Origin of the sequence: Geodermatophilus sp. CPCC 205506, assembly GCF_051383635.1 — a bacterium.
Taxonomy (GTDB): domain Bacteria; phylum Actinomycetota; class Actinomycetes; order Mycobacteriales; family Geodermatophilaceae; genus Geodermatophilus.
Genome location: NZ_JALPKP010000018.1, coordinates 55,300 through 99,881, shown reverse-complemented (window position 1 = coordinate 99,881; position 44,582 = coordinate 55,300). Strand labels below are relative to the sequence as shown.

General features: G+C 68.1%; 46 protein-coding genes and 1 pseudogene (1 of these 47 running past the window's edge). 32 read left to right on the top strand and 15 right to left on the bottom strand.

Translation table 11 applies throughout. From position 1 onward, the window contains the following. Positions 1 to 204: 204 nt before the first annotated feature. Positions 205 to 534: a hypothetical protein gene (locus tag MY520_RS12555; RefSeq protein WP_436692436.1), complete on the bottom strand. Its 330-nt coding sequence runs from the start codon at positions 532 to 534 to the stop codon at positions 205 to 207. Between the two features lie 628 nt (positions 535 to 1,162). Between MY520_RS12555 and MY520_RS12550 the strand changes: the two genes are divergently transcribed. Continuing rightward, positions 1,163 to 1,537 (top strand): STAS domain-containing protein, encoded by a 375-nt coding sequence (locus MY520_RS12550; protein ID WP_436692435.1) that lies wholly within the window; start codon positions 1,163 to 1,165, stop codon positions 1,535 to 1,537. Between the two features lie 738 nt (positions 1,538 to 2,275). Here MY520_RS12550 and MY520_RS12545 read toward each other — a convergent pair. Together MY520_RS12545 and MY520_RS12540 are read right to left on the bottom strand one after the other, a co-directional pair. Beyond that, positions 2,276 to 2,797, bottom strand: a pseudogene (locus MY520_RS12545) (IS30 family transposase); the annotation flags it as partial. Between the two features lie 516 nt (positions 2,798 to 3,313). Further along, complete coding sequence (locus MY520_RS12540; protein WP_436692434.1) at positions 3,314 to 3,973, bottom strand: response regulator transcription factor; 660 nt, start codon at positions 3,971 to 3,973, stop codon at positions 3,314 to 3,316. A gap of 949 nt (positions 3,974 to 4,922) precedes the next feature. Between MY520_RS12540 and MY520_RS12535 the strand changes: the two genes are divergently transcribed. Next, positions 4,923 to 5,999: a hypothetical protein gene (locus MY520_RS12535; protein WP_436692433.1), complete on the top strand. Its 1,077-nt coding sequence runs from the start codon at positions 4,923 to 4,925 to the stop codon at positions 5,997 to 5,999. Between the two features lie 72 nt (positions 6,000 to 6,071). Here MY520_RS12535 and MY520_RS12530 read toward each other — a convergent pair whose 3' ends face one another. Then, the gene (locus MY520_RS12530) at positions 6,072 to 7,064 is read right to left on the bottom strand and encodes a hypothetical protein (protein ID WP_436692432.1); all 993 of its coding nucleotides are present in this window, start codon (positions 7,062 to 7,064) and stop codon (positions 6,072 to 6,074) included. Beyond that, positions 7,024 to 8,478 carry an IS110 family transposase gene (locus tag MY520_RS12525; protein ID WP_436692431.1) on the bottom strand — a complete coding sequence of 485 codons (1,455 nt, stop codon included), beginning with the start codon at positions 8,476 to 8,478 and terminating at the stop codon, positions 7,024 to 7,026. Before MY520_RS12525 ends, MY520_RS12530 begins: the two co-directional genes overlap by 41 nt. A 581-nt stretch (positions 8,479 to 9,059) precedes the next feature. Here MY520_RS12525 and MY520_RS12520 point away from each other — a divergent pair. From MY520_RS12520 to MY520_RS12465, 12 genes are all read left to right on the top strand, one after another. Continuing rightward, positions 9,060 to 9,284, top strand: coding sequence for a hypothetical protein (locus MY520_RS12520; protein WP_436692430.1), 225 nt, complete (start codon positions 9,060 to 9,062; stop codon positions 9,282 to 9,284). 314 nt (positions 9,285 to 9,598) lie between these two features. After that, positions 9,599 to 9,928, top strand: a complete 330-nt coding sequence (locus MY520_RS12515) for a hypothetical protein (RefSeq protein ID WP_436692429.1) — start codon at positions 9,599 to 9,601, stop codon at positions 9,926 to 9,928. A 662-nt stretch (positions 9,929 to 10,590) separates the two neighbouring features. Continuing rightward, positions 10,591 to 10,662, top strand: coding sequence for an excalibur calcium-binding domain-containing protein (locus tag MY520_RS12510; RefSeq protein WP_436692439.1), 72 nt, complete (start codon positions 10,591 to 10,593; stop codon positions 10,660 to 10,662). 346 nt (positions 10,663 to 11,008) lie between these two features. After that, on the top strand, positions 11,009 to 12,313 hold the full coding sequence (locus MY520_RS12505) for an HNH endonuclease (protein ID WP_436692428.1): 1,305 nt from the start codon (positions 11,009 to 11,011) through the stop codon (positions 12,311 to 12,313). A gap of 1,403 nt (positions 12,314 to 13,716) precedes the next feature. Beyond that, on the top strand, positions 13,717 to 14,157 hold the full coding sequence (locus MY520_RS12500) for a hypothetical protein (RefSeq protein ID WP_436692427.1): 441 nt from the start codon (positions 13,717 to 13,719) through the stop codon (positions 14,155 to 14,157). Then, the gene (locus MY520_RS12495) at positions 14,111 to 15,031 is read left to right on the top strand and encodes a class F sortase (RefSeq protein WP_436692426.1); all 921 of its coding nucleotides are present in this window, start codon (positions 14,111 to 14,113) and stop codon (positions 15,029 to 15,031) included. The genes MY520_RS12500 and MY520_RS12495 overlap by 47 nt, the downstream gene beginning before the upstream one ends. A gap of 467 nt (positions 15,032 to 15,498) precedes the next feature. Further along, positions 15,499 to 15,909 carry an ATPase, T2SS/T4P/T4SS family gene (locus MY520_RS12490; RefSeq protein ID WP_436692438.1) on the top strand — a complete coding sequence of 137 codons (411 nt, stop codon included), beginning with the start codon at positions 15,499 to 15,501 and terminating at the stop codon, positions 15,907 to 15,909. A 12-nt stretch (positions 15,910 to 15,921) separates the two neighbouring features. Continuing rightward, entirely contained in the window at positions 15,922 to 17,358 is a 1,437-nt protein-coding gene (locus MY520_RS12485) for a recombinase family protein (RefSeq protein WP_436692425.1), read from the top strand. A gap of 82 nt (positions 17,359 to 17,440) precedes the next feature. Continuing rightward, the gene (locus MY520_RS12480; RefSeq protein WP_436692424.1) at positions 17,441 to 17,764 is read left to right on the top strand and encodes a hypothetical protein; all 324 of its coding nucleotides are present in this window, start codon (positions 17,441 to 17,443) and stop codon (positions 17,762 to 17,764) included. An 89-nt stretch (positions 17,765 to 17,853) separates the two neighbouring features. Further along, positions 17,854 to 18,084 carry a hypothetical protein gene (locus MY520_RS12475; RefSeq protein WP_436692423.1) on the top strand — a complete coding sequence of 77 codons (231 nt, stop codon included), beginning with the start codon at positions 17,854 to 17,856 and terminating at the stop codon, positions 18,082 to 18,084. A 110-nt stretch (positions 18,085 to 18,194) separates the two neighbouring features. Continuing rightward, positions 18,195 to 18,506, top strand: a complete 312-nt coding sequence (locus tag MY520_RS12470; RefSeq protein WP_436692422.1) for a hypothetical protein — start codon at positions 18,195 to 18,197, stop codon at positions 18,504 to 18,506. A gap of 128 nt (positions 18,507 to 18,634) precedes the next feature. Then, positions 18,635 to 19,546, top strand: a complete 912-nt coding sequence (locus MY520_RS12465) for a hypothetical protein (RefSeq protein ID WP_436692421.1) — start codon at positions 18,635 to 18,637, stop codon at positions 19,544 to 19,546. Positions 19,547 to 19,772: 226 nt separating this feature from the next. Here MY520_RS12465 and MY520_RS12460 read toward each other — a convergent pair whose 3' ends face one another. After that, complete coding sequence (locus MY520_RS12460) at positions 19,773 to 20,618, bottom strand: TSUP family transporter (RefSeq protein ID WP_436692420.1); 846 nt, start codon at positions 20,616 to 20,618, stop codon at positions 19,773 to 19,775. Between the two features lie 47 nt (positions 20,619 to 20,665). Here MY520_RS12460 and MY520_RS12455 point away from each other — a divergent pair, with 47 nt between their 5' ends. Then, a complete protein-coding gene (locus MY520_RS12455; RefSeq protein WP_436692419.1) occupies positions 20,666 to 21,652 on the top strand; it encodes a hypothetical protein in 987 nt (328 codons plus the stop codon). A gap of 191 nt (positions 21,653 to 21,843) precedes the next feature. Here MY520_RS12455 and MY520_RS12450 read toward each other — a convergent pair whose 3' ends face one another. The 3 genes from MY520_RS12450 to MY520_RS12440 form a co-directional block, all read right to left on the bottom strand. Next, entirely contained in the window at positions 21,844 to 22,416 is a 573-nt protein-coding gene (locus tag MY520_RS12450; RefSeq protein WP_436692418.1) for a hypothetical protein, read from the bottom strand. Positions 22,417 to 22,632: 216 nt separating this feature from the next. Then, positions 22,633 to 23,832, bottom strand: coding sequence for a hypothetical protein (locus tag MY520_RS12445; protein ID WP_436692417.1), 1,200 nt, complete (start codon positions 23,830 to 23,832; stop codon positions 22,633 to 22,635). Further along, entirely contained in the window at positions 23,829 to 24,983 is a 1,155-nt protein-coding gene (locus MY520_RS12440; protein ID WP_436692416.1) for a hypothetical protein, read from the bottom strand. The genes MY520_RS12445 and MY520_RS12440 overlap by 4 nt, the downstream gene beginning before the upstream one ends. A 363-nt stretch (positions 24,984 to 25,346) precedes the next feature. Here MY520_RS12440 and MY520_RS12435 point away from each other — a divergent pair, with 363 nt between their 5' ends. The 7 genes from MY520_RS12435 to MY520_RS12405 all read left to right on the top strand — a co-directional run bounded on the left by MY520_RS12435 (position 25,347) and on the right by MY520_RS12405 (position 31,346). Beyond that, positions 25,347 to 26,714, top strand: coding sequence for a recombinase family protein (locus MY520_RS12435; protein WP_436692415.1), 1,368 nt, complete (start codon positions 25,347 to 25,349; stop codon positions 26,712 to 26,714). A gap of 536 nt (positions 26,715 to 27,250) precedes the next feature. After that, on the top strand, positions 27,251 to 27,430 hold the full coding sequence (locus MY520_RS12430; protein WP_436692414.1) for a hypothetical protein: 180 nt from the start codon (positions 27,251 to 27,253) through the stop codon (positions 27,428 to 27,430). Positions 27,431 to 27,516: 86 nt separating this feature from the next. Beyond that, entirely contained in the window at positions 27,517 to 28,203 is a 687-nt protein-coding gene (locus tag MY520_RS12425) for a hypothetical protein (RefSeq protein ID WP_436692413.1), read from the top strand. Then, positions 28,200 to 29,978 carry an AAA family ATPase gene (locus MY520_RS12420; protein WP_436692412.1) on the top strand — a complete coding sequence of 593 codons (1,779 nt, stop codon included), beginning with the start codon at positions 28,200 to 28,202 and terminating at the stop codon, positions 29,976 to 29,978. Before MY520_RS12425 ends, MY520_RS12420 begins: the two co-directional genes overlap by 4 nt. Then, complete coding sequence (locus MY520_RS12415; protein WP_436692411.1) at positions 29,975 to 30,184, top strand: hypothetical protein; 210 nt, start codon at positions 29,975 to 29,977, stop codon at positions 30,182 to 30,184. Before MY520_RS12420 ends, MY520_RS12415 begins: the two co-directional genes overlap by 4 nt. Beyond that, the gene (locus MY520_RS12410; RefSeq protein ID WP_436692410.1) at positions 30,181 to 30,513 is read left to right on the top strand and encodes a hypothetical protein; all 333 of its coding nucleotides are present in this window, start codon (positions 30,181 to 30,183) and stop codon (positions 30,511 to 30,513) included. Before MY520_RS12415 ends, MY520_RS12410 begins: the two co-directional genes overlap by 4 nt. A gap of 410 nt (positions 30,514 to 30,923) precedes the next feature. Next, positions 30,924 to 31,346 (top strand): hypothetical protein, encoded by a 423-nt coding sequence (locus MY520_RS12405; protein ID WP_436692409.1) that lies wholly within the window; start codon positions 30,924 to 30,926, stop codon positions 31,344 to 31,346. Positions 31,347 to 31,987: 641 nt separating this feature from the next. Here the strand turns inward: MY520_RS12405 and MY520_RS12400 are convergent. Next, positions 31,988 to 32,638: a hypothetical protein gene (locus tag MY520_RS12400; protein WP_436692408.1), complete on the bottom strand. Its 651-nt coding sequence runs from the start codon at positions 32,636 to 32,638 to the stop codon at positions 31,988 to 31,990. Between the two features lie 1,279 nt (positions 32,639 to 33,917). Between MY520_RS12400 and MY520_RS12395 the strand changes: the two genes are divergently transcribed. Then, the gene (locus MY520_RS12395) at positions 33,918 to 34,757 is read left to right on the top strand and encodes a hypothetical protein (RefSeq protein WP_436692407.1); all 840 of its coding nucleotides are present in this window, start codon (positions 33,918 to 33,920) and stop codon (positions 34,755 to 34,757) included. Here MY520_RS12395 and MY520_RS12390 read toward each other — a convergent pair. The 3 genes from MY520_RS12390 to MY520_RS12380 form a co-directional block, all read right to left on the bottom strand. After that, positions 34,754 to 35,323: a hypothetical protein gene (locus tag MY520_RS12390; protein WP_436692406.1), complete on the bottom strand. Its 570-nt coding sequence runs from the start codon at positions 35,321 to 35,323 to the stop codon at positions 34,754 to 34,756. The genes MY520_RS12395 and MY520_RS12390 overlap by 4 nt on opposite strands. Before the next feature lie 62 nt (positions 35,324 to 35,385). Continuing rightward, the gene (locus tag MY520_RS12385; protein ID WP_436692405.1) at positions 35,386 to 35,949 is read right to left on the bottom strand and encodes a hypothetical protein; all 564 of its coding nucleotides are present in this window, start codon (positions 35,947 to 35,949) and stop codon (positions 35,386 to 35,388) included. Positions 35,950 to 36,024: 75 nt separating this feature from the next. Beyond that, the gene (locus tag MY520_RS12380; RefSeq protein ID WP_436692404.1) at positions 36,025 to 36,573 is read right to left on the bottom strand and encodes a hypothetical protein; all 549 of its coding nucleotides are present in this window, start codon (positions 36,571 to 36,573) and stop codon (positions 36,025 to 36,027) included. 100 nt (positions 36,574 to 36,673) lie between these two features. Here MY520_RS12380 and MY520_RS12375 point away from each other — a divergent pair, with 100 nt between their 5' ends. The 3 genes from MY520_RS12375 to MY520_RS12365 all read left to right on the top strand — a co-directional run bounded on the left by MY520_RS12375 (position 36,674) and on the right by MY520_RS12365 (position 39,360). Continuing rightward, a complete protein-coding gene (locus MY520_RS12375) occupies positions 36,674 to 37,690 on the top strand; it encodes a protein NO VEIN domain-containing protein (RefSeq protein ID WP_436692403.1) in 1,017 nt (338 codons plus the stop codon). 159 nt (positions 37,691 to 37,849) lie between these two features. Further along, complete coding sequence (locus MY520_RS12370; RefSeq protein WP_436692402.1) at positions 37,850 to 38,758, top strand: YDG/SRA domain-containing protein; 909 nt, start codon at positions 37,850 to 37,852, stop codon at positions 38,756 to 38,758. Continuing rightward, complete coding sequence (locus tag MY520_RS12365) at positions 38,755 to 39,360, top strand: hypothetical protein (protein WP_436692401.1); 606 nt, start codon at positions 38,755 to 38,757, stop codon at positions 39,358 to 39,360. Before MY520_RS12370 ends, MY520_RS12365 begins: the two co-directional genes overlap by 4 nt. A 69-nt stretch (positions 39,361 to 39,429) precedes the next feature. Here the strand turns inward: MY520_RS12365 and MY520_RS12360 are convergent, their stop codons facing one another. Next, a complete protein-coding gene (locus MY520_RS12360; RefSeq protein ID WP_436692400.1) occupies positions 39,430 to 39,732 on the bottom strand; it encodes a nucleoside triphosphate pyrophosphohydrolase in 303 nt (100 codons plus the stop codon). Between the two features lie 31 nt (positions 39,733 to 39,763). Here MY520_RS12360 and MY520_RS12355 point away from each other — a divergent pair, with 31 nt between their 5' ends. The 4 genes from MY520_RS12355 (at position 39,764) to MY520_RS12340 (ending at position 43,374) form a co-directional block, all read left to right on the top strand. Further along, positions 39,764 to 40,606, top strand: coding sequence for an HNH endonuclease (locus tag MY520_RS12355; protein WP_436692399.1), 843 nt, complete (start codon positions 39,764 to 39,766; stop codon positions 40,604 to 40,606). A 514-nt stretch (positions 40,607 to 41,120) separates the two neighbouring features. After that, positions 41,121 to 42,317, top strand: a complete 1,197-nt coding sequence (locus MY520_RS12350; RefSeq protein ID WP_436692398.1) for an ImmA/IrrE family metallo-endopeptidase — start codon at positions 41,121 to 41,123, stop codon at positions 42,315 to 42,317. Positions 42,318 to 42,321: 4 nt separating this feature from the next. Then, the gene (locus MY520_RS12345) at positions 42,322 to 42,786 is read left to right on the top strand and encodes a DUF4411 family protein (protein WP_436692397.1); all 465 of its coding nucleotides are present in this window, start codon (positions 42,322 to 42,324) and stop codon (positions 42,784 to 42,786) included. A gap of 30 nt (positions 42,787 to 42,816) precedes the next feature. Then, complete coding sequence (locus MY520_RS12340) at positions 42,817 to 43,374, top strand: hypothetical protein (protein ID WP_436692396.1); 558 nt, start codon at positions 42,817 to 42,819, stop codon at positions 43,372 to 43,374. A gap of 5 nt (positions 43,375 to 43,379) precedes the next feature. On the opposite strand, the gene MY520_RS12335 is transcribed toward MY520_RS12340, so the two are convergent. After that, on the bottom strand, positions 43,380 to 43,730 hold the full coding sequence (locus tag MY520_RS12335) for a hypothetical protein (RefSeq protein WP_436692395.1): 351 nt from the start codon (positions 43,728 to 43,730) through the stop codon (positions 43,380 to 43,382). 301 nt (positions 43,731 to 44,031) lie between these two features. On the opposite strand from MY520_RS12335, the gene MY520_RS12330 reads away from it, so the two are divergent. Together MY520_RS12330 and MY520_RS12325 are read left to right on the top strand one after the other, a co-directional pair. Next, positions 44,032 to 44,220 (top strand): hypothetical protein, encoded by a 189-nt coding sequence (locus MY520_RS12330; RefSeq protein ID WP_436692394.1) that lies wholly within the window; start codon positions 44,032 to 44,034, stop codon positions 44,218 to 44,220. 123 nt (positions 44,221 to 44,343) lie between these two features. After that, positions 44,344 to 44,582: the 5' portion of a hypothetical protein gene (locus MY520_RS12325; protein ID WP_436692393.1), read on the top strand. The gene runs 94 nt beyond the window's last position; only the first 239 of its 333 coding nucleotides appear in the window; it begins with the start codon at positions 44,344 to 44,346; its stop codon lies beyond the right edge, outside the window.

Here is a 44,582-nt window from a genome sequence, read left to right as displayed (position 1 = left end):
ACCTCCACCTGGGGCTGCTTCAGCTGGCCTGCTCGCTGATCTGCTTCCGGCACCTGGATGCCACACTGAAATGAGCTCTAAGGACACCCCTCGACCGAGGCCCTGTCCCTCAGTCACGAGCGAGGGGTTCGCCACGGTTCACGACTGTTCCATCGGTGCAGCGATGGACCGCGGTGAACTCTGCCGAGTGGGCGGCAGCAGTCGTCACGATGGCGGTCGACCGCGGCGCTCATCTCCTCTTCCCCCCGGCGAGGGAAGGCCGCGCCAGATGATTGGGGTCGGGCCCCAAATGGGGCCCAGAGCCTTGCGCGGCGTACCGCAGGCCGACGGGCGCTCGCCTGCCAGCTGCAGCGCGTCGACCGCACCGACGTCGTCCAACCCGTCCCGGCCGGTGAGCTCGAAGAGCTCGACCTGCTCTTCGAACCACCGCTGGTGGCTGTTCCACGCCGTCAGCGGCGTGGTGCTGAGCACCGCACCAATTCGCTCCCACGCCGCTCCGGCGCACAGCGCGGCGCGGATGCCCCGGTGCTGCACGTCATAGGCCTGGCGAGCGACGAGAACGCCGAGGGTCGAGTAGCTCGAGGGACTCGTCGAGGCCCAGCGCTTCGACCTGGCCGCGCAGGTGGTCGGTCCAGGAATGCGATGGTCGGACGCCGGGCCGCTGGAGCGCTGCCGCGCTGTCCCGCCGGCTCAGGAAGTCCAGCCGGGTCACCGCCGTGACCATTGGGATCTCGCCCTCACGTAGTTCGCGCCTGACCGCCATGGCGACCGAAAATCCGCGAAAGGAGGGCCAGCCTCCGACACGACCTTGCGTGTCGTGACTTGTACTCGGGTCACGCGGGCCGGGCATCACCCTCCCCACTGGCGAGGCCACCGAACGAAACGAGACCCGCAACCAAGCATGGCGACCGGCGTACCCACGGGGACGCTCGCCGTTGGCGCTGTCTTAGCCCGGGCTGGTCCCGAAGGCCCGGCCCGGCGCCGCTGTTTGTGGCCTGTTGCCCACCAGCGCGTCTCCACGCCGCGGGGCGCGCGCCCGCCGCGTCCTCGACCGCCTGCATCCAGATGGTGTGGCGCCGCGGAAGAGACCGTTGCAGCGGCGGACACCCCGGCGGCTCCCGCCGGCTCGATCCCTGATCGCCGCCGGAGAGGAGCATCGACGGTGACCACAACCGACCTGCCCACCAGGAGCGCGGACGAGGAGTTCAGCGAGGATGCGCTTACCGTGACCATCCAGACCGGCCGGGACGGCGCGGTCACCGTGTCGGTCGCCGGGGAGGTGGACACGTTCACCGCCCCGATACTGAGGTCGGCAGTGGACGCCGAGCTGGAGCGGCGACCCGCGTTGCTGGTGCTCGATCTGCGCGGGGTCCGGTTCCTCGGCTCGGCCGGGCTGGCCCTGCTCGTGGAGACGCAGAAGTCGGCCGGCGCCCGCGGCATCGTGCTGCGGCTGATCGCCACCACCCGTCCGGTGACCCGGCCGCTGGAGGTCACCGGGCTGCTCCCCCTGTTCACTATCACCGGCGACCCGCAGTAGCTCATTCAGCCGCGCGCTCGCACACCTCCGGCGACCGCAGTCGGCGGCGCGGGCCGTCGGCCGCCGGCCCTTGTGGTCGTCGTTCCGGGAGTCCCCGGAGTCGATTGACCGGGCGGGTGACTGCGCCGCGTCCTCCAGCAGCGCACCTGCCCCGTCGCGCTCTCTATAAGGCGACGAGCCCGCGACCGGTCGCCGCCGACGCAGAGAGGTTCGAGGAGGCTGTTTGCGTCCTCACCCGAGCAAGGCGGCTACCACCGTCTCGTGGGTCGGGCTTTGTGCGGACAGGACCGGTGGTGACGACCTCTGTCAGACGCGCGGACCGTGACCGGCAGTCACACTGCCAGGCCGTCATGATCGCGTTCGTGGCGATTCACAGCCGTTCCGTAAGTTCGCTGGGCTGCCGCTATGGACGGCGGTGGCCGTGCGCGGACGACGGCGAACGAGGTCAATTGCAGCTAGTGCTCCGTATCTGACGTCGCTTGTGTCTTGTGGCGCCGCGGGTCGGTGGCCTTGGCGATGACGGTCTCGGGGTCCTCTGTCCAGGTGAACGGTCGGCAGCGGTCGTTCCAGGCGGCGATGAAGCGGTCGATGGCGGCGATGACGTCGGCGACGGTCGGGAAGTTGCCGCGGCGCAGCGCCTGGCGGGTGATGATCGAGAAGAACGCCTCGACCAGGTTGAGCCACGACCCCGAGGTTGGCGTGAAGTGCAGCTGGACCCGGGATGCCGGTCGAGCCAGGCCCGAGCACCACGAATCTGCTCGAGCGCTCGACGAGGGTGGCGATCGCCGATGCGCTGGCCGCGCCGACGATCAGGTCGCATTCCCAGTGTCCTGGCACGGCCCTGGCGTCGACCTCGGCCGGACGAGCGGCGATCGGGGTCATGGGGTCGACGAATCTCGGGGTGCGAGCGTTCGGATCGCGGCGTGGTTTGCGCGCGGCGCGCCCGCGTCGCAGCTGGCGAGCCAGCTCGCGCTTGAGCTCGCCGCGGGCATGGACGTAGATCGTCTCGGTGCTCACCCGCATCTCCAGATCGCCGGGGAAGTCCTTGATCAGCCGATGACTGATCTGCTGCGGCGACCACTTCTTCCGTAGCCGGGCCTCGACGTAGTTCCGCAGCGTGCTGCCCTCGACCAGCTTGTGCCGCTTGGGGCGACGGCGCCGTTGCACCGAGGCGCGGTGCGCCCCGTGAGGCAGGTAGCCACGGGTGGACGTGGTGTTGCGCGCCAGTTCCCGGCTGATGGTGGACGGTGCGCGCCCGAGCTCGACGGCGGGCTCGGACGTGTCGACCTCGTAGAGGTTGTGGCCATCAAACGAGCCCTGACTCGTCCCGCCGGTGTGGACCGGCGTCCCATCTGCAGAATGGACGCCATTTGCCTCGCCGTGCAGCTGCCCTCTGATCTCTCTAGGCGGACGCCAACTGACACCACGCGGTTGCGTTCTGCAGCGGTCCTTCTCGTCAGAAACTCCGCACACGTGCCAGTCGTTTGTTCACCGCCTCACCGACGGGGGCCCCAACCGCGACCCTGCCCACCTGATCCCAGTTAGGCCTCGGCGACGTGTCCTATTCCCGGGCTTTCGCGCTGTTCATGCCAATGAAGCACTGGTGATCGAGGCCTCCGCGTGCATCGACGGCGACCAGGTCGACCATCGACCGAACAACGACGGTGAGTTGGTAGATTTGTCCGGCCAGCGTCCATGTCGCTCAAGTAGGTCAGCAAGGCGATCGCCGACCCTTTGGGTCTCATCGGCCGGAGCCAGGCGCAGTTACTAGCAACGTCATCCTGAGGTGCCTCTGCTTTTCCGACCCGGCTGTGGCAGCAAGCCTTGTTCCTGAGCCCGCAGGACGGTGGTTAGACGGTCACTGGTCCGAAGCTTCGCATATATGTGCTGAAGATGCTTGTTCACGGTTAGCTCCGAGATGTCCAGCCGGCGTCCGATCCCTCTGGCGGTGAGCCCCTCGGCGAGTAGGGCCAATACCGCCAGCTCACGAGCCGTCAAGCGGGCATCGGTCGCGGCCGCCGGCCCAGACTCCTGGCCACCGGTTTCGTCGTGTCCGATACGAGATCGCCATCTGGAGAGCTCAGCAGCCTGACGCTCTACGCCGATCAGCAACGACTGAATTCTGCAGGCAAGGTCGACGTCCGCCTCAGTGAAATCCTCATCGGCTCGGGCCACGACAAGCGCTCGATACTCCGACCCGCGCACGTACATCGGAATACCGAGCTGCTCGGTAACGCCGAGGGGCTTGCTCACCTCGCGCCACTGCCCGACGCAGCGCGCGTCGGCGATCTCCTTCGGCACAGACGTCAAGCGATGCGGCATCGTGGACTCGGTCGCTCTGTACCACCGCACCAGGGGTTGCCACGCAGCCGTGGGCATCAAGGCGTCTAGGCGCTCCCCTGAGTATGTCTCGGGCGGCCAGGCATCGATCTGCACTCGGCCATCGTCCGCGCGAGAACTCCAAGCGATAGCCGTCACGTCGAAAGAGTCAGCGAGCTCAGCGTTCAGCAGGTCATAAGGAACACGCCAGAGGGGTTTTCGGAGCATTTGGCCCGCAAGGTCTAGCCAACGCGCCAGGCGGTCCACCTGCCTGTCCACACCGCCTCCCCTATTGCAAAGGCGCCACAGCGTGGGACAATATAAGTTCCGCCGAGTAAGCCTAGCATTCACTCTGTGTGAATACAAGCCGTGCGGCTACTGCGCGGGTCTCGACACGTAAGACCCAATGCAGGACCTGGCCTCAATCTCCGACATCTCCGCGGCGCTTTGCTCCGCGCAGTGTCTTCCCCGACGGGGGAGGAGCTCTCCAGGCGACAACAGATGGGTGGAGGCCACTGCAATCGTGAAGTACTCAGTTGTGCGTATTGGCTTGGCGCCCAGCTCGGCGGAGTCTCCTTGTGTGTCGCATACCGGCATCGCTGCCTCGGCGGTTACGGGCAAGTGGAACTTCACCTGTCGTGCGACACCGCACCGTCTCCCCACCACGACATCGATGGAGGTTGTCATGGCCAAGATTCGCCGAGTCCTGATCAGCCTGGGGGTCGCCGCCGGATTCATCGCCGCGACCGCCGGTCCCGCCGCCGCGGGGCTCAACCACTGCCAGCCGTCACGCTGACCGGCCGAGGCGGGGGCGTCGATGGCTGCTCCTCGTGCGGCATTTGCACTGTCTTCTGCCAAGACCCTCGATGGAGGTTGTCATGTCCAAGATTCGCCGAACATTCATCAGCCTGGGGGTCGCCGCCGGATTCATCGCCGCGACCGCCGGTCCCGCCGCCGCCGCTCTCAACCACTGCCCGCCGACACGCTGACCCGCCGGGGCGGAGCAGGCGACGACCTGCGCCGCCTCATTCCGCCGCCCGCCGGCGGCGTCCGGAGCTTGCTTCGCGTGGCGGCCGCCCGTCGCCGCCTCAGGGCCGCGCTGCGCCGGAGCAGCCGAGGAAACCCACGGCGGCACGCGCTGACCGCCGCCGCCGCGGCGCAGGCCCTGCGTGCCGAAATGGACCAGGCCGGCGGATCTGTGCCGCTGGAGTTGGCGGCGGCACTTGGCGTTGTCGCCGACCTGCACATCGCTGCCATGGACCTGCAGGCGGCGACCGACGCACTCAATGACGCCTTGGCGGTGATCGAGCACGCCGGCCGGTCGCTGGACGCGTCAGCCGTCCGGTGTGACGTACTGGCTCGTCGCGGCCTCGTCCGCCGAATGCAGGCCCGCTGGGAGGAATCACGGACAGACCTGGATCTGGCGCTCGCCCTGGCCCCTGATCCGCTCCGGCGAGCCCTCGCACACAATGGTCGAGGCATCCTGGCTAAGGACACCGGTGACCTGAACCGCGCCGCCGCGCATTACAGCGAAGCCTTTGGCCTGCTCACCACCGCACAGCACGCCGACTCGTCGGCCCTGGCCGCGCTCGAACACAACCTCGCCGGGCTGTGGCACGCCCACGGCCACTACGCCGAAGCAGAGCGGCACATCCGCCGCGCCCTCGCACAGCGCGTTGCCAAACGTCGCCTCCCACTCGCCGCCGATGTACTCCGAGACCAGGGTGTGCTCGTTGCTGTCCTAGCTGGCCAACGCCGCTACGCCGAGGCCGAACCGCTAGCCCGCAACGTCATCGCCGCGTGGACCCGCCTGCGGGGAGCCGACCACTACGAGGTCGGGCACGCCCGCTACCACCTGGCCTCAATCCTCAAGCACCGGGGCGACACGGTCACCGCAGCCCATGAATGCCAGGAGGCGTGCCGGATTCTCGCGGGCCAACTCGGGCCCGACCACCCCGAGCTCACCGCGGTCCGCGAGGACCTGCACGCCCTGGAAGTTCCCCAAGACGATCACAACGACCCGTGCTCAGACCCCGGGCGGCGCGGCGCGACATGGTGGACGGCGGGCTCGTGTGCTCACGTCGGCGACTGGAGGACACCGGTTCCGGGCCGTGCCATTCGCAGATGGCCCTGCCATTGGTGAGAGCGTGCTTCGGTACCGCGCACGGGCCTGCACACGCCATGCAGGTAATCGACGACGTGCGGTGGAAGCCGTCTACCTGGACTGTTCAACAGTCCCGTCGACCGCCGCCCTTTCTGGCCGCGCCGCAGCTTCCTCGGGCTTGCCCGAGCCCCGGAAATGCCCCTTCTCCAACAGCCATGCCTGCCTGGCCGCATAGAGGAACAGGACCGCCAGGCTGAGGACGGCGCCAACGGCGATGACCAACTTGGCCCAGCCTGGCCATGAGCCGCTGATGATGACGAGCACCACCAACCCAAGCTGAGCAACCGCCGCGAGGATTGCGACCCCGCCTGCGACCGCAAACATCCTCCTGCGCTGTGTCTGGTTGTCCTTCTTCGCCATGGAGAACAGCAGCGGCCCGACGAGCAACAGGAGGCCGACGACCAAGGTCGCGGCGAATGGCCCGGCAACGGAATACTGTGGCGCGTACTCGTCGAGGACACCTGTCGCGGCCAGGAGCGCCGCGGCAGCCACCACCAGTCCGGTAAACGTGGACGCATACGCCTCCTTGAAGGACCAGTCCTCGGGGACATCCCCGGTGCCGAAGATGGTCCAGAGCATCCACGTTGCCGCGAGCCCGGCGAGCAGTGCGACGGCGGAGATCCAGACGAACACGTCGAGGGACGACGATCTCGTGATGTCGTACGCGACAGCGATCGGTTCGCGGTCGCCGACGGTGACGAGGAAGTGTCCCGAGGCACGGTCGCGTAGCCCGATCTCAGGCCAGGACAGATCGAGTCGGCACACGGAGCCGTCCGTCTGTGTCGAGGCATCCACGGACGAATTTGGGACGCCGGGCATCGGCAGGACTTCCACGGTCACGCCTGCCGCGGGGCATGCACCCGATAAGAAGACGGTACCCGTCGCCGTCGTCGGAGAACTGCTGATGGTCTGCCATGCGCTGCTTGTGGTGGCCATTTCCACCAGGTCGCCGCTGAGGATCTCGACGGCACTCACTTCCGAAGCGACAGGTGACACATCACTGTCAGCAGAACCCAAGGAGCCCATCGCCGTCACAACGCCCACAGGGACGAGGAGAAGGAATGCCAGCACCAGCCGTCCGCCCATGCCCCCCCCGTTCCGGCGACGCCGAGCAGGAGTACAGCGTGCTCCCCCGGCTCCTGGGAAGAGAATCCGTCGCGCAGCCGACCACAACCGCGCCAGCGTTGCTGGTCGGAACCCAAAGGCCCGGCTGCGTCCGGCTCGGGCTGCCTGGATCGCAGCCCCAGGATCGGTGAACCGCCCCGGGATCGGTGGAGGCTCGGTTCTGCCGGTAGGTCCTCGGTGAGGCCGGCGATCGAACGGAGGGCCGAGGTCGGCGTAGGGCTCGTCGCAGGTGAGCATCCAGTAGGCCGAGACCAGGATCGAGTGGGCGACCGCCACCTGCGCCCGCCCCATGCCGCGCCGGCCGCTGAGCCGGGCGTGCTGTGCGGCCAGGTAGTTCTTGGCCTTTATCCGGCCGACCGAGCCGGGTCGCCTCGACCAGCATCGCGGTCAGCCATCTGTTGCCGTGCGGCGGCGGGATGGGGTGGAACTTGCCGGCCGACTCGTGCATCCCCGGCGCGACTCCGGCCCAGGAAGCCAGGTGCTCCGGTGTCGGGAACCGGGACATGTCCGCGCCGGTCTCGGCGATGATCACCTGCGCGACCTTCTCCCCAACTCCGGGAATGGTCTGCAGCAGCTCCAGCTGATGCGCCCACGGCTGGAATGCGGTCGCGATGACCGCGTTCAGCTCGGCCAGAGCGGTCTCGACCGCCGCGATCCGGGCCAGCATGGAGCGGGCCAGCTGCGCGTGGCCGGCGTCGAAGTGCCCGGTGAGTGCCTCGGTCAGGGCCGGGATCTTGCGGCGCATCTTGCCCTTGGCCAGGTCGGCCAGGACCCGCGGATCGCTCTCCCCGCCGATCAGCGCGCCCAGCATCGCTCGTGCCGACACGCTGGTCAGGCTGGCCGCGACCGAGGACAGCTTGATCGAGGCGTCTTCCAGCATCAGCTCCAGCCGGGTGATCTCCCGGGTGCGGTCGGCCATCAGCTGCACCCGGTAGCGGGTCAGCATCCGCAGCCGGCGGATGTCGGGAGGCGGCACGAACGACGGCCGCAGCAGCCCGTGCTCGAGCAGCTGGGCGATCCACTCCGCATCCTTGACGTCGGTCTTGCCGCCCGGCACGGCCTTCATGTGAGCCGCGTTGAGCAGCCAGACCTCCAGCACCTCCTCCAGGCAGTAGAACGGCCCCTTCCAGTACGTCGAGGTCGACTCGATCGCCGCGATCGTCACCCCGCGCTCCACCAGCCAGTCCCGCAGCACCTCCAACGACCGGGTCATCGTCGAGAACGTCCGCACCTCGTTCAGCCGGCGACCACCCGGCCCCGGCGTGCGTACGCAGACAGTCACCGTCGCCTTGCCGACATCCAGCCCGGCCACCCGCTCGAACAGCAACTCCACCTGGGATCCCTCCCCCGGTCGACACCGATAGGCGCCGCCCGGAGGGACCTCTGCCAGGAGACAGACCCACGCGCTCGCAGCAGCAATAACAGGCACCCGAGGCCCCTGCGCCATACACCTCTACGGGCTCACCCGCGCCAATGTGAATCCGACGTCGCCGGACGACGCGAGCATTCTCATCCCAACAGGCAGCGATCAAGATCGCGGCCGTTACACCTCTTGCACTTTGGGGTTCCGTTTCTGTTGTGACGGGTTTCTGGAGGCTCGTCTGCACCGTCATCGGCATGGGATGGAGTGCGAGCAGCGACGACCGGGCTCGTCGACAGCAGCGTGAGCGGCAGCGCCGTCGGAACATCGAGCGGGCGCCCGCCAAGAGGGACTTGGCACAGCCTGACCCTGCCGCAACCGATCACGATCGGCGGGCCGCAGCGGTGGCCTGTGGCTGGTGCGGCGGCCTCATCACGCCAGGGGCGAGAGGACCGATTGCCAAGTGGTGTTCGCCCACCTGCCGGCACAGAGCCTGGGAGCAGTCACGGGCCGCGGCCTCCGGCCGTGTAGCAGTCCAGGTCGTTGAGCGGCGCGTGGAGGTTCCGACGCGGCTGCCGCTCACCCGCCGCGACTGGCCCCAGGCGCTGCACGAGCTGGCTCAGCAACTCGATGACGGGCGGATCTACGACCGCGACCTCACCGGGCTGTCCGTCGCACTCGAGGCCGTCCTCGAGGCCTACAACCGCCGGCCCTACGTCCGCCTCCGCGCCGCTGACGAACGCCGCGCGATCTGGGGTCCCCGGCACCCGTCGCGCTGAGTACGCCCGCGGCAACCGGCGTACTGGAGGTTCGGAGGAGGCGCCAGTACGTCAGCCAGCCCCGGGACGGTCATGCGCGACCTTCTCCAGTCCTTCTCCAGTCCTTCTCCAGTCGGTTCTCCAGGAGCTGGAGAAGCGTCGCAGCCGACCCCCTGCCGTGTCGACGGGACTGGCGTTGCGGCGAAAGACTGCAGAGCAACCGGAGCAGCGCCACTCAGGCTCCCGTCATGAGACCTGCGGTCCGGTCGTCGCCGGCGGCGCTCCCGACGACCGACGGGCTCCCCAATTGGACCCGGTGACCGATGACCCGGTCAATGCAGTCACGCGCCGTCGCACCGGAACGGCAGGATGAGCCAGCAGCCATCGCTGAAACCGAGAAGAATCTCGGCTCGGATGAACGGCTCGATCACCGGGCTGGCGTCGAGGACGTCACCGGCGACCCTTCTGCCGACGACCCCGGACCCTCAGCGGTCTGTCGAGCCGCCATCAAAGCCAGGCGCATCGAGCAACTCGACGTTCACATCCGCCGAGTCGTCGACGCAGCGCCGCCGTTGACCGTCGAGCAGCGCGACAAGCTTGCCCTGCTGCTGCGCGGACCCAGTATCAAACTTCGTCGCCCGCCATTGCCAAGCGAGCCAAAGTAGCGTCCACGAGCCATTGCGACGCGAGGTCCAGACCATCCACCTTCTAGCATACGTGCCGTTTCTAGTGAGGACTTGAGTGGGCACAGAAGTGTATGGACGGCACGGGCTACTTGAGTAGGACTAGGCGAATTGTTGACGACTGTTGGTTATGACTAGCCGCTTGTTCCGGCGTGCAAGTGGTGTGATCGATTGCGATCTTGATCGCTGCGCCGGGCGATGACCCGGGACGGCACCCGGCTGGAGCAAATGCTGGAGGACGCATCGATCGGCTGTCGGCCGTCGCCTCGAGCCTCTCCCCGGTTTCGGCGCGGGCGATGCTCGAGGCGATGTCGCCGGCCAACGCGATCCCGCGGTGCTGGCCGACATGGCCAGAGGCAAGGTGCGCGGCAAGATTCCCGACCTGCGCGAGGCCCTCCCGCCCCGCCTGGTCGAGGTCGAGCGAGGCGGCTCACCGCTGGTGCAGAAGCGCACTGGAGGCACAGGGGGGACCAGTGAGGCGGTCAAGTTAGCCCTGGGGGGCGCGCCATCCCCTTTACGGGGGAGATTGATCCGCATCCTCGCTCCGTGCTGCTTAGTAGGGGGACCATCGCCACCGACGCCACCGCTTTGAGGCGCAGTTCGCGTCCACCAGCGCAGCCGCGGTTGGGCGCCGTCCCAACCCAATTCGCACCGGCGAGCCTGGCTACGGCGAGCACCCGGACCGAGACGGCGACGGAATCGGCTGCGACTCCTGAACAACGGGGATGTGACTTTGGGGCGACCGGCGACTCTCGTTGGAGCCATCAAGTAGAACCCCGACTGCCCAGAAGCTGACAGGTCGCCCCCTTGCCAGACTCCCGCCCGTGTCCGACGACGGCGTTCGCCGCTTCGGTCCGCCCCGCCTGGTCGAGGTCGAGCGCGACGGTCAGTGATGGCCCGAAACCCGGGCGATCGTCGCGCGAGAACCGGTCTCCATCCGACTCGTTCGATTGCGCCTAGGGCCACGGCGCGCCGACTAAGTCATCAGTCAGGGGCTCGCGATCCGGCTAACAACCCGTCTGAACAATGCGAAAGGCTATGCAATCGCCCATGAGAATTTTCATGACGGTCGTCCTTGTCGTGCTGGCGGCCATGATTCTGAATGTTGCTTTCCGACAATTCCGCAAAAGGCGGTACTTCGCCAGCGAAGAGTTTTCAGCCCACAAGAACGAGATCGCAGCGGTGATTGCCGATCACAACGAGGTTGCCCAGTACACGTCGGAAATTCTCAGCCGTGGGTCGTTTCAACTGGGCGCGTCTTCCACCGGCGTCCAGGCACACCTGGCATCATTCCAAAATACCAGCAACTACAACTACCGCCGGAATCGGAACGTAGCGAACTACCAAGCACGGAACGTGCACAACTGCTCGCTACAGGTCGTGCGTAACGCCAGTGCCGATCCCCTTAAGTACGTGTCGAAGTACTTCAACATCAGTGCTGACGAGGCCAACCTTGCAGACGTGGAGCGCCTCGGCGAGGACATCGCCCGACTTGAAGATGCCATCAACAACCTTCGGCAGCGCGAGACGAGCATCGCAGAGTCGTTCAATCCGCCCAAGTTCATCCTGAAGCATTACCGCGACGAGTTCATGCAGCACGTCGGAGTTAAGCTATCGCCGATAAGTGTCCCATATCCCGTGTACGTCTTTGAGTACGTCAGTGCCGGTGGAAATAGCTCACAGCGCGCAACCGTCACGTTCAACACCCCCACGATCGACGCGCTTATCGAGACGCTCTCGCAGAGGATCCGCTTCAAGAAGAGTGCTGCCGGACAGCGCGCCCTGATGACCGCCCGGCTACGGAGCAGCATCAAGGCGCGCGACAATCACACCTGCCGGTACTGCTTGGTGTCGCTCGCAGCGGAGCCGCATCTACTCCTCGAGGTGGACCACATCATCCCGGTTTCCAAGGGCGGCTTGTCCACGCCGGACAATCTGCAGACCCTGTGTTGGCGATGCAACCGATCCAAGGCGAACAAGGTTCCATACGCCGGGGAAGTGAATTCGTCAGGTCAAAGCTCGAACCGCAACTCTGCACTCCTTTCCAACGCGTCAGTGCGCCGTGTGCCAAGTACAGGAGTGGCACCGATGAGCAGCGACCCAGGGGAAACTGGGCCGGAGGTGCAGGAAGCCCAGCGGCTGTCTCAGCAGTATTTCGATCTTAGTACTGATGAGTTCTTCGAGGTCGCGCGGCGAATCATGGATCAGCGAGGCAAGTCTGCGCTACCCGTCCTGGAGCCGGAGCTATCGCGCGTCGAGCGAGTCATCCAGCGTATTTCAGCTGGGAGCCTGCCGCTCAGCGAGTTCACTGCCTCGGTGGACGAGATCAACCAGTCGAGGGAACGACTCGTCTCCATCTTTGGCTGATTCCACATCGGTCCGTCGCGACACGGATGCAGCCCGGTCGTGAAGCACTACGAGGCGGCTCTGCAGCACAGCAGCTGCTCGTCATAGGCAGGCGCTGGACCCGTGGACGCCCATCGGGCCGACGGCGCCACTGCCGCTAGCTAGCCCGCTGCTGACGGCTTTTCGCAGTTCCTGGTAATGAACGAGCCATGTCCGAGCCTGCGGCCTCGCCCGATTGCTGCGAAGGAGAGATGCAACCTGTCCGACTGCCGAGTCCTGGTCGCCGTCAAAGAGGCCGACGGCGGCCGCTGAATCGAGTTCGCGGGGCTGCCGGCAGGGCGGCGTGGCCGGGCGGGTGCACTTCCGGTGCCCTCAGCGGCTGCGGTCCCCCCGGTGGCCTGGCCGGTGGAGCCGGTCTGGACAAGCGCCGTTGATTCTGCGATCCGGGCCGGTGTCCGCAGGAAACCCTGTACGGCGATGTCCGCGCACTCCGGTGAGTCGGCGCACGGCGTCCCGGAAGGGATCCTCTGCTGGAACGCGTCCCCGCTGGAAGACAGAGAGGGTCGCCGTTAGCCGGCCGGCCGGATGGTGCCGGCCTGGACCCAGTCCGTCTTGGCACTCCAGACAACAATCCGTGCGGGCCGGGTCGCCTCCGATGCGACCCAGACGTGGGTGAGTTCTTCCGGTAGCTGGGGTGCCCGCAGAGGTAGCTGCGGCACGTCGAGTTCCAGGGCGCGTAGAGGAACCTAACCGGTCGAGAGCACCCCGCCCCAGATGAAGAGGTGGCGTTCCGCGGTGCCCGCCCGACCCAGCTTCGCAACGTCGGAGGGACGCGACGCGACAAAATCCTCGACGAAGGTGACCACGTCGTCAGGGTCTGGCTCAGAAAGCCCACTCGCATGGGACCGGTCAAGATCACCGTGCTGGCCGGACCACCAGTGGTCTTTGCGGTCTGCACCTAAGACCTGGCCAGTTGCTCCGGCAGCCAGACATGCGCGGGTTCTTCGTCGAGGCCACCGGCGCTGAAGACACTCGCTTCGCGCCGCTGTCGCTCCAGGCACGTGCGGAGGTCGCTTCGCGTCGCTGTGAAGAATCCTGTGTGGTCGCGCTGCCATGCTGGTGACCACCTTCAGCCAGGTTGCAACAAGCGAACCACGCAGGGACACGGCGCCCGCCGAGAGCTGCGCCCGGCGGTCGCGCGGCTGGCCGAGGTACCTGCGCCGCAATGTGGGGGCGCGGTCCTCGGTCAATCACGCAGACGGGCAACAGGTGGGACCCGTGGGGTCTATGCGAGCTGAACTGGCGAGAAGCGCTAACCCGGGGGCCGAACCTAGGCATGAGCGGAACGTGAAGTATCGGTAACGCTGTGAAACCTTACCTGTGAGGGCGACAGTCGCCTCGCCCCACAGACTCTGGAGCCAATCATGCGTTGTCGTACCACTGCTGCTGCCGGTGTCCTCTTCACCGCTGCACTGTCCCTCGGCGTCTCTGGCACGGCCCACGCCGCCGACACCTACAACTGCCCGGACTTCGTCTCGCAGGCGGTCGCCCAGGCTGTCTACGACGCCAACCCGAGCGACCCGAACCAGCTGGACCGCGACAACGACGCCCAGGCCTGCGAGGACCACGACTACGTCGCCAACGCGGGGACCGTCACCAGCGCCATGGCCCTCGGCACCACGAGCCAGGTGACCCCCGGCACCACGAGCCAGGTGACCAGCCGTCCGGCGGGGGCCGTGGCCGCCGGCGACGGCAGCTCGTCCAGCGACGCCAGCACGCTTCCCTACGTCCTGGGCGGCGTCGCCCTGACGGCGGCCGGTGGCGCGGCGTTCGCTGCCCGGCGCAGCTCCCGCGCGACCGTCTGACCGTCGAGACGTGCACCATCGCGCACGCACCACCCACCCCGGTCCATCAGGGACCGGGGTGGGTGGTGCGGTGCGCATCGCCGGGACGTATCCCCCGGCGCCACCTCCAGCGCGGGCGTCCGGCATCGACGCCGAGCTTGAGGCCCTGCTCGCCCGGCCGCCTCGAGTCACCCGCTACGGACAGCCCAGTCGCCGCGCTCTCCGGACGGCCGGGCCCCGCGCTGCCCGGGTCTGGGCGGCCACCTCCGCGTTGCTGGCGGCCGCCGGCGTCGCAGCGGTCGTCGTCCTGCCCCAGAACACAGTCGACCCCGTCCGACTTGACGTTCCCCTCGCCGTGGCGGCCCCGCCGGTCACCGCGACCACGACTCCCTCCGCGCCTCCCGCCCAGCTAGTCAGTCCGGCGGCCACGGCGCGGCAGTTGCCGGCCAGTACTCCTGCCCGAGTGCAAATACCGGCCCTTGGAGTCACTTCTCGGATCATCGAGCTAGGCCTGGAGCGGGACGGCTCGATGGAGGTTCCGCAGGGCGCCTATCCCGTCGGCTGGTACGACGGCAGCCCCACACCCGGCCAACTCGGGCCCGCTGTCCTCGCCGGCCACGTCGACTGGGAGGGCGAACCAGGAGCGTTCTACGGGCTCCGGGAGCTGCGTCCCGGGGACACCGTCGTCGTCGACCGCGCCGATGGCACCGTCGCAACCTTCCGCGTCGACCGGGTCGAGAAGCATCCCAAGGACGAATTCCCGACGGACGAGGTCTACAGCGACATCGACCACGCCGGTCTCCGCCTGATTACCTGCGGCGGAGCGTTTGACGAAGACACCGGGGACTACCGGGACAACATCATCGTGTTCGCCAGCCTGGCAACGGTCGGCTAGACATAGCGCGCCCGCTCACCGTGTCGCATCGGTCATTGCCGGCGTAGCCCTCCACCGGCCAGCACGGCGGCCGTGGTCGGTTGATGGGCGGGAGCCCTTAGACACCGCGTCCCGCGCAGCCTCCGACGCCCATCCACACACTCCTGGCCGCTTCCCACAACCGGCTTCGATCCGGCTGCAGCGGGCCGGGGGAAGGGTGGGCCGTAGGCCCACCCCGCAGGGACGCGCAGCGCCCCTCCGGCAACCCGCTGCAGCCGGCACCCTCGGCCGGCTGTGGAGCGGTTGCCTGGCTCCTCAGGACGGCTGGGGTGGGGCCCGCGGATCACGCCGTTTCAGTCCGCAGATAGTCCGCAGAGTCCGCAGAAAGTCCGCAACTCAGCCAACATCGGTCACCGCCGGCCAACAACGCCCAACCATGAAATCGCAGCTCAGGCCAAAGTGCCGTCGTTCACCACACATAGCCGTGTATCCCGGGTCAGTTATGGGTCAACGAGCCCGGCCGGGTGTTCGTGGCCCGCCGCGGCCGCAGCGAGCTGACCACCACGATCCTGGGCGCCGGTGAGCTGGCCGATCTGGTGGAGCGGATGCTGCGCACCTCGGGCCGGCGGGTCGACATGTCGACCCCGTTCGTGGACGCGATGATGCCCGACGGGTCGCGGCTGCACGTCGTCATCCCCGACATCACCCGCCGGCACATGGCGGTCAACATCCGCAAGTTCGTGCTGCAGGCGCACTCGCTGGACGAACTCGTCGCGCTCGGCACGCTGACCGCGCAGGCGGCCCGCTTCCTGGAGGCCGCCGTCGCCGCCGGGCTGAACATCCTGGTCGCCGGCGGGACGCAGGCGGGCAAGACCACGCTCGACAACTGTACGAAGTGACATACTTGGACGGTGACCGCCGCCCTCCTCAGAGCCTCACAGGCTGCCGCGCTGGCTGACGCCCCGCGAGCCGCTGTCTACTGCCGCATCTCCGACGACCGGCGCGGTGAGGGCCTGGGGGTGGAGCGCCAGCGCCAGGACTGTGCCGCGCTGGCTGAGCGCAACGGCTGGAACGTGGTGCGCACCTTCACCGACAACGACCTGAGCGCCTACAGCGGGAAACCCCGGCCCCAGTACGCCGCGCTCATGGCTGCCGTAGAGGCCGGTCAGGTCGACGTCATCGCCGCGTGGGACCCGGACCGGTTGCACCGCTCCCCGGCCGAACTGGAGACCTTCATTACCGCCGTGGAGCGGGCCGGCGTGGCGGTCCACACCGTTCAGGCGGGGGAGTGGGACCTGACCACGGCCAACGGTCGACTGCACGCCCGGATGCTGGGGGCGGTCGCCCGGCATGAGTCCGAGCACAAGAGCGAGAGAGTGAGGCGCGCCTTGCAGCAGCGAGCCGAGTCCGGCCGGTCCCACGGCCGCCGCGCCTACGGCTGGAGTCGTGAGCACGCCTTGGACGGGACCGTCCGTGAGGTGATCGAGCCAGCCGAGGCGGCCGTGGTCCAGCGCATCGCGAACGCCCTGCTGGCGGGGGAATCCCTGCGGTCGGTGACTGCGGCCCTGAACGCCGAAGGCGTGCCGTCGCCGACCGGGAAGCCGTGGGGCAAGAACATGGTCCGGGCGCTGGTCCTGCGCGAGCGCAACGCCGGTCTGCGAGTCCATCGGGGCGGGGTCGTCGGGGAGGGTGTCTGGGAGGCGATCCTGGATAGGGGCCGCTGGGAACAGCTCCGCGCCGTCTTGTCGGATCCCCAGCGGAGGACCAGTACCGGCACGGCTGCCGCGCACCTGCTGTCCGGAATCGCCCGCTGTGGGGTCTGCGGAGCCACGCTGCGCGTCGCCCAGAATCGTGGCGTCCCGTCCTACCGGTGTTCCGCCGACGGATGCGTGATCCGCCGGAAGGCCGACCTGGACGACCTCATCGTCGGGCTGGTCACTGCCAGGTTGGCGCGCCCGGATGCCGTGGGCCTGTTCGCCGTCGGCGACAGCGCCGAGCGGTCAGCGGCGGTCGAGGAGGCCGAGCGCCTGCGCGGACGCCTCGACCACGCCGCGGACCAGTACGCCGAAGGTGCAATCGACGGCCGCCAGATGGAGCGCATCACCGCCAAGCTGCGCCCCATGCTGGCGGACGCCGAGCGACGAGCCCGGGTTGTCGACCCCGCCCCGCTCCTGGACGGTCTGACCGGAGCCAGCGATGTGGCGGCGGCCTGGAACGACCTCCCGCTGAGCCGCCGCCGCGCCGTCGTGCACACGCTGATGGCCATCACGGTGAGCCGGACCCGGCAGGGCGCACGGGCATTCGACCCCGAGGCCGTGACGATCGAGTGGAAGGGGGCCGGCGCGTGATCCACGCCTGCGCCGTCCTCCGGCGCTTGGGCGGCGTTCGGAGCCTGCCCCGGGGTCAGGGGTTCATGCAGTGCAGGCCGGTATGAGGCCCACGGTCGTCGCCGTGTGCAACAAGCCCAAGGGCAAGCACGTGCTCGCCCGAGTCGCCGCGATCGACAGGGCGCCCGTACTGCAGGTGCTGATGGCGGTGAAGACCCCGGACGGCTCCGAAGGCACCTGGATCGACGTCGACTTCGACGAGAACGCCAGCCTCTGGGCCACCTGCGCCTGCCGCAAGGAGTTTCCCCTGTTCCCCCCGCGGCTACGCGAGGCCTACCGGGAGCGTCGGGTCATCACGGCCGACCCGGTGGGGCTGTGGGCCGACCCACGGGGAGTGATGCGTCGTCGCGGGCGTGCCAAGGGATAGCATCCACTTCGACGCCTCGCCTACTGCCGGCGAAACCCCCGTCACCGATTAGGCCCCGGTGGTACTGCACCGAATAGGTGAGTGCCACTGTGCCGTCGAACGACCCGGCCACCCGGGCGACTATCGCCCGGATCGCCGCTCACGCCCGCTGGCGCAACGCGCCCGACGCAGTTGTCCAGGAGCGCCGGGAGCTCGATGTCCGGCGCGTCGAGGACTACATCCGTCGTCTGGTCGACGCTGCCCCGCCGCTGACACCGGAGCAGCGCGATCGGCTGTCCACGCTCCTGCGCCCCGGCGGATCGCTCGGCGGTCCGCGGTGAGGGCAGACGAAGGGGCGGCCCGGCCGCGAACCGGAACCGCCCCCAGCGAGAACGCCACCTCCAAGCAGCCCCTCGACGCCGAGTCTAGGGCCGCCGAGAACACCCTGATCTTGACGACCCTCGCCGACCTGTCGCGGGCTGTCCGTGACGCCGGCGTCGCCGCGGCCAACGCCAACCAGGACACGTGGTGGGCCTCGTGCTGCGACGCCGCCATCCGTCACTTGGCTGCGCTGGATCGGCCGTTCACCGCCGACAGGGTTCAGGCGCTCATCCCACCGGCCGACCACCCCTGTCGGATGGGCGGCCGGTTCCACGCCGCCGTCCGGGCAGGCATCATCCGGCCGATCGGGTACACGCTGAGCGAGCGGCCGAGTCGACGGCGCGGCGTCCTCCGGCTCTACCAGCGTGGGGTGGCGGGGTGAGCCGCCCAGGGGCCGCCCATGGGACCGGCGGACGGCAGCGAGGCGCTGAGGCGGCTGTAGGGCTCTCCAGGCGCAACCTGAGGGCCCCGTACATCGACCTCATCCGCGAGGGCGTCACGACGTCCGGCATGAGCGGTCGCGACCGGGACACGGCGATTTACAACACTCTGATCCGGACCGCCATGGCCGCGGTCAACGCCGGCTGGCTCTACTCCGAGTGGCACACCGAACTCAGCAAGCGTGGCAGCGGCCTGGGGATGCAGGTGGCCACCAAGCGGAACGGGGACGACCGCCCGGCCGCGCAGGTGCAGAAGACGCTGCAGCGGGTGTGGGACAGGGCTGTCGACCGGGTGGAGGAGAACCCGGCCCTCGATGAGGCGGCCCGAGCCGCCTACATCGCGGAGTACCGGACCTGGCTGGCGGACCCCGGTTGCCCCGCGTCGGACAACCAGCGGGTCGTGTTGGATGCGATCGCTCGACGGGCGGCCGAGCTCAAGGTCACCAGTCCCAACTGCCCGAGGCGGTACTTGACGGCCGCGACGGGCCTGGGGTTGACCGCTGTGCGGACCGCCCTGCGTCAGTGCATCGACAGGGGCCTGCTCGTGCAGGTGGAGAAGGGCCAGGCGTGGGCCAAGGGGCGGAAGCGGGAGAACTGCCGGGCGGCGGTCTACCGGCTCCCCCGGGTCGAGTCGCTGCCGGGGGCAAACCAGTGCCCCGCAAGCGGGGCTAGTGGTGCCCCGCCCACGGTGCCCCCGCCGGTCGAGGTGGCCGCGGCACCACTGATTAGTGGTGCCCCACAGCCGGTGCCTTCGGCCGATACCGCCCCCGGTTCACTGACTAGTGGTGCCCCCCTGTCGAGCAACTCATCACTGGAGGAGCAGGTGACGCTGAACGAACTGGTCCAGGCGCACGCGTTGATCACGGAGATCAAGGCGGAGGTGCTCGCGGCGGTCCGCGTCGAGCTGGGACTACCCGCGCCCGATCGGGCCGGCACGCCCGTCAGGCCGCTTCGGGTCGTCCGAGGGGACGGCACGGCGTGATCAGCCTGGCGACGGTCGATCGCGCACGCGCGCCAAGGGTGCTCCCGGAAGACCCGGTACTGCGGGCCCTTCGCGCGCCCGGGCGTAGGGCCTGGCGCGAAACGCCCGAAACTGTGGCCCCCGTAAGTCGCTGATCAGCGACACGGCGGGCTGGACCCTGGGTGGGCCGTATTACGCCTGACGCCCCACAACCCGGTCGTCGGGTATGAGCCGGGCGGTCCTCCATCTACGCGTGCCGCCACACCTTGACCGCCGAGAAGAGCAGCAGCGCGATGACCAACGGCACGAGGACCGTAGATGGCACCGCGCCGAGCAGGAGTCCGCCGGTGACCGACCCGACTACCGAGCCGGCCGCCATCGCCACCACGAACCGGCCGTTGTCTCGGAGCACGGTGAACGCCTGGTCGCGGCTGTACCGGAAGAAGCCGACCAGCATCGTTGGCAGCGACACGAGCAGCGACAGGCTGCCGGCGAGCTTCACGTCCACCGCGTACAGCAGCACGATCGTCGGGATCAGCAGCTCGCCGCCAGCCACGCCCATCAGCGCGGCGACCACGCCGATGCCGAATCCGGCCACCACCCCGGCGGCGGCCTGCCCTCCTGTCGGCAGAGGGAGCTGCGGCAGCGTGCCCAGGTGCTCAGCGGCGAACACTGCGGCGATGGCCAGAAGGAGCGCGCCGAGCACTCGGTAGAGGGTCGTCGCCCGCATCCGGATGGCCCAGGACGCGCCTACCCATGCCCCAGGCAGGCTGCCGACGAGCAAGCTCACCGCGACGAACCAGTGTTCGGCCAGCGCGTCGAGCGGCACCGCCGTCAGGCGCGACGGCAGCGCGGCCGTCACCACGACGAGGCTCATCGCCTTGTTCACGATGACCGCGGACAGCGCGGCGAAGGCGAACAGCGAGATGAGCAGCGGCAGACGGAACTCCGCGCCACCGAGTCCGACAAGGCCGCCGAGCAGCCCGACCGCGGTCCCAGCACAGGCGGCCAGCCACAGCGGTCGCCGAGCGGTGGGGGGCGCGGCCGGCGCGGTCGTCTCGGATGATGCTGTTCCGTCCCCGGTCGAGGTCACCGGCGAACCGTAGCCACGCCACGACCAGGATCCGAGACAGGAGAAACGTGACCCTCACCGTCTACCTGGATCAGACGCACTGGGTCTCCATGGCGCAGGCAAGGGTGAACCGGGAGAAGCTCGAGCGGCGTCGCGGTCTGGCCGAACTGACTGCAGCGGACCTGCTTTGGCGGGCTGTGGAGGCCGGAGAGGTGCGATTGCCCCTGTCGTGCGCCCACCTGGTCGAGACGGCCCGCGCCGGTGCTGAAGCTCGGCGCGCTGACCTGGCAGACGCGATGCTCGCCGGCTACGGCGGGTGGCACATGCGCCACCCGATCGACGTGCGCGGGATGGAGCTGAGGTGGGGTCTGCGGCCGGAGCCGGATGCGGCCCCCGATGCTCGCGATGTCTTCACCCAGGCGCCCGGCGCACCCTTTCGCGCGGCGGAGTTCGAACCCTATGTATGCCGTGACCCCGCCTTTCCCGAGCCCGTGAGGAGACTGATCGAGCTGCTGACCTGGCGGGACACGTGGGCGGCGACGCTGCGCGAGGACTCGCTGACCACCGAGGAACAGGCACATGCCGACGCCCACATCAACGCGTGGGCCGACGGGTACGCGGACCTCTCGGCCTACATGAGGGACAACCCGACCGACAGGGACATTCGACTCGTCGCGGCGGGGAAGACGTACGCCGACCTTGGCCTGGAACTCGCTCAAGCGGCGGTTGCCCTCGGCATGACGATCGCTGAGTTCCGCGAGCGCATCAACGTTGACGTGTGCATCGACTTCTTCGCCGCGCTGCCGTTCGTGGGTCGGGTCATGGAGGTCACTCACCAGCGGGTACGCAACCCCAGCGAACGCTGGGCGCGTAACGACCTCAACGACCTGCTCTATCTCGCTTGTGCGGCGGGATACGCCGACGTCGTGGTGGCCGAGAAGCACATGACCCACCACCTGAGAACGGCTGCGCGGCACTCCCGGCCCGGCGCGGTCGTGGTGGGCGACCTGAAGGCCCTACAGAAGCACCTGGAGGCGCCCACCGGCACAGGGTGACTGAGCCTGCCCGGTGACGTGGAGTCGTGTGACCGCTCGGCACAGGTCAGGGTCATCGATTGCTCAAACGGGGGCCGGGCGAGTACCTCGCTGCCGTGGTCCCCGGCCAGGTGGGTCCCGGCCGGGGACGCGTGAGTCGTTTCCCGTCGAGGTGACTCGTGAGTGGGGCCGGCTCCGGCTCGTCCGTTACGTCACACGCCCCGGCCGAGGCCCTCCTGCAGCTCCCGGGCCGTCCGCAGGGCCGACAGGCGGTCGGCAGCCAGCTTCTCGCCATTCTGGCGCAGCAGCTGCGCCTGTTCCTCCGCGATGGGACGCAGGGCGTTGAGGTGCTTCTCGATCAGGTCGGCCTGCTCCGTCGCCCAGGCCTGCGCCTGCTCGGTCGTGGTGCCGGCGGCGAACAGGCGGTTCACTGAGACGGTCTTCGGGATCCGGTCCCGGTCGAAGCTGCTCGGGACGTTGACGTCAGCCTCGATGGGCGGGGACTCCACCCCGGCCACGCGCCAGTAGAAGTAGCCCTCCCGGCCGGTGAACGGGATGAGGCACCGCACCCGGATGCCGCTGTTGTCCGTCGGGTGGGCGTTGTAGTTGGCCTGGTCCCGCTGCAGTGTCGGCACGTCAGCGTCGGCGTTCCCGGCGATCGCGTCTTCCACCTTCTCGGGATCGGACAGCCAGTCCTCGGCGGCCTGGGAGATGGTCCGTTCGATGCGCTCCCACCGTTCCTGCTGCTCGTCCGTGGGCTGTTTGTTGGCGAAGAGATGTGGCACGGGTTCAACCCTGCCACGCCACCGTGACGCCCCTGGAACTGGTGGAACTGGGTGTTGCGCCACTGGATGACCCAGGCGCGGCCGAGGCGCAGCTCGAGAAGGTGTTCACCGCAGGCGGTGGGAGCGACCGCATGTGACCACCGCAGGCGGTCGCGACGGGACCCGCAAGACTTTCCGTCGCCTAGCGACGGAGCCGTGACCTGGTCGTTGGGTCAATCAGCTACCGCGGACGCCCTCCGAGGGACTGTCCGAGTCGAAGGCCGGCGCCTTCTCAGGTGCGGGGGATCTTGTAGACGCCAGGCCGGCCGGGGCATCCGGCTGTGCGGCCACCGCTCGCGCGAACGCACGGAAGTCCGGGTTGAGGCCAGCCATGGTGACGAGGAAGCCGCACACGTCGGCCAGCAGCTTGGCGGCCAGGGGATCGAACGCGGCGCCGAAGACGTGCGCGAGGGTCGAGGAGTCCTTGGCGAGCTGCGCCTCGGCGACCCACTCGGCGTAGCGAAGCTCATCGTTGATCACGGCGGGACGCCGCAGATGACGTGTCAGCAGCTCAAGCAGCCGCGGGTACCAGTCCGGCAGCACCCCGTCGGTCGCGCTCGCCTCCGTCCCCCTCGGAGCGAGGCGCTGCAGGACCGCAGCGAGCTGCTGCTTCTCCTGCAGCGCCATCTGCCCACCGAACAGGTACTGCTGCAGGGCCGTGTCGACGTCGGTGACGTGCACGGCCCGCACATGCTGGGCGGCGTGGGCGAGGGACAGCGCATACAGCCACGCGCAGTCCATGAATAGGGCGCGGTGCGCCGGTTGCCGCGGGTCCAAGTGCTTGTTCACCTGCTCGAGGTGAGCGACGACCTGAAGCAGGTTGCGGTGCTCCTCATATACCCAGTAGTCGAACTGGCGGTACTCGACCAGTCGCTCCAGCTTCTTGTCGAGGGTCGTGAAGGCCTTCATGTAAGCGCCCACACGCTCCTGGTCGAAGAGGAGCGCCAGGGGCCCGTCGAGGGGCAGGTCGGTCGGGTGGTACTCCTCCAGCCGGGCGACGTCGGTCGGTTCCAGCACCGAGATGCCGAGACGACCGGCCAGTTGTCGGGAGGCCGCCGTCACCCCGCCGGCCCGGACCATCCATGCGTCGTCGGCGTCGAAGAAGTCCGAGACCCCCCGCACCCAGAACATGCGCTCCGTCGAGCCCCTCTGGGAGGTCTTGCAGTCCGCGATGACGGTCCGCAGCGCGAAGCCCGGGCTGATAGCGAGCCCGAGCACGTCGAGATCGGTGTATGTCTCGTAGCGCGGCTTCGAGCGTGTGCCGCTGCCTGACGGGGGCACAAAGGCTCGCAGCGGCACGTCGACGCGAGTGGTGAAGCCCATGCGCCAGAGGAGGCGCCGGGAGGCGACCTTCAGGCCGAGGTCCAGCTCGCTCACAGTGCTGCCCGCCCCATCGCGGTGTCCATCAGGGCCTGGTACTCCTTGTCGCTGATCGTCTTCTGGTCCCGGCGCCGGCTCACCGTCTGGAGTGGCGCCTGGTACGGGGAGTTCAGCGACAGCAGGCTCCGGGCGTCGTCGTCGCCGGCCCGGTCCTCCAGCGGCTCGCCGAAGGTGAGCAGGTCGCGGGCGAGACGGACGGCGTCGAGATTGTCCTCCGTGACGATGAGCTTGGGCGAGACCCAGCTGCCCGAGGGGACGAAGTCAACGATCTGCATCCGGTAGAGCATCTGGTACTGGCGCTTGTGCGAGCTGTGCGGGCGGAGCTGGTGGTTCCGGTTCGGGTCGAGTAGTGCCGTGAGGACGCTGGCGGGGTACAGCGTCTTGGTCGCGCCCCCGAAGTGCTCACCGCACCGCACGCAGGCGAGCACCGCCAGGGCCTTCTCCAGCACTGTCTTCCGGACCGTCAGCAGGCTCTGGTCGGGCAGGTAGGGCAGCGCCGCGAAGGGCTGCTCGCGCCCGGTCGGGGTGGTCACCGTCGGCGCCAGGATGAACCCCCGGCTGATGGCGTCGGCAAGCGCGGGATAGGCAGTGTCGTTGAGGGGCAGTCCCTGGTGAGCCCGGACGGCGGCGAGGTCCTCGGCCACCCGGCCGGAGCCGTGAGTCTCCAGCAGCGAGGCAAGCAGCTCCGGGTTCTCGAAGCCGAAGAACGGCGAGTAGAGCACCTCGCCGTCGATGAGGGTCACGCCCTTGATCAGCTCCGACGCCTTGCCGACCTCGAGCAGGCGAGGGACGTCGCCACGATCGAGCCCGAGCTCGTTCTCCAGCTCCTCCGCCGGCACGGGCGACGTGGCGAGGCGGTCCACGACGGCGAGCATCTCCTGCTCGAGTTGGTTCGGCTCCTGGCCGCGCCACGACTCACCGAGGCGGTCGTAGAGGTTCTCGTGGAAGGGGACGTTCTCGGTGAAGCTGACGATCTTCTGTCCGCGGCGCTTTACGTCGTCCACCATCCCCGCCCGTTCCAGGGTCTCGACGACGGGTGTGAAGGCGTACGGGCTGATGTCGAGCTGTTCGGCGACGATCGTCTTCAGCGCCTCCGCGTCGGAGACGATGTCCTGCCCCCGGACCAGCGAGGCGAGGCTGGCAGCCATACCCACCATGCGCGTGTCCGCCAGAGGGGTCAGGGTGGCGCTGTTGGGGTCCACATTCCGGAGACCGGCGTGCACATCGTGGCAGCGCAGTCCGACCTTGAAGTCCGCCAGGCCTTCGCTCAACGCTCCACCCCGTCCGCTGGCTCAAGCACAGCATCGTGCGGCCCGCCCCCGACGCTCGGGCGGAGACCCACTCCGTAGCCTCTGGCGGCGGGAGAGGCGGTGACCGACGGTCACGTATGTCTGAGCGTACAGGTGTTGCTGCTCAACTGCCTGTGCGCGGCCATCCCGGCGCGCGAGCGGGTGGTCACCTGCGAAGAGGTGTTCGAGCTCTAGAAGGCCGCGTTGATACACACTGAAGTCATGAGTCGAGCTGCTGTCTACCTCCGCCAGAGTCTCGACCGGACAGGCGACGGTGCCGCCGTGGATCGCCAGCGGTCCGGCTGCCTGAAGCTCTGTGCCGAGCGAGGCTGGGAGCCGGTCGAGTACGTCGACAACGACAAGTCGGCCTCCAGCGGCAAAGTGCGCCCGGCCTACGTCCGGATGCTGGCCGACGTGTCCGCCGGGCGCATCGGCGCTGTTGTCGCCTGGGACCTCGACCGGCTGCACCGCCGCCCGGTCGAGCTGGAGCACTTCATCAACCTGGCCGACCTGCACCGAATCGAGCTGGCCACCGTCACTGGGCAGCACGACCTGTCCACCACGTCAGGGCGGCTCACTGCCCGGATCATGGGCAGCGTGGCCAGGCACGAGATCGAGCACAAGTCCGAGCGCCAGCGAAACGCCAACGCCCAGCGCGCAGCCAAGGGGCTGCCACCCGTCGGCCCCCGTGCACTCGGATACGAGGCGGATGGGCTGACGGTGCGGGAGTCCGAAGCGGTAGTGGTCCGGGCGGGCTTCGACGCCATCCTGGCGGGTGGGTCGCTTCGCACAACGGCGCGGGAGTGGAACGCGGCCGGGCTGACCACCTCTCACGGTGGGGCGTGGCGGCCGGACTCCGTGCGCTACGTACTGACCAATCCCCGGTACGCCGGTCTGCGCGCCAGCCGGACCGGTCGGGCGTGGACCGTCATCGGCCCCGGCACCTGGCCCGCCCTCGTGGGGGAAGAGACCTTCCGAGCCGTAGCGGACCTGTTGAGTAACCCCGACCGGCGGACGACCCCCGACACCCGGCGGCGCTACTTCCTGTCCGGGCTGACCCTTTGCGGGGTCTGTGGCGCGCCGTGCAACACCGGCGGCACTCAGCACGGCAAACGCACCTTGAAGTGCTCGGCCTCCCGGCATCTGTCCCGTGCTGCCGAGCCAATCGAGGAGATGGTCACCGAGGTCATCGTCGCCAGGCTCTCCCGGCCCGACGCGGCGGAGCTCCTGATCGACTCCAACCGGCCCGACACCGGAGCACTTCGCGGCGACGTGATGGCCAAGCGTGCCCGGCTCGCCCAGCTCGCCGGACTACTGGCCGACGGCGTGCTGACCGAGACCAGCGTCCGTGAGACGTCGGCCAAGTTGCAGCGCGAGGTCGCCGCGATTGAGGCACAGATGGCCGACGCGGGGCGGGCCGACGTCCTGAGTCCCCTGGTTGCCGCCGACGACGTGGCGTCCGCCTGGGCCAGTCTGGACCCGGACCGCCGCCGGGCCGTGGTCGGAACCTTGATGACCGTCACCCTGCTGTCGCCGGGGAAGGGTCGGCGGACGTTCGATCCCGCCTCGGTCGGCATCGAGTGGCGCTGAGGAAGTCTCCTCACCCGCCGCGCGGGTCTCTGACTCGCATGTGAGGCCACGCCTGAGAAAGCCTTCCTCAGGTAAATCAGCTCGACCATCTGTTGAGGAACCAGTCCTCAGCCAAGAACCCCGGGGTGCTCCGTGTCCCGAGGGTTCTTTCGCGTCTGCGTCGGCGGGCCCGCGCCTCGGGGAATGGTCAAGAACTCCTGACGGAATGCGCCTCGGGCGTTCCGATGGCTGGCGTATCAAACCGTAAAAGGCCAGGTCGGAGGCTGAGGAAACGTTCCTTATTCTCGCCGCTCTCATGTCTCGGCGTTTTCATGTTGACTATGAAACAAGCCCCCTGAGACATGCACCTAGGAGTGACCTATGCGCACCGAGGCCCGTGTCGGACCGCATTCCGAAGCGCCTATGAAGGCCACGAGTCACCGGCTTTATATGTACTTGCTAGCCCGGGTGGACAGGTGGTTGAACTCCGGCTGGGCGACAGCACACCAACGACGCGCCCTGGCCGACTGGATCACGGCGGACTTGGTGAACGGCGAATGACGACACCGGCCGAGCGGCAATTGAGCCGGCAGGCCGCCCGCCAGATCGCCGAGCAGGCACCGCTGCTGACCGCCGAGAGGAAGTCCGCCCTCTACGTCCTGCTCCAACCGATGCGCGAGGAGCTGGCCCGGATCCCCAAGACCACGGCTCGGTCGCCGCTCCGTGCCGCCGCCTGACCCCAACGACGAGGAGAAGTGACCCCGTCCCGGGTCCCGCCCCCTCGATCCGATCGCCCGCTCCCTGCGTCCACAAGGAACGAAACGTGAAGTCTACGAACCAGCCCCCTGCCGACAGCCCGGCGAAGGCACCCTTGCAGGTGAGGAAATGTGCTCACCCGTCTCCCGCTGGCGCACTCCCGGCCGCCCAGTCCTACGAGGACCACCGTAGAGACGATGCGGGCCTCTACGCCGACATCCTGTTCGGTGACGCCACCGGCTACGTCTGCGGAGCGACCGGCAAAAACCCCTTCCTCAACGCGAAGAACAAGTACAGCTTTTCGCCGTCCGGGTGGCATGAGTTCGCACTCCGCTGGCCGGACCAGCGCGACGAGCTGGTCGACGCCATCGTCCGCGCTGCCGACGCCCAGGTGGACCTGTTTGTGTGCCCCTACCTCCGGGTGAGCGAGGACCGGAAGAGGGGCAGCGCCGTTGAGCGGCGCTTCATCCACGCCGACATCGACGGCGAGCTGTCAACCGAGAAGGTGCAGGCCGTCGGTGGGTTCGCCGTCGACTCCGGCACCGAGGGTCATGGGCACGTCTACATCGCCCTGAGCGCCCCGGTGGACGTCCGCCAGCACGAGGTCTTGTGCCGGGCGCTGGGGCGCTACCTCGGGAACGCCGATGCCAAGGTCAGCGACAACGACGTGTTGCGGCCGCCCGGCAGCGTGAACCGCAAGCCGACCGTGCGCGGCGTGGCTGCGTCGCCGGTGCGCTGGCTGGTGAAGCCGTGAAGCTGTGGGATCCCATCGAGCTGTCCCGGACCCTCGACATGGGCGCGACGCCGAGCACCCGGACGGTCGGCGTCGCCGCCGCGGTCTGCGGGGCAGACCTCGCTGACCTCCCTGATCGGGTGCGCGACGCCCTGGCCCAGGACACCGGCGACCGCTCGGACGACACTTTCCGCGTCGTGGCCGCCTGCTACGCCGCTGCGCTGACCCTGGAAGACGCCCGCGCCGCCGTCGCCAGCCGGAGCGACCTCGCCCAGCGGCTCGCTGAGCGGCAGGACGACGACGTCCAGAACTGCTGGCTGCGGGCCATCAACGGCAGCCAGGAACGCCGCCGCGTAAACGCCGACCTGATGGACATGGTGCCCAACACCACCGCTGACGCGCCTCCCGAGCAGCCCCCGGTGGCGGTGGAGACCCGGCCGAGGCTGAAGGTGATCACCGCCAGCCAGGTGCAGGAGCGCCGGGTCACTTACGTGTGGGACGGCCGGATCCCAATCGGCTCGCCCACGCTGATGCCGGGTGAGGAAGGAATCGGAAAGACCACCGTCGGCATCCGGATCCTGGCCGACCTGACGCGCGGGACGCTGCCCGGCGAGTTCCACGGCGAGGCCCGTGACGTCGTCGTGATGGCCCCCGAGGACGGCATCGAGGACGTCGTCAAGCCCCGCTTCCGCGAGGCCGGAGCCGACCTCGACCGGGTGCACTTCGTGATCTGCCGGGAGGTGGGCGACGAGGAGGACAGCGTCATTCTGCCCCGCGACCTGCCGCTGCTGACCGAGGTGATCCGCCGGGTCGACGCGGCCGTGGTCTGGGTCGACTCTCTGGTCACCGTGCTGCCCGACGAGCTGAAGTCCATCTCCTACAAGGACGTCAACAAGGCGATGAAGGCGCTCGGCACCTGGGCCGACGGGGAGCGGGTGGCCATCGTCGCCCCCTGGCACCTGAACAAGAACGCCGGGGGCGACACCGCTCTGCGGATGATGGACTCCCGCGCCTTCCGGACCGCCGTGCGATCCCTGCTCCTCGTCGTCGCCGACCCCGACGCCGAGGAAGGTGGACCGCAGCAGGGCATCGTCGCCCTGGACAAGGCCAACGCCGGAACGCTGAACGTGCCTGCGCTGCGCTACAGGATCCGGTCGGCCCGCTACATCGTCACCGAGGTCGACCGGTACACCGGTGAGTTGGTCGAGAAGCCCGCGAGCTGCGGTGTGGCCGACTGGATCGGTGAGGTCGCCGGGGACGGCCGGACGATCGCCCGGGACGCGCTGACCCCCAAGTTGGACAAGAGGCCGAGCGCGCGGCAGTGGCTGAGCCAGTACCTCGGAACCAACGGGGAGACCTTGCGAGCCACGGTGATCGACGACGGCGAGGAAGCCGGATACAGCAAGAGCGCGATCACCGATGCCGCCACCAAGATCCCCGTCTCCAGCCGCGAGGAGAAGGGTCAGGAGAACGGCGTCCCCTACCGCCGCGCCTTCTGGTCGCTGGCTCCGCGTGCCACTCGTCCGACCTCCGTGGACAGCCACACGAACCGGACGACTCGGACTACTGGGGAGACAGCACAACTAACTACTCACTCTATTTGCCCAGGTCAAGGCCAGTTGTCCGAGTCGTCCGAGTCGTCTGTGGACGGTGAAACCAGGACCACCGAGCTGGACGACTGGACAACTGGACGAACCGTCCTTGTCGGCAGGACCCACGAGGAGATCACCGCAATCGGTCGAAATCTGAGGCATCGGGTACTCGGATCGCCCAGCACCAAGGAGCAGTCGGCGTGAACGAGATCAACCGGTGGGCCGCCTCGCTGGACGGGGCCAAGATCCCCGGCGGCTGCGAGGACTGCGACGCCTTCCAAACGCTCCATGTGATCGACCGGGGGTTGACCCGGATCAACATCCACCACGATGACTGGTGTCCGACCTACCGCCGGATGCGACCGGCGTCAGGTCTGCCCGATCAGCCGGCGGCCGGGGGTGCCCGATGAGCAACCGTCGTCGTCGCCGTCCCACGGCGATCCGCAACGCCGGGGAGCCCATGGTCGCCAACCCCGACAACGGGATCACCGCCCAGGAGCGGCAGACCTCGATGCTCCAGTGCATCGCCCTGCTGGACGCCGCCTGCGAGGGCGATCAAGAGATGCGCTCCTACCTAACTCCGGGTCCGCACGTCCACGACCTGGCTCTGATGCTCGCCCAGATGACCGACCTGGCCCGTGCCCTGGCCCTCGCCCACGTCGGCCGGGAGCCCGGTCGGCAGCGCGAGATAACCGACATATTCCGCGTGGCCGTTCTCACCGGCTCAGGTCTGCGGTGACCGCCTGCTGCTCCGCCTTGTTGCCGGCATCAGGCGTGAGTGGTGAAGCCGTTGAGGAGCTGCACTGTCTGCCTCGGGCGGTCGCTGACGAGACATGCCCGTGAGGCGACAGACGTACGACGCCGCCGACCAACCCGGCCGTGGCTCGGTTCCATTCCTGCTACGTCGTGGACGTTGTCGCAGCCGCGACCTCAGGCGGCCGGAGGACCCAGGGGGGGACCCCTCCCCCCGGTCCCAACTGGACACCGGAACGCACTGCTGATTTGGGCGTCTGAGGGTCTGGGGGTCGTGACGTCGGAGGCACAAGTTGCCGTCGCGGCGCGGACCACGGTGGTCGTCCCGGGCCCACATCCACAAGCTCCCCTCGCCGGATCTGGGCGAAGGGCAACCGAAAGGGAGAACAAGGAATCATGATCGAGATCCGCTACGGCGACCGCGAGCAGCACTCGATGACGGTCGACTACCGCAAGGCCGAGCCCCGGGGACTCACCGGCCCCGACCGGCCGCTCGGGCTCGACCCTGACCCCGGCCGGTGGCCGCACCCCTCAACCCTGACCTTCGACCAGGCGGCGCACCTCGGGAGGGCTCCGGCCTGGGTCCGCGAGGCCCTGGGGGCCGAGCTGGGCGCTTGGTATGGCGCGGAGAGTCGCCGCCTGTCTGCCGAGCACGAGCGGCTCGCCCGTGACGCCGCCGAGGAGGGTCGTGGCCGAATTCTCGCGAGTAGTGATGCCCTGCGAAAGAGGCAGCGGGCGCGGTACCACGCGGACGCCTGGGCGAACCTGCTGAGCGTCAACGTCCCCGGAATCCTGGAGATGCGCGAGGTCGGCGGGTGACGGCCGGACAGCGCGGGCTCGACGAGGCCCGCAGACGATTCGGCCAGCAGCCCCGCGGCAGTTCGGCTGGGCCTGAGGAGTGGACCGTGCGGCAGCTCGCCGAGACTTTCGGCGGGGTCGGTGCCTGCGAGGCCGCTGCCCGTGCCGGCGACCGATCGGCGCGCGCGGTGCTGGTCGAGTGGCGGCAGGCCGTCTGGGAGGCTGTCGAGGCCGGGGCCCCGGTCAGGGACGGGGTGGGCGGGATACCGGGACGACTACAGCGATAGATGGCCGTCTAGGACGGCCAGCACGACTGCACCTGCCGGGGTGACATGCGATGGCTCGTCAGTTGAGGGTCGCCTGGGTTGTCCCCCCAGGCGACCATCAACTGTCAGGCAGTCCCACGACGCCGCAGGAGCAAGACCAGAAGCAAGACCAGGACGACGAGGAGGGTGACGCCCTCGACTACGCCGGGAAGGTGAATGTCCGGGTGATCCTCGTCGACTGCGCGACGCTCGCGGGACCGGCAAGACGCTGCTGGAGGCGCACGAGGCGGTGGCCTTAGACGCGTCGGGCGTCGACTACAAGATTGACCTGTCCGTCGAGAACGCCGAGCAGATCCGCGAGGCCGTGGCCGCTAGACCATGGCCAGGCGGAGGACGTCAGGAACCTGGTTGGTGGAGAGCGCGTAGGCGTCGCTGGTGGACGGTCGTGGTCCGGCCGTCCTGGATGCACTTCTCACCGGCGGCCACTCCGCACTCCGCGCAGGCGTTGGCCGCGATGGCCTTTTTGCGCTCCGCGTTGATCTCGCTCTTCTGCTCCGCCGTCAGATGAGGCCAGCACGCGGCGGCGCGGGTCCCATCGGCGCGATTGACCCGTGTGCCAGAGCACGGGCGGCCGTCCATGATCTTGGGGCACGCCGGGTCCATCGACTCGGTCAGCCGGGTGTCGCTCAGTCGCGCCCGGTAAGACGTCGTGGCCCGGGCAGTGCCGTCGGCTGCCCGGTCGGCTAAGCCCAGCAGGTAGCAGGGCGGCTGCGGTCCGGCCCATGAACGTCCCGTGCCATATGCGATGTCGACGGGCCGATCCTGGTCGACGATGGCGGCCGCGGACTCCAGCTCCATGTAGGCCATCTGCAGCGACTCATGCATCCAGCTGAGCGCCTCGGCCAGGTCTCCTAGCGCGAGGTACCGGTCGACGCGCTGCTGGTATGCCGCTACGGAGTCCTCGGCTGCGGGCAGTCGCTGAATGATGGCGTTCAGCTGGCCGAGTACGTCCGTGAGCTGACCGTAGGCGGTCTCGTCTGCCTGCACCGATGCCTCCCGTTCTGGCGATCAAGGATGAGGCTAGCCAGACGGCTGGCCGGGCCTGACCACCGCGCGCCAGGCGCTGCAAATCGACCCGCGCACGACTATCGCGGCGCACGATCCCGAACTCGGGCGGGAGGTGAGCGCAGCGATGTCGGCGCTGGCCGCGCAGGTCGACGCCGGGGCGACCGATGCCGAGTGCCTCTCGGAGCTGCAGAACCTTGCCGGCCTGCTGAGGCGATCGGTGCCTGGCGACTTCGTCAGCGGATACGAGGCACGCAGGCTGGCGACGTCGATGCTCCAGCGCTACCGCGACGCCGGGCCCACGACCCACGGGCCCGGCTGCTCAGTCACCCCGGGCACCGCACCGGAGAGCACGAGCACCTCGGCCTCGGTGGCGGCGTGTCCCGGAATGAGCTCGAATGCGGCGAACCGGGTCGAGGCATACGTTTCATCCGGGTGTGGAACGATGCGGAGTCCCTGGAAGTCAGGGTCACCCAGGCAGATGGCGAAGCGTGGAGTGATTACGCGCATGAAGACGACTTACGAACACGGGCGCTATTGGCACGACGGTCGCCAATGTATGCACTGGCACTGGGAGTGCGGGTGTGGAAGCCATTCTCGTGGCGGAGACATCCAGTCAGACGCAGAAAGCAACGCTGTACAACACCGACTGCGGAACGCAGTTGGCCACCCCGAGCCCCGGGTCTACCAGGACGGCTGCCCGTGATTCAGCGGTAGCCGCACTCAGGCGCGGCACAGCCCATCATTCCAGCGCTATGCCGAGCGCCACCAGGCTCGCGGATTTAGTCCGCGGTCCGGGTGCGGCCGCATAGCAGGGTGTCCTGGCCCGCGTTGCCGTCGGTCTGGCGGCCGGTGAGGTCCGACGTGCGCGCCAGCCACATGCAAAGATTGCTGGTCCTCGTATGCGGCCAGGCCGAGTTGTCGCGAAGGTGCCACTTTGCGCCTTGGACGGCCCACTATGAGACACCCGCGACCGTCCCCCTTTCGCGCGGCCGAGTGAATCGCCTGACTGATCTGCGGAGGACTGTGCGGCGTCCGGGCGTCAGCCCTTGGCGATGACCGTCTCCCGGTGTGCTCGGGCTCGCCGGCGAGAGTCCACCATCGTGCACAGGAGCGCTCCGAGCGCCAGCACGAGGGAGACTGCCGCCCACCAGTTGCCCTGCGCGGCCGCGAACGCAAGAGGGCGCTCGCGAACACTAGGGTCAAAAGTCAGACCCCGGTCGGGACCCATCGCTGGACGGGCTACTGAGACACTGCCCGCGTGCCTCTCGCCGTGTCGCTGCTCGGTCCCGCGGCTCGACTGGCCCTACCCAAGGTCCGCGAGCTCATCAAGTTAGGTCCAGACGACATCGCCGAGAACAAGGCGATCGTGAAAGCGGCCGGCGCGGTGGCCTTAGAACTGCTGGACAAGAGCCAAGACGTCATCGCTGACGAAGAGACGCTCCACCTAACCGAAGTCTTCGTGGAGGCGCTAGGTCGCACCGACACCGTGGACCTGCAGCGGATCGGCAACCCCACTAGCCCCCGGGCCGACCTCATTGAGGCGTTTCGCGCCGCGCTGGAGCCGCTGGATGATCGTGATGTGGGCTTCCATGCGATGGACCTTCATACCTCGGCGTCCGAGGTGGCGGTCAAGTTCGTGAACGCGCTGACGGAAAACCTGTTCACATGGGGCGAGGAGTCGAGCCTCCTGCGAGACGTAGGACTGCTGCTGCAGATCGATGGCGTGCGGAGGGCGCTGCCGAGCATTGCAGCCAGCGAACCGCCCCCACCGGTCGTTCGAGCGTGGATCACCGTCGCGACGCACCCTCCCGAGATTTTGGTCTTCAATGAAGGCGTCTCGCCGATTTTCGAAGTCACACCGACCCCGACCCTCATCGCCCGCGACCTCGACGGCCAACGGCGGGCCATGATCGGGGCAGGGGCTCTGACCAGCGCTCGGGCTGCACAGATTGCCCCGGAGGAGGGGTACTGCTGGCCGCTTCCACACATGGAGTCCTGGAGCGCTAGTCCGCTCGTGTTCTCACATCTCCAACTCGACTTCAGCGACAACGCCGGCCGCAACTGGCGACTGGCGCACGATCAACTGACGCGGCTCTAGGACGGCGGCTGCCACGACTCCGGGTCTCCGGGAGAAACCCACGTCGGTGCCCACTTTGACCTGCTCGCGTAATCAAGAAAGATCAGCATCACCTCGTGGTTGAAGTCTCGGAGCTCATACCAAAGGTCAATGAGTTCGGAGACGCCGAGCACAACCCTGGCGTGGAGGCCTTCAGACGGGCGCTTGGCATTCTGCTTCAGCAGACGAACCGTCATGTCGGGGTCGTGATCGGGATCTTCTTCCATGCGGATTGAGTGCACCACCTGGTTGCGGACCCGATACAGACGGTCGTATCGATCAGCGAAGCCGACAACCTCGGGTGCGAGCTCCTGCTCCTCGATGACCTTGAGCCGTTGGACCAGATCCCTGCCGGACCGTCCCCACGCCTCTAGCTTCAGGTCACCGTCGAAGCCAGCGACCACGTCCACGAGGCCCGACAGCGTTGCGTCAAGTTGCGCTGCCACCATCACGACGAAGCCGATGTGCTCGGCGAGTGCGCGCTGGTCGGGGTCGGCCTTCGGGAGAATCCTCCCTCCGGTGCCGGTTCTGATGTTGGCGTAGTCCACACCCTCAGGATGAGCCCCTGTCCCTGAGGCCGCCTTCAGGGCGAACGTTGCCAGTCGCGGTACTAGACGGCGTCCACGTCGGCGACGCTTGTCATCGGGACCTCGGTGAGCAAGGCCTTCTTCCAGTTCAGCTGCTTCGCCGTCCGGCGCATGTGGTCGTTGACGCACACGACGTCGCACTTCTCGATCTCCCGGCGGATGGTCGGCCAGCTATAGCTATAGATCATCTGGCTCACGTTCACCTCCTTGGACTCACGGTCGCGGTGGTCAAACTGGAGGACGACGATGTCGGTCTCGCCGCAGTCGACGCATGGGTGATCTCCGAGGTACTGCCAGAGGTTCGCGCGGTTCTGCTCCACGTACGCGGTGTGCAATCCGGTGCGATAGGCGCGCCAGGCGTCCTCGCCCATCGCTTCCTTCTTCCGCGCGTCGCGGGCGTACTGCTTCTGGTTCTCAGCGGCCCGCTCGGCCGGCGTCATCTGGGCGCTGCGTTGCTTCCGCCGCTCGCCCTTGACGGCGTTCTCGCAGGCCCTGCACGTGGCCTTGTAGCGCTGCCTCTTCTCGTCCCAGTAGAACTCGGCCACGAGCTTCCGGTCGAGGCAGTGCAGGCACTCCTTCTCCGTCACGGCCGAATTGCTACCGGCCGTGTCCGACAGAACGGCACGGATCGCCGACGCCTGCCCGCCGGTCGGCGATCAAGGTCATCCGGCATCGGCCGCTGTTCCCGACACCGGAGCCTTGCCCCAGCCCATCTGCGTCGCGGTGCGGCGGGCGTGACAGTTTCCGCACACGACGTCGCACTTCTCGATCTCGCGCAGCATGACCGCCCAGCGCCGCCCCGAGGCGACCATCCGGCTGATGATCATCTCCTTGGACTCGCGGTCGCGGTGGTCGAAGTGGAGGACGACGATGTCGGTCTCGCCGCAGTCCATGCACGGGTGCTCGCGCAGGTACTGCCACAGCTTCTGGCGGCTCTCCGCGACATAGGCGTCGAACAGGGCGAGGCGGTAGGCGCGCCAGGCCTCGTCTCCCATCTCCTCGCGTCGCTGGGTGGCGTTGGCGTACTGCTTGGCGTTCTGCGCCGCCCGCTCCTCTGGCGTCATCCGGGCCCGGCGCTCTCGGCGGAGCTCGTTCGCCCGCTCCCGGTGGCAGGGTTTGCACCGGCCATACCACTGCTGCTTGGTCTTGTTCCAGTAGAAATCGCCCACGGGCTTCGACCGCTTGCAGTTCGCGCACCGCTTGGTCTCCACGACCGCATTGGTATCGGACAGGTACGACGCCCCCCCCCTTCGGGCGGTCGGTCCATGTCCCGGTCACGGTGGGTGCCCCGCCTGTAGCAGGCTGCGTGCCGTGGCGCTCAACACCTGGTGGACCGCAGACCCGGCCCAGCGGTACTGGATGGAGATCACGCTCCGGGACGATCTCGGTGCCAACCTCAAGGCCCCGAAGCTGAACGCCGGCGTGTGGTCGTACGACCTCGTCGGCGAGGTGAAGCCCGGTGACCGGGTATTGCACTGGTCGGGCAAGGCGCGAGCCCTCGTGGGCTGGTCAGACGTCATGGAGTCGGCGACGACGGTGCCCGAGTACACCTGGCAGCCGCGAGGCACCAGCGGGCGCGCTCTGCCCGGCCCCCGCACCACCGAAGGCTGGGTTGCGCCGCTCGAAGGGTTTTCCCAGTTCCCGCAGCCCCCGACCCCGGCCTCGCTGCTGCCGCTGCTTGATCAGCTCATGGAGCTCCGCGCGTCCCTAATTGAGCAGCACGGCGCACCCGTCTACTTCCCCTTCTACCGCTACGGCGGGACGCAGGTCCGCACCCAGCAGGCCTACTTCGTCAAGTTCCCGATACAGCTGTTCGACCTCATCCCCGGCATCGAGCTGGCCAGGCTGACCACGGGTGTCGAGGACGAGGGGGGCGAACTTATCGAGGATGCCGAACCGAGCGGGCAGAAGGCACCGCCGGGGAGCACGACGCGCGTTCAGGACCCCGAGCGCCGGGCCGCCGTCGAACAGCACGCCGTTGCCGCCGCTCTGGAGTACTACGAGAAGGCCCTGGGCGCGACGGACTGGGAGGTGCTCGGCAAGCCCTACGACATCAAGGTCATGGTCGACGGCGTCGAGCGGCACTGCGAGGTCAAGGGCAGCTCGATGATCACCGACACGGTGGAGCTGACCATCAACGAGGTGAACCACGGAATGGACTGCGCCCACTCGGACCTCATCGTGGTGGACGGCATCGAGGTGACCAAGGATCAGTCGACGGGGCAGTTCCACACTGCTGGAGGTCGTCGACGGGCGTGGACGGACTGGACGCCAGCCGAGGAAGCTCTTGAGGCCAGAAGGTTCGCCTACCTTCTCCCCGACGAGTAGCCCGCGTCGCTGGTCGTTATCGCCCCGGCGATTCGGCCCGGCCGGGCCTCGCAGTTGGCCGTCCTTGACGGTCTCGCGGGGCGGACCAAGGCCGCAGCGTCACCACGCTGGGTGATCCGGGGCTGCCGGCGCGCGAGGACGAACTCGTATCTTGCTCGTGTGGCCCTGCCCAGCGTTTTCGGCGAGATTCCCGGCTACCGGGAGGGGCACGAGTTTAGGTCTCGGGCCGAGGTCCGCCTCGCGGGCTTGCACCGGCACAATCAGAACGGGATCAGCGGCAACCCCGAGGAAGGGGCAGACGCGATCGTCGTCTCGGGCGGCTACGCCGACGACGATCAAGGTGTCCGAATCATCTACACGGGCGAAGGCGGTCAAAACGAGGACCGCACTCGGCATGTGGAAGACCAGCAGATGGACGGCGGGAACCTCGCTCTCGTCCGCTCCGAGGAACGGGGCCTGCCGGTACGCGTCATCCGTGGCGTTCCCCGCCGCAAGCGGAACCGCTCTGCGTACACGCCGGCCAGCGGACTCCGCTACGACGGCCTGTACACAGTGGTCCGGCACTGGTCCGAGCCACATCCCGATGGGCCGCTCGTGTTCCGCTACCTGCTCGAGAAGGCCGACGGCGGTACCGCCTGGGAGGCGCGGCCGGGAGCTGGGACCACGTCCCGGCCCGCCGGCGACCAGGCCCCGAGTCGAACCCAGAGCGTGACCCAACGGGTGGTTCGCAACAGCGCCGTGACCCAGTGGGTCAAGAACCTGCACGACCACACATGCCAGGTCTGCGGCATCCGTCTCGAAGTCGACGGAGGCGCGTACGCCGAAGGCGCGCACATCCGCGCCCTGGGCCGGCCGCACAACGGTCCCGACGTCATCGACAACGTGCTGTGCCTCTGCCCCAACGATCATGTGCTTTTCGACAAGGGCGCGATCTTCATCGGCGAGGACTGGAAAGTGCACCGGACCGCGGACCGTTCCGTTCTGGCATCTCTGCGTACGCGTCCGGGCCACGATGTCGACATGGCTGCGGTGGCCTACCACCGCCAGTTCTTCGCAGGTGTTCGGTGATCGCCGCCCCGGAGCGCAGCGGCGGTTCTAGTAGGAAGTTGATCGTCAACGAGCTGGTGCGGGGTCGCGAGGACTACTTGAAAGGCGCGTCTCCTTACTACGACCAGGCGCTGGCGGAGGTTGCCAGCCGCGCCGACCGTGACCGAAGCCTCGGCAAGGTTGATCTCGGGGGTCTGCTGCTCTGGAAGCGACTTGGCGACTACCGGAAGTGGGCGCTCCCGCTCAACCGGATGTCCGACGAAGAGGTCCGCCAGATCACGGGCGAAGCTCTGGAAGCCGCGCGAGATGACGCGTCAGGTACACCGGAGGCCGCGGCACGAGGACGTGAAAGGCTGAGGCTGCTTCCAGGATGTGTGCAGGGGACGGGTGCCTGGCCTTCCACGATCCTGCTGGCGGCAGCGCCTCAAAGAATGGCGGTGTATGACCGTCGCGCCCACATCGGCCTGAAAAAGCTCGGATATCAGGTCGGTGACCGGATCAGTTACGGGCCGTATATGGCTGCAATCGAGGCACTGCGCGACATGGTGGCCGACTCCGGTCGCATCTGGCTAGCACGAGACGTTGACCTCGCGTTGTACCAACTGGGCGGTCCCTCCACTTAGGCCGTCGGCCACTGCTCCGCTGGACCGACCCCAGACGCCGACGAGCCAGCCAGGGCGACGAGCGTCAGGTCACGCTTCCAGCCAGATGCGCCGCTCGAAGCCGCCACGCTCTGCCCGCTTGACATCCGCGGCGGCGGCAACGTCCGCGATGTCTACATCCAGTGTCTGAGCGATGGCCAGCAGGACTTCATAGACGTCGGCGGCTTCTTCGAGACGTGAGCTGGGATCGGCGGTGCGCAGCTCCTCGGCCTCTTCGAGCAGCTTGGAGTGCAGCGCGTCGACGTACTCCGCTTCGCCGAGGAGGCGCACCTCCGGAGTCCTGCCGCTGCGCTCGATGATGTCGGGGATCAGGTCTCGGACCAGCTTGCCCACGTTTGTCGCTCCTTTCGGCTTCACTTCGCTCGTGGAGTTCTACCGAGTCGAACCGACAGCCGTGACGTCGTGGCGGATGGCCGTCCTCATGGGGGCCAACTCCCGCACGTACAAGTTCGCACTCGGGAGCGCGCTCCTAGACCTGGCGCGCCGAGGATGTGAGGAAGCGTCCTTGACCGAGCTGGCAGTGCCCTACGCCATGCAGCTTGTTCAGAGGGCGGGGCGCTACCCGCAGGCCCCGGCGGGCTCGGTCAGCAGCGCCGCCGACTTCCTGACCGTTCTTCACGAGGAGTCGTCAACGAGTCTGCGCCACGGTGCGCCCACGAGCCGCCTGCTTGATGCCGCTGTGGCCTCGATGCCGCAGATGGTGATGAAGAAGTTCCACAACCTGCGCGGCGTCGGCGAGGTGGGACACCGCTTCTATGAGCTTCGTGGACTAGGCAGCTCCCGGCGGCTAAGCCTGACGCCGCAGATGTTGGCCGTCGCTCGGCACGAGGCCCTGCTCCGGCTTGAGCTGGACGCGCGCTGGTCGATCGTCGAGGCGTGCTTCGACGCGGAGCTGGGGCGCGGGCTGCTTGGTTCTGGAGTGGTCGTCTCCGCGGACGGGGAGCGTCTCCTCACTCCAGCTCGTCGGGTGGCGCTGGCCGGCGCTCGCGAGGCCCTGATCGGCTTCCAACACGGACGGTGCTTCTACTGCGCCGAACCCATCACGCTGGATGTGGCAGCGGTACACGTCGATCACGTATATCCATTCGCGCTGATGCAGAGCGGCGTCTGGGAGGGGCCCGACCTCAACGGCGTGTGGAATCTCGTCGTGGCATGCCCACCGTGCAACCTCAGGAAGAGCTCACGGCGCCTAGTGCCAGCGAAGTGACCCGCCTTCTTGCCCGTAATGACGCCATCGCCGGATCGCCTCTCCCGCTGCGCCGTGCACTTGAAGTGAGTATGCGAAGGCCGGAAGCCGCACTCGCGACAACTTCCCAGGCGAGGCGGCGGTTCATTCAGGCAGTTGATCTTATGGCCACCGACCGAGGGCTCAATTGAGTCGCAGTCCCGGGCACCCTTGAGCCCTGGCGGGAGGCGACGTACTTCTCCCGTGACTGTGAAGGTCTCCAGCCGCGGCGTCGCGCGGGGGCCGGCAGCTACCGATTGGTGTCGTAAGTCCGCCCGTAGCCCAGCGGTCGCACGCTCAAGGTGCTCGTACGGCAGCGCGGCCGCGGCCGAGAACGTGGACATGAATGCAGCGTCGCTGACCGAGCCGGCGAGGACACCGGTCCGCCTCAAAACGTCACACGGCTTGGCGAGTCATCCGTCCTGAGAGGTAACGACTCGGCCCTAACGTGTGAGCTGCTCCGGTAATCGTCACAGGGCTCGGGCACGATGACCTCGTGTCGACCTCGATCCCCGCGCTGGTCGAGCCTTCTGTCCTGCGCTGGGCCCGAGAGACCATCGACCTGAGCCCGACCGCCGCCGCCCGTCGCATCGACGTCCCCGAGGGCCGAGTAGAAGCCTGGGAGGACGGGACCGCGTCCCCGACCGTCGCTCAGCTCAAGCGGGCCGCGAACGTCTACAAGAGGGCCCTTTCCGTCTTCTTCCTGCCCCACCCGCCGACCGACTTCGACACCATGCGCGACTTCCGCCGGGTCGCGGGAGCGGAGGCCGGTAGGTGGTCCCCGGCCCTGCACGCCGAGTACCGGCGGGCCCACGCGCAGCGGGAGAACGCACTAGAGCTGGCCGATCTGGACGACGCGACGCCCTCGACGGCCTGGCGGATCGAGCCCCTCCCGTCATCCGACGCGGACGTCGCCGCGATGGCCCGGTCGGAGCTGCTCGCGATCTCGCCACTGAGCCTCCCGCGCGGGTCCGGCACGGCATATGACCACCTCAACGTGTGGGTGGCCGCCCTGGAGGAGGCGGGGGTCCTCGTGCTGGCAACCTCGGGGGGTCTGGTCGAGGTCGCCGAGATGCGGGGCTTCTCGCTCTACTTCGACGTCCTGCCCGTGATTGTGCTCAACGGTGCCGACTCCGCGCGTGGACGTCTGTTCTCGCTGCTGCACGAGTACGCCCACCTCCTCATGCACACCGAGGGCCTCTGTGACGCGATAACCGACGCCCGCGCCACCGACCCGAACCGCCGCCAGGAGGCGCGGGCGAACGCCGTCGCGGCGGACATCCTCATGCCAGCCGCCGCCGTCCTCGCCCGACCCGAGGTGGTCGCTCGGGTCAACGACCCCGGAAGTTGGGACTACGAGGCCCTTCGGGCAGCAGCGGCCCCATTCGGGGTTAGCGCCGAGGCGTTCCTTCGTCGCCTTGTCACGCTGGGCCGCGTGTCCATCCGGTACTACGAGGAGCGCCGGGAGGAGTTCCTGGCCGCCTACGAGGAGGACGAGAACAGCTCCCGGAGCGGCCGAGGGAACTGGTACCGGAATATGGTCCGCGACCTCGGCAAGGGCTACGTCCGCGCGGTCACCGACGCCCATCGACGACGGGTGATCGACAGCACGACCGCCGCCACCTACCTCGACGCCAAGGTTGGCCAGCTCGCCGGCCTGGCGGAGAAGGCTCGACTCACGGAGTCGGTGTAGCGGGGTGACCTTCTACTCCTTCGACACGAGCGCCTTCATCAACGGCCGACGTGACCTCCTCCGACCGACGGTCTTCCAGACGTTGTGGAAGCGGATCGAGGAGGAGATCGTCGCTGGCTCGATCCGGTGTCCGGACCTCGTCCGCGACGAGATCAGCCGTCGCGAGGACGAGGTCCACGAGTGGGTGAAGGCGCAAGTGGGTCTGTTCGTGCCGCTGGAGGAGGACATCCAGCGGGCGACCCGGCACGTTCTCAGCATCGCACCGAGGCTCGTCGGCAGGGGAGGCAAGCGGAATATGGCGGACCCGTTCGTGGTCGCGCTCGCGATGGCGCGGGACGGGGTGGTCGTCACCGAGGAGACGCGCTCGGGGAGCATCGAGAAGCCCCGCATCCCGGACGCCTGCGAGGCCCTTGGGATCCGGTGGCTCCCGCTCATGGGCTACATCGAAGAGCAGGGGTGGACCTTCTGAGCGCCGTCGCTCGGCCGCTGAGGAGCCAGTGTGTACCCCGGATCTGAGGTACTCCAGGAGGTCGGCCGGATCACTATCGCTGGGTCCCGGCTCGACCTGGCAATGGCAAACCTGTGGCACCACCTCGACCGCTACGTGCCCTACGAGGAAACCCGGAAGCGGGCAGGAGCAGAACAGGACCGGTGGGTGCGCCTGCTCGCCGAGGTCAGGCTCGTCGGCCCACTGCGAGACCGTGTCCTCAAGGCCGTGATGGCTACTGAGGACGCCCGGAGACGGCGTAACAACGTCGTCCATCAGGACTGGGTGCTGGAGGCGCGCCACGAGCGCCCATTGCAGGAGCTGCTCGACCTCTCGGGTGAGGAGGAGGCCGCCTACCTGCATGAGTGGCAGCGGCAAGCTAGGGACTCGCTCGCCTGGCAGCGGATCCCCCCGCGTAAGACTCAGCCGGAGCCCGCACCGTCCCTAGACGAGTTGATCGCCATCGAGCGGGTCCTGGCGAGGGTCACCGACGAGATCACGTCGCTAACGTTCGTTGTCGCGTCCTCGCGTGAGTTCGGCATCCCGATCGGCTACGTGCACCCGGACTGAGCCCGTCATGGTCCGGTGAGCTGCCCCAGGTGCACCCGTGCGGTGTGCGCGTTGTCGATGGCTGCGACCGCGTACTTCTTGGCCTGGGTGATCGAGTCGACGTCCACCACCGCGTCCCGGGCCTCGCCGAGGGCTGCCAGCAGGTCCTGCGGGGGCTCGGCGTCGTCGGGCCCGTGCAGTAGCTCCCGCGCAGCCTGGAGCCGTGTCAGCGCCTTCTGGAGCTTGTCGCTGAGGTAGGACCGATCCCGGCCGACGTCGTCGCCCTTCGGGTCGCGCAGGTAGACCCCGAGACCCTCCAGCGCAAACTCGAAGTAGCTGTAGGCCAGGCGAGCGTTCACCATCCTCGGCTCAGTCACCGCGTCACCGTAGGTCCGTCGCGGCCGTCGGGTTCGGGTGGGGCTGCTCGACGAGGGAGCGTCGCCCACGCCGCGCCGTCCAGATGCGGCTACTGGTCTGCTGCTTTTGCCCGGCTCCGCAACGCTAGGGGCGCTCGGTCACGGGACGCCACGGTGACCGCCGACCCTCCAGAGTTAGCTGAGAGCCAGCAAGGCGCTGACCAGCACAAATGCGTGAATGACGGTCACATGCCCACTCGCTAGATGACGGAATGTGTCGAGCCCGCGACACTAAGCACCCTCGTCCCTACCGTCCCGGGGCATGACACGACCGACGCGCACGCGCGTGACCGATACCGCCTGCCCCCGCTGCGGGGCCGTCATCGAAGTGGAAGAGTTCGGCATCACGGCCGGCTACGACCCCGAACCGTTCCGGTGGGTGGAGCTGGAGAGGCGGTGCCCCTCCGGGTGCCACCTGATCGACAGCAACTTCACCGCCGAGGACCGCTAGTCCACCGCCTGCCCGGGACGCATGGCCTGACCCAGGCTGAGCGTCCCGGGCAGCGGGACAGCTCAGGGCTCGGCCGACGCCTGTAGGCAACTACCCTCCGGGCATGGCCGCTAGGTGTCCTGAGTGACCAAGGGCGAGAAGTCCAATGACCGCTTCTCTGTGCCAGGGTTGAGTCGGGCGCAGCTCGGCGATTACCTCTGCGACATTCTCGGTGAGGGGTCGGCGCTTGGCATGACTCGTCGGGAAATGCACGCCCCGTTGTGGGAGCGCCTGCCGGCTCAGGTGAAGTCGTCTTGGGTAGTCCTGCGCGTCGGTGACGAAATAAGTAAGACGCTCTCGGATTTGGAAAAGCACAGAAGAGT

Excerpts from the sequence above, each read along its gene's own strand:
- MY520_RS12515 (WP_436692429.1), top strand. The coding sequence starts at position 9,599 with ATGCAGTCACGCGCCGTCGCACCGGAACGGCAGGATGAGCCAGCAGCC.
- MY520_RS12505 (WP_436692428.1), top strand. The coding sequence starts at position 11,009 with ATGACGGTCGTCCTTGTCGTGCTGGCGGCCATGATTCTGAATGTTGCT.
- MY520_RS12500 (WP_436692427.1), top strand. The coding sequence starts at position 13,717 with ATGCGTTGTCGTACCACTGCTGCTGCCGGTGTCCTCTTCACCGCTGCA.
- MY520_RS12480 (WP_436692424.1), top strand. The coding sequence starts at position 17,441 with ATGAGGCCCACGGTCGTCGCCGTGTGCAACAAGCCCAAGGGCAAGCAC.
- MY520_RS12465 (WP_436692421.1), top strand. The coding sequence starts at position 18,635 with ATGAGCGGTCGCGACCGGGACACGGCGATTTACAACACTCTGATCCGG.
- MY520_RS12440 (WP_436692416.1), bottom strand. The coding sequence starts at position 24,983 with ATGGCTGCCAGCCTCGCCTCGCTGGTCCGGGGGCAGGACATCGTCTCC.
- MY520_RS12435 (WP_436692415.1), top strand. The coding sequence starts at position 25,347 with ATGAGTCGAGCTGCTGTCTACCTCCGCCAGAGTCTCGACCGGACAGGC.
- MY520_RS12430 (WP_436692414.1), top strand. The coding sequence starts at position 27,251 with ATGACGACACCGGCCGAGCGGCAATTGAGCCGGCAGGCCGCCCGCCAG.
- MY520_RS12410 (WP_436692410.1), top strand. The coding sequence starts at position 30,181 with ATGAGCAACCGTCGTCGTCGCCGTCCCACGGCGATCCGCAACGCCGGG.
- MY520_RS12405 (WP_436692409.1), top strand. The coding sequence starts at position 30,924 with ATGATCGAGATCCGCTACGGCGACCGCGAGCAGCACTCGATGACGGTC.
- MY520_RS12330 (WP_436692394.1), top strand. The coding sequence starts at position 44,032 with ATGACACGACCGACGCGCACGCGCGTGACCGATACCGCCTGCCCCCGC.